This is a genomic window from bacterium (assembly GCA_028821235.1).
In the GTDB taxonomy this organism is placed as follows: Bacteria; Actinomycetota; Acidimicrobiia; order Spongiisociales; family Spongiisociaceae; genus Spongiisocius.
Genome location: JAPPGV010000147.1, coordinates 1 through 55,979 on the forward strand (window position 1 = coordinate 1; position 55,979 = coordinate 55,979).

At 65.3% G+C, this 55,979-nt stretch carries 51 protein-coding genes, 1 other RNA gene and 2 pseudogenes; 37 read left to right on the forward strand and 17 right to left on the reverse strand.

Annotation, left to right across the window (positions count from 1 at the left end; translation table 11 throughout):
- Positions 1–16 precede the first annotated feature (16 nt).
- A pseudogene (locus tag OXK16_14845) lies at positions 17–769 on the reverse strand (IS5 family transposase).
- A gap of 620 nt (positions 770–1,389) precedes the next feature.
- Between OXK16_14845 and OXK16_14850 the strand changes: the two are divergent.
- The gene (locus OXK16_14850; GenBank protein ID MDE0377221.1) at positions 1,390–1,605 is read left to right on the forward strand and encodes a hypothetical protein; all 216 of its coding nucleotides are present in this window, start codon (positions 1,390–1,392) and stop codon (positions 1,603–1,605) included.
- A 146-nt stretch (positions 1,606–1,751) separates the two neighbouring features.
- On the opposite strand, the gene OXK16_14855 is transcribed toward OXK16_14850, so the two are convergent.
- Positions 1,752–2,909, reverse strand: coding sequence for a tyrosine-type recombinase/integrase (locus tag OXK16_14855; GenBank protein ID MDE0377222.1), 1,158 nt, complete (start codon positions 2,907–2,909; stop codon positions 1,752–1,754).
- 609 nt (positions 2,910–3,518) lie between these two features.
- On the opposite strand from OXK16_14855, the gene OXK16_14860 reads away from it, so the two are divergent.
- From OXK16_14860 to OXK16_14890, 7 genes are all read left to right on the forward strand, one after another.
- Positions 3,519–4,874 carry a sugar ABC transporter substrate-binding protein gene (locus OXK16_14860; protein MDE0377223.1) on the forward strand — a complete coding sequence of 452 codons (1,356 nt, stop codon included), beginning with the start codon at positions 3,519–3,521 and terminating at the stop codon, positions 4,872–4,874.
- A 130-nt stretch (positions 4,875–5,004) separates the two neighbouring features.
- A complete protein-coding gene (locus OXK16_14865; GenBank protein MDE0377224.1) occupies positions 5,005–5,880 on the forward strand; it encodes a sugar ABC transporter permease in 876 nt (291 codons plus the stop codon).
- Between the two features lie 269 nt (positions 5,881–6,149).
- Positions 6,150–6,788: a carbohydrate ABC transporter permease gene (locus OXK16_14870; GenBank protein MDE0377225.1), complete on the forward strand. Its 639-nt coding sequence runs from the start codon at positions 6,150–6,152 to the stop codon at positions 6,786–6,788.
- Between the two features lie 187 nt (positions 6,789–6,975).
- On the forward strand, positions 6,976–8,376 hold the full coding sequence (locus OXK16_14875) for an amidohydrolase (protein MDE0377226.1): 1,401 nt from the start codon (positions 6,976–6,978) through the stop codon (positions 8,374–8,376).
- A 10-nt stretch (positions 8,377–8,386) separates the two neighbouring features.
- Positions 8,387–9,175: a nucleoside phosphorylase gene (locus OXK16_14880; protein MDE0377227.1), complete on the forward strand. Its 789-nt coding sequence runs from the start codon at positions 8,387–8,389 to the stop codon at positions 9,173–9,175.
- Positions 9,172–10,512, forward strand: a complete 1,341-nt coding sequence (locus OXK16_14885) for a 5'-deoxyadenosine deaminase (GenBank protein ID MDE0377228.1) — start codon at positions 9,172–9,174, stop codon at positions 10,510–10,512. Before OXK16_14880 ends, OXK16_14885 begins: the two co-directional genes overlap by 4 nt.
- A gap of 54 nt (positions 10,513–10,566) precedes the next feature.
- Positions 10,567–11,529, forward strand: coding sequence for an MBL fold metallo-hydrolase (locus tag OXK16_14890; GenBank protein ID MDE0377229.1), 963 nt, complete (start codon positions 10,567–10,569; stop codon positions 11,527–11,529).
- Positions 11,530–11,797: 268 nt separating this feature from the next.
- Here OXK16_14890 and OXK16_14895 read toward each other — a convergent pair whose 3' ends face one another.
- Genes OXK16_14895 through OXK16_14905 form a run of 3 tightly spaced genes read right to left on the reverse strand, consistent with a single transcriptional unit; the run spans position 11,798 to position 16,065 of the window.
- A complete protein-coding gene (locus OXK16_14895; protein ID MDE0377230.1) occupies positions 11,798–13,441 on the reverse strand; it encodes an amidohydrolase family protein in 1,644 nt (547 codons plus the stop codon).
- Between the two features lie 17 nt (positions 13,442–13,458).
- The gene (locus tag OXK16_14900) at positions 13,459–14,703 is read right to left on the reverse strand and encodes an MFS transporter (GenBank protein MDE0377231.1); all 1,245 of its coding nucleotides are present in this window, start codon (positions 14,701–14,703) and stop codon (positions 13,459–13,461) included.
- A 60-nt stretch (positions 14,704–14,763) separates the two neighbouring features.
- Positions 14,764–16,065, reverse strand: a complete 1,302-nt coding sequence (locus OXK16_14905) for an NAD(P)/FAD-dependent oxidoreductase (GenBank protein ID MDE0377232.1) — start codon at positions 16,063–16,065, stop codon at positions 14,764–14,766.
- 236 nt (positions 16,066–16,301) lie between these two features.
- Between OXK16_14905 and pdxH the strand changes: the two genes are divergently transcribed.
- The 24 genes and pseudogenes from pdxH (at position 16,302) to OXK16_15025 (ending at position 39,747) form a co-directional block, all read left to right on the forward strand.
- The gene (pdxH, locus tag OXK16_14910; protein MDE0377233.1) at positions 16,302–16,931 is read left to right on the forward strand and encodes a pyridoxamine 5'-phosphate oxidase; all 630 of its coding nucleotides are present in this window, start codon (positions 16,302–16,304) and stop codon (positions 16,929–16,931) included.
- Entirely contained in the window at positions 16,928–17,341 is a 414-nt protein-coding gene (locus tag OXK16_14915) for a M67 family metallopeptidase (GenBank protein ID MDE0377234.1), read from the forward strand. The genes pdxH and OXK16_14915 overlap by 4 nt, the downstream gene beginning before the upstream one ends.
- A gap of 49 nt (positions 17,342–17,390) precedes the next feature.
- A complete protein-coding gene (locus OXK16_14920; GenBank protein MDE0377235.1) occupies positions 17,391–18,308 on the forward strand; it encodes a tyrosine-type recombinase/integrase in 918 nt (305 codons plus the stop codon).
- A 241-nt stretch (positions 18,309–18,549) separates the two neighbouring features.
- Positions 18,550–19,281 carry a 30S ribosomal protein S2 gene (gene rpsB, locus OXK16_14925; protein ID MDE0377236.1) on the forward strand — a complete coding sequence of 244 codons (732 nt, stop codon included), beginning with the start codon at positions 18,550–18,552 and terminating at the stop codon, positions 19,279–19,281.
- Positions 19,282–19,352: 71 nt separating this feature from the next.
- Entirely contained in the window at positions 19,353–19,979 is a 627-nt protein-coding gene (locus OXK16_14930) for a translation elongation factor Ts (GenBank protein MDE0377237.1), read from the forward strand.
- A 209-nt stretch (positions 19,980–20,188) separates the two neighbouring features.
- Positions 20,189–20,899 carry a UMP kinase gene (pyrH, locus tag OXK16_14935; GenBank protein MDE0377238.1) on the forward strand — a complete coding sequence of 237 codons (711 nt, stop codon included), beginning with the start codon at positions 20,189–20,191 and terminating at the stop codon, positions 20,897–20,899.
- Positions 20,900–20,925: 26 nt separating this feature from the next.
- A complete protein-coding gene (locus OXK16_14940; GenBank protein MDE0377239.1) occupies positions 20,926–21,468 on the forward strand; it encodes a ribosome-recycling factor in 543 nt (180 codons plus the stop codon).
- Between the two features lie 186 nt (positions 21,469–21,654).
- Positions 21,655–22,764: a phosphatidate cytidylyltransferase gene (locus OXK16_14945; GenBank protein MDE0377240.1), complete on the forward strand. Its 1,110-nt coding sequence runs from the start codon at positions 21,655–21,657 to the stop codon at positions 22,762–22,764.
- Positions 22,761–23,894: a 1-deoxy-D-xylulose-5-phosphate reductoisomerase gene (gene dxr, locus OXK16_14950; GenBank protein ID MDE0377241.1), complete on the forward strand. Its 1,134-nt coding sequence runs from the start codon at positions 22,761–22,763 to the stop codon at positions 23,892–23,894. Before OXK16_14945 ends, dxr begins: the two co-directional genes overlap by 4 nt.
- A 10-nt stretch (positions 23,895–23,904) precedes the next feature.
- Entirely contained in the window at positions 23,905–25,014 is a 1,110-nt protein-coding gene (locus OXK16_14955; GenBank protein ID MDE0377242.1) for a M50 family metallopeptidase, read from the forward strand.
- 73 nt (positions 25,015–25,087) lie between these two features.
- Positions 25,088–26,293, forward strand: coding sequence for a flavodoxin-dependent (E)-4-hydroxy-3-methylbut-2-enyl-diphosphate synthase (gene ispG / locus OXK16_14960; protein MDE0377243.1), 1,206 nt, complete (start codon positions 25,088–25,090; stop codon positions 26,291–26,293).
- Between the two features lie 35 nt (positions 26,294–26,328).
- Positions 26,329–28,026, forward strand: a complete 1,698-nt coding sequence (locus OXK16_14965) for a proline--tRNA ligase (protein MDE0377244.1) — start codon at positions 26,329–26,331, stop codon at positions 28,024–28,026.
- A 224-nt stretch (positions 28,027–28,250) separates the two neighbouring features.
- On the forward strand, positions 28,251–28,748 hold the full coding sequence (locus OXK16_14970; GenBank protein MDE0377245.1) for a ribosome maturation factor RimP: 498 nt from the start codon (positions 28,251–28,253) through the stop codon (positions 28,746–28,748).
- Positions 28,738–29,760 (forward strand): transcription termination factor NusA, encoded by a 1,023-nt coding sequence (gene nusA / locus OXK16_14975; GenBank protein MDE0377246.1) that lies wholly within the window; start codon positions 28,738–28,740, stop codon positions 29,758–29,760. Before OXK16_14970 ends, nusA begins: the two co-directional genes overlap by 11 nt.
- 42 nt (positions 29,761–29,802) lie before the next feature.
- Complete coding sequence (gene infB, locus OXK16_14980) at positions 29,803–31,827, forward strand: translation initiation factor IF-2 (GenBank protein ID MDE0377247.1); 2,025 nt, start codon at positions 29,803–29,805, stop codon at positions 31,825–31,827.
- Positions 31,828–31,848: 21 nt separating this feature from the next.
- Positions 31,849–32,151, forward strand: coding sequence for a DUF503 domain-containing protein (locus OXK16_14985; protein MDE0377248.1), 303 nt, complete (start codon positions 31,849–31,851; stop codon positions 32,149–32,151).
- Positions 32,152–32,164: 13 nt separating this feature from the next.
- On the forward strand, positions 32,165–32,515 hold the full coding sequence (gene rbfA / locus OXK16_14990; GenBank protein MDE0377249.1) for a 30S ribosome-binding factor RbfA: 351 nt from the start codon (positions 32,165–32,167) through the stop codon (positions 32,513–32,515).
- On the forward strand, positions 32,515–33,483 hold the full coding sequence (locus tag OXK16_14995) for a DHH family phosphoesterase (protein MDE0377250.1): 969 nt from the start codon (positions 32,515–32,517) through the stop codon (positions 33,481–33,483). The genes rbfA and OXK16_14995 overlap by 1 nt, the downstream gene beginning before the upstream one ends.
- Positions 33,480–34,361: a tRNA pseudouridine(55) synthase TruB gene (gene truB / locus OXK16_15000; protein ID MDE0377251.1), complete on the forward strand. Its 882-nt coding sequence runs from the start codon at positions 33,480–33,482 to the stop codon at positions 34,359–34,361. Before OXK16_14995 ends, truB begins: the two co-directional genes overlap by 4 nt.
- A 10-nt stretch (positions 34,362–34,371) precedes the next feature.
- Entirely contained in the window at positions 34,372–35,277 is a 906-nt protein-coding gene (locus OXK16_15005) for an adenylyltransferase/cytidyltransferase family protein (GenBank protein ID MDE0377252.1), read from the forward strand.
- 123 nt (positions 35,278–35,400) lie between these two features.
- Positions 35,401–35,601 carry a hypothetical protein gene (locus OXK16_15010; protein ID MDE0377253.1) on the forward strand — a complete coding sequence of 67 codons (201 nt, stop codon included), beginning with the start codon at positions 35,401–35,403 and terminating at the stop codon, positions 35,599–35,601.
- 112 nt (positions 35,602–35,713) lie between these two features.
- The gene (gene rpsO / locus OXK16_15015; GenBank protein MDE0377254.1) at positions 35,714–35,971 is read left to right on the forward strand and encodes a 30S ribosomal protein S15; all 258 of its coding nucleotides are present in this window, start codon (positions 35,714–35,716) and stop codon (positions 35,969–35,971) included.
- Between the two features lie 327 nt (positions 35,972–36,298).
- Positions 36,299–38,749, forward strand: coding sequence for a polyribonucleotide nucleotidyltransferase (locus tag OXK16_15020; protein MDE0377255.1), 2,451 nt, complete (start codon positions 36,299–36,301; stop codon positions 38,747–38,749).
- Positions 38,750–38,834: 85 nt separating this feature from the next.
- Positions 38,835–39,747: pseudogene (locus tag OXK16_15025) on the forward strand (formamidopyrimidine-DNA glycosylase).
- Here the strand turns inward: OXK16_15025 and OXK16_15030 are convergent.
- From OXK16_15030 to OXK16_15050, 5 genes are all read right to left on the reverse strand, one after another.
- Positions 39,741–40,733: a TIGR03557 family F420-dependent LLM class oxidoreductase gene (locus OXK16_15030; GenBank protein ID MDE0377256.1), complete on the reverse strand. Its 993-nt coding sequence runs from the start codon at positions 40,731–40,733 to the stop codon at positions 39,741–39,743. The pseudogene OXK16_15025 and the gene OXK16_15030 overlap by 7 nt on opposite strands.
- A 188-nt stretch (positions 40,734–40,921) precedes the next feature.
- Positions 40,922–41,614, reverse strand: coding sequence for an SCO1664 family protein (locus tag OXK16_15035; protein ID MDE0377257.1), 693 nt, complete (start codon positions 41,612–41,614; stop codon positions 40,922–40,924).
- Positions 41,611–42,123: a DUF3090 family protein gene (locus OXK16_15040; protein ID MDE0377258.1), complete on the reverse strand. Its 513-nt coding sequence runs from the start codon at positions 42,121–42,123 to the stop codon at positions 41,611–41,613. The genes OXK16_15035 and OXK16_15040 overlap by 4 nt, the downstream gene beginning before the upstream one ends.
- Positions 42,120–42,722, reverse strand: coding sequence for a histidine phosphatase family protein (locus tag OXK16_15045; protein MDE0377259.1), 603 nt, complete (start codon positions 42,720–42,722; stop codon positions 42,120–42,122). Before OXK16_15045 ends, OXK16_15040 begins: the two co-directional genes overlap by 4 nt.
- Before the next feature lie 634 nt (positions 42,723–43,356).
- Entirely contained in the window at positions 43,357–44,049 is a 693-nt protein-coding gene (locus OXK16_15050) for an SOS response-associated peptidase (protein ID MDE0377260.1), read from the reverse strand.
- 85 nt (positions 44,050–44,134) lie between these two features.
- Between OXK16_15050 and rnpB the strand changes: the two genes are divergently transcribed.
- Positions 44,135–44,500: RNase P RNA component class A (gene rnpB / locus OXK16_15055), an RNA gene on the forward strand.
- 29 nt (positions 44,501–44,529) lie between these two features.
- Here rnpB and OXK16_15060 read toward each other — a convergent pair.
- Positions 44,530–44,928 carry a hypothetical protein gene (locus OXK16_15060; protein ID MDE0377261.1) on the reverse strand — a complete coding sequence of 133 codons (399 nt, stop codon included), beginning with the start codon at positions 44,926–44,928 and terminating at the stop codon, positions 44,530–44,532.
- A gap of 150 nt (positions 44,929–45,078) precedes the next feature.
- Between OXK16_15060 and OXK16_15065 the strand changes: the two genes are divergently transcribed.
- From OXK16_15065 to OXK16_15080, 4 genes are all read left to right on the forward strand, one after another.
- Positions 45,079–45,723 carry an aquaporin gene (locus tag OXK16_15065; GenBank protein MDE0377262.1) on the forward strand — a complete coding sequence of 215 codons (645 nt, stop codon included), beginning with the start codon at positions 45,079–45,081 and terminating at the stop codon, positions 45,721–45,723.
- Between the two features lie 156 nt (positions 45,724–45,879).
- On the forward strand, positions 45,880–46,914 hold the full coding sequence (gene trpD, locus OXK16_15070; protein MDE0377263.1) for an anthranilate phosphoribosyltransferase: 1,035 nt from the start codon (positions 45,880–45,882) through the stop codon (positions 46,912–46,914).
- Positions 46,915–46,988: 74 nt separating this feature from the next.
- Positions 46,989–47,441 (forward strand): hypothetical protein, encoded by a 453-nt coding sequence (locus tag OXK16_15075; GenBank protein MDE0377264.1) that lies wholly within the window; start codon positions 46,989–46,991, stop codon positions 47,439–47,441.
- An 18-nt stretch (positions 47,442–47,459) separates the two neighbouring features.
- Positions 47,460–47,738: a hypothetical protein gene (locus tag OXK16_15080; protein ID MDE0377265.1), complete on the forward strand. Its 279-nt coding sequence runs from the start codon at positions 47,460–47,462 to the stop codon at positions 47,736–47,738.
- On the opposite strand, the gene OXK16_15085 is transcribed toward OXK16_15080, so the two are convergent.
- The 6 genes from OXK16_15085 to OXK16_15110 all read right to left on the reverse strand — a co-directional run.
- Positions 47,739–50,573, reverse strand: coding sequence for a PPC domain-containing protein (locus OXK16_15085; protein MDE0377266.1), 2,835 nt, complete (start codon positions 50,571–50,573; stop codon positions 47,739–47,741).
- 181 nt (positions 50,574–50,754) lie between these two features.
- Positions 50,755–53,544, reverse strand: coding sequence for a PPC domain-containing protein (locus OXK16_15090; GenBank protein MDE0377267.1), 2,790 nt, complete (start codon positions 53,542–53,544; stop codon positions 50,755–50,757).
- A gap of 500 nt (positions 53,545–54,044) precedes the next feature.
- Positions 54,045–54,644 carry a redoxin domain-containing protein gene (locus tag OXK16_15095; protein MDE0377268.1) on the reverse strand — a complete coding sequence of 200 codons (600 nt, stop codon included), beginning with the start codon at positions 54,642–54,644 and terminating at the stop codon, positions 54,045–54,047.
- Entirely contained in the window at positions 54,641–55,414 is a 774-nt protein-coding gene (locus tag OXK16_15100) for a tetratricopeptide repeat protein (GenBank protein ID MDE0377269.1), read from the reverse strand. Before OXK16_15100 ends, OXK16_15095 begins: the two co-directional genes overlap by 4 nt.
- Positions 55,407–55,805, reverse strand: a complete 399-nt coding sequence (locus OXK16_15105; protein ID MDE0377270.1) for a cytochrome c-type biogenesis protein CcmH — start codon at positions 55,803–55,805, stop codon at positions 55,407–55,409. Before OXK16_15105 ends, OXK16_15100 begins: the two co-directional genes overlap by 8 nt.
- The coding region (locus OXK16_15110) for a hypothetical protein (GenBank protein MDE0377271.1) at positions 55,798–55,979 on the reverse strand (182 nt) is incomplete at its 5' end. The genes OXK16_15110 and OXK16_15105, both read right to left, overlap by 8 nt.

Genomic DNA, 55,979 nt, shown 5'->3' on the forward strand with positions numbered 1-55,979 from the left:
CTACCCTGAGAATCGCCTAACCGAAAACTGTCCACAAAACCGGGGCAACTCCACTATTGAGGCTGTCGTGTATTAGGGCGAGGGTGATGAAGGCCATAGAAATGATGTCGAGTCTGTCGTAGCGGGTCTAGACGTGTCGGTAGCGTTTGAGCCGGCGGATGAGCCGTTCGATCTCGTTGCGCCGCTTGTATGTCTGGCGGTTGTAGGAGTAGGGCTGTTTACGGTTGGTCTTGGGTGGATGTGGGGTTGATAGCCTGGGGCGAGAGCGAGTTGGCGTGTTTCGTTCCCCTCGTGTGCCCGGTCGGCTACCAGGGGCAGACGCAGCTACAAGGATCCTTGACGTCTCAGTAGTTCCCGTCCCCAGGGGACGTCGTGGTCTTGACCTGGGGAAAGGCAGAAATCTACGGCGGTCCGGGCGGTGGCGGCCAGCATGTGGATCTTGGTGGTCCAGCTGCCCCGGGATTGCCGATCGCCTGAGGCCCCTGGGATGTCGGGGCGCCGTGCCCGTCGGGATGTACCTTGACAGACGTGCTGTCCAGGCCCGGCACTTCGGGATCGACGAGTTGTTCTGCCTGTAGGCGGGAGAACACCCCGGTCCAGCACCCCGTTCTTAGACCAGCGGTTCATCCGCCGGTAGGCCGTGTACCACTTGCCGTACCGTGCGGGCAATGCCCTCGATTTGCGGCCGTGCTCGAGTATGTGGCGGATGCAGTTAAGTCAAGGTTGGAACTTTGGTGTTGCCCGGCTGTGTGGGGAACGCGTCTGCTATATGTTAGTATTGTGTGGTGTTGGTTTCATACGTCAATTATAGGTGTTGGTTTCATACGTCAATTATAGGTGTTGGTTTCATACGTCAATTATACCGGTCAGATACCTCCACTCCCTGGTGTATGTAGTCAACAGGCCCCAGTTTGCAGGCCGATGGCTCATGTTCCGCGGTGAACCTACCTGCCTAGGATGCGGCTAGGCCCGGTGTGTGAGTAGATGGCCGTGGTACCATGGCTTGTCAGCCAAACATGGAAGGAAGACCGATGGCCAGCCAGCGTGGCAGGGGCCGACCCATTGAGAAGCCGTTGCCGGATCGTGTCCCGGAGACGCCTGAGAACATGTTGAACGCTGTGCTGGCAATGCCACCCAAACGGTCATCGCGGTACCAGCAGAACGGTCAGCGGCGCTGACCATGGAGTGGCTGGGTGGTATTAGCGCTGTTACGACGGGGGCGGTTGCGGTGTTTGCGTTGTGGTTGAACCGTCGTGACAGGGTGGCTGACAAGATTGGCGAGTTGGATACGCGGTTGACATCTGGGATTGCTGAGTTGTCTGAGCGTGTGGCACGGATTGAGGGTCATCTGAGTCTCTACGACGCGCGGCTGGTTGATCGTAGGCCCTGATGACATCGGCTGGTGATCCTGGGGGCGTGCCGCTTGCGCCTGAACCGGAACCGGATGCGGTTACCTTCGATCCGGCTGTAGGTGCACTGACGGTCAACCTGGGGAAGGTCAATAGGTCAGCGGATGATCGCAGCGAACCGTGGGAGGCGTTGACGTTCGAGATCAACCCGGCTTTTCCTTTACGTTTGTTGACCATCGAGAACAGACCAGAGTGACCTAAACCCTATCGGCACTCACGTTTATGGTTCTTCCTTGTTGTGGGACACCACACTGCAAGATACATTTTGAACTAGGCCCTTATACAGTCCGGTAAGTGAAACGATCCCGTTGTTGCGTTCAGTATGGTGAGACGGTGGTAGTGCTAGGGGTTGAGGTATTGTGCCCAGGTTTCCATGAGTTGGCGGCGGCGTTCGAGTAGGTCGGAGCGTTGGTAGGCGAGTTCGACGTCGGTTCCTGCGCGGTGGCCTAGGCACAGTTCGGCGACGGCCCAGTCTGCGCCTGTCTCTGCGGCCCAGCTGCGGAAGGCTGAGCGCATCCCGTGTGGTGTGCCGTCGATGCCGTTTTCGCGGCAGAGTTTGCTCATGGTGGAGTCTGAGAGGGTTTGGCCGGTTGCTGATGGGAAGACGAGGTCGTTGCCGTCGGAGAGTTCGCGTGCTTTTTGGAGGACGGCTAGGGCGGCGGTGCTTAGTGGAACCCGGTGCGGTTCACCGATCTTGGTCCGGCGGCCGGGGATGGTCCATGTGGCGGAGTCGAGGTTGATCTCGTCCCATGTTGCCAGTCGGGCTTCGCTGCTTCGTACGGCGCACAGCGTGAGGAACTCTAAGCAGTACACGGTGGCTGCCCAGGCGCCGGTGGCGCGGATGGTGGCCAGTGCGTCGGATACTTGGCTGTGTGGGACGGATCGCATGTGTTGACGGCGGGTGCTGTTCTTGCCTAGGGCAGCTGTGATCGTGGCGGTGGGGTCGTTGGTGCGGTGTCCTTCAGCTACGGCCCATTTCATGACGGCGCTGATGCGCTGGCGAACCCGTCTGGCGGTTTCGGCTTTGGTGAACCATATGGGGGTGAGACACGCCATGAGGTCGGCGGAGGTGATGAGGTCGATCCGTTTTCCTCCGACTGTTGGGTACACGTAGGTTCGGAGGCTCGACTGCCAGATTTGTTGGCTTCTGCTGCCAGGCCGCCATTTGGCGGAGTGGAGTTCGATTACCTTGTCGGCTGCCTGCTCGAATGTTGGTGTCTTGTTGGCTTTCGGGTTGCGTCCTTCTTCGATGGCTTGGCGGTTGTCGAGGGCGCGGCGGCGGGCTTCGGCGAGTGTGACTGCGGGGTAGGAACCGAGGCCGAGGTTGGTCTCGCGGCCGTTGATTCGGAGTCGCTGGCTCCACGTCTTGGATAGCCGACCCTCGATTCTGGTCGTCTTCACCAGTAGGCTCAGCCCGTGGCCGCCGCGTCCGTCTCCGTAGCGTCCGGGTCTGCGCACGGTCTTGACGAAGGTAGCCGACAGGGTTGCTGGGCGTCTCATGTTTCCGATTGGTTCCTGTTCTGGGTATCGGTCTAGTTATCAGGTTAGCACCGGGATTGTACAGAACGGTGCGAAAACCGATGAAACAACCAAATCGACTACGGTGCCTGTGACCTGGGAGAACACGGGTAGTATAGAAGGTAGTGCTACGGTGCGAAACAGAGGTTCGATTGTCCGCACCTCCACCGAAGCTACATCCGACCGGTGCACGCCAACAGGCCCGATGCGTGACATCGAGGCCTCCTGCTATCGGCGAACTGGTACTCCACCGGATTTCAGCGAGGCCTAAAGCTCCTTCCGAAAGGATTAGACCCATCCTGCCCTCCACTCCCGGGCGGGCCCTGCTAGCGTTTTCCTGACCCATCAGCACTCCGACCATGCGATCGGACTACCGCCCTTGTCATGCATGTCCTGGGCCCGTGATCGATCTGTTCGCCGGAGATATGTGGACCGGTCGGCACACGGAGCTTGATGGAGCAATTCGGAAGAGGCCTATCAGGAGACTTACGGGAACGTAGGCTTGGTCCAGAGGCGAAGTAAAGGAGACACTAAAGCACGATCAGCCATATAAGGCGACTCCAAGTCAGATCCAGGATTAAGGAGTGGAGCATGAAAATTAGGCTACGATATCTGTTCGTCCTCGTCCTCGCGTTCTCGTTCGCGCTTGCTGCCTGTCAGTCGGATGCTGAAGAACCAGTACCGGAGCCAGCACCGGAGCCAGCACCGGTTGAGGAAGTTCAGGAGGCAGCTCCGGCCGAAGAGGTGGAGCCTGTCACGCTCCGCTTTATGTTCCCTGAAGGAGCTGGTCGCGGGCCCGGCTTTGAATCGGCAATCGCTGCGTATGAGGAGATGAATCCTCACATTACGATCGAGATGGAGTCAGTTCCCTTCCGGGAGTATGGCGGCCTGCTGCCCGTCCAGTTCGCTGGCGATAGCCCGGCGGATGTTGCCTTGGTTGATAGCTCTGCGGTGATCTCTTACGCGTATAACGGAGCCATCGTTCCTCTGGACGGCATCTTCGAGCAGTCCGATGTGGACGACTTCCTTCCCAGCCTTGTCGCTCAATCGACCTACGAAGGTTCCATGTATGGAGCACCTTTCTTCATATCAACACAGGGCGTATTCTACAACGTGGATATGTTTGCGGCAGCGGGAGTCGAGGCTCCTACCTCTGTGGAGGAGGCCTGGACCTGGCCGGAATTCGTGGAGAATGTCTCTAAGGTAGCGGCGAGTGCAGAGAGCGATGAGGGTGATGTCTGGGGGCTGGTGTTCCTGTCGAACCCTCCAGGAAGCATCTCATGGTCGCTACCGGTAATCCGCAGCAATGGGGAGCCGGGCTCGAACACGTTCATGGCCCTCTCACCTGACGGTACGGAGGTATCGGGGTACCTGGATACCCCTGAGGCCATGGAAGCCTATCAATTCTGGCAGGACTTGTATGTGGAACATGGTCTTGCGCCTCAAGGTGATGTACCGGACGCGTTCGGTAACGGACAAGCAGCGACGATGATCTCGTTCTCGGCGTGGGGCAGCGTGCTCAATAACGTGTTCCCGGACCTCAATTGGGACATCATGCCGATTCCCTATCTCGAAACGCATGTCGTCCACGCCAGCCATTTCATGCCCACGGTCGCGTCCAAGAGCGATCATCAGGAAGAGGCCAAGGCCTTTGTGCAGTTCCTCTCAAGCATCGAGGGCTTTAGTGCTTACTATGACGTAACCAGTGATATGCCAGCACGCGTCTCCTTGCTGAACGAACTAGAAGAGTTTCAGGTCCGTCCGCTTAGCATCTTCAAAGATGAGCTCCTCACGGTTGCCTATGCAGCACCTGGTGGTCCCGGCGGCGCGATATACGCCGAAATCGTCGGCGCCTTGATGCTGGATATCGCGCAGGGAGCGGACATTGAGGCAGCTGTTGAAGCAGCTGTAACTGAACTCGATGCCCAACTGGCTCAATTCGGATAGTCCTAGTCCAAGTAAGCGCTATACCGGATTGCCGCTCTCCACTCCTGGGGAGCGGCAATCCGGGCAGTCCTAGCTTCGTGATCCCTGTTCAGGCCCGGCAATGGTATCGGGTGTCTCCAGGACCGACAACATGGCCATAAGGAGACCTAGCGCTCATGCGATCGAACGCTATCGTTCCGCCCTTCTCCTAAGTTTACCGGCGCTCGTTGGACTTGCCATCTTCTGGTACTGGCCAACGATTCAAGCCGTGTTTCTGGGCTTTCAGGACTACAACCTGATGTCCGGCAGCCATGCGTGGACTGGTTTCGAGAACTATCAAACCGCCGCAACCGACCCGCTGCTCCGCCTTACGTTCTTGAACACAGTCATCTACTTCCTGATGGAGGTGCCCCTACAAATGGCTCTGGCCCTCGCTCTGGCACTACTCGTGCAGCGCGGTCCGGCTTGGCTCCGCACCATCATATTGGTTCCAACTGTTACGTCGATGGTTGTCGTGAGTGTCATATGGGGGTTGATGTATCACCCGAACAGCGGGTTGATCAACAGCCTGCTGGCGGGTGTCGGTGTGCCTCCTCAGCCGTTCCTCACCAGCGCGCAACAGGCCATGCCCTCGATTGCGCTGCTCATGATCTGGAAGAATGTCGGCTTCAGCATGCTGTTCTTCCTGGCCGGCCTGGTGAGCATTCCGAGAAACTACTATGAGGCTGCTGCGACCGACGGGGCGAACAGCCGCCAACTCCTTCGTTATGTAACCCTTCCACTGCTGCGCGGTACTGTAGTGTTCTTGCTTATCACGAACACCGTCACTGCGTTCAAGGTGTTTACCCCTATCTTCCTGATCACAGAAGGGGGCCCCATCAATGCTACTCGGGTTGTCGTGCTCTACATCTTTGAGAATGCCTTTCGCTTCAACAAGATGGGATATGCCGCAGCGATCTCGGTCCTACTCGCCCTGTTCCTGCTAATCATAAGCGTCTACTCGCTTCGCGCGTCCAGGGCGAGGTGATCGACAGTGACTCTAACGTGCCGACGGTCATGTACTCGAGAATAGTCGGGCGCCGATCTGATCGCCTGTCCGGCCCACGCCGGGGCACCTGGGCCGTGCTTCGGCTGCCGGTAGTTGTCGGAGTCGCCTTCTTCTTTGTGTTTCCGTACCTTTGGTTGGCCGGCTCAGCCTTTAGGCCCCGAGAGGAGATCTTTCGTTACGTGAATCCAGTGTCATGGCGGACCTTCATTCCGTTGGCCCCGACGCTTGACAACTTTCGGCACTTATTCTTGGAGCGAAACTTTGGTCGCGCACTGGCCAACAGCCTGCTCATCGCGGTCGTCACAGTGGCCATTACTCTGTTCATCGGTAGTATGATTGCCTTCGCCCTTGCCCGGATTAGGTTCCCCGGGCGCGAAATCGTGTTCGTGTTGATCCTCGCCACGATTCTGATTCCGTTTGAGACGATCATGGTCTCGGTGTTCTTGACGGTACAACGCCTGGGACTGTTCGATACCTATCCGGCGCTATTCCTGCCCTGGGTTACAGATGCCTTCATCATTTTCCTGCTCAGGCAGCATTTTCGAGATATCCCCGATGAACTGCAGGATGCCGCCATCGTAGATGGTTGCTCGCTGTTTCGGGTCTACTGGAACGTCATGCTGCCAAATATACGCCCGGCGCTGGTCAGCGCTGCCTTTGTCAAGTTCGTGTTCTCGTGGGACGCGTTCCTCTGGCCACTCATTGTTACACGCGACCCTGACCTAACGGTGGTGCAACTGGCTATCTCTCGGCTCTTTACGGACCAGAATGTCTTATGGGAGCTCATCTTCGCAGGTGCGTTCATCGGTACAGTGCCACTCATCGTGCTCTTCCTTCTCCTACAGCGTTACTACGTCGAAGGCGTGGTTACCAGCGGGTTCAATTGAGGTAGGCAGGTGCCCGCCTTATGACGATGTGGTGTGTGAGTCAGAAGCGACGAGCGGTGAGACGATTGACATGGCAAGGACGGGAGGCGTGCGAGGGCCAAGAGTGGTCGCGCCCGTTCCCGGTGTCCAGGTGCCGGGGTCGGCGCAAACGGTCGCCAATTAGGATGCGCGTTCGAAGGGCACAACCATGCTTCTGATCACCAACGTGACGGCGGTGACGGTCGACTCGCAGCGGCGGATCATCACCGACGCAGCGATCGCGGTCAAGGGCGACCGCATCGCCGATATCGGCAAGGCCGCCGACTTGGCTCCCCGCCACCCCGATGCGGAACTACTCGAGGGCCATGGCATGCTGGCCTTGCCGGGGCTGATCGACGCCCACGCCCACTCGGATCAGGCGCTTCTGCGGGGTGCCGCCGACGACCTGTCCTGGCGGCCCTATCTCCAGGAGGTCATCTGGCCGCTGCTGAGCCGGCGCACCCAGGAGGATGCCCAGATCAGCCTGAGACTGTGCATGCTGGAGATGATCAAGTCCGGCACGACCTGTTTCGTCGACTCGATCGTGCCGAGCCACTATGACTTTGATGCGCTGGCGCAGGCGGTTCAGGAAATGGGGATGCGCGGCGTGCTGGCGAAGTATGTCCTGCCGGACGCCTTGTTCGAGCGCGGCGAGAGCCCTGTGGATACAGGCGGGTTCAGCGGGGAGGACGAGTCTCTGGCCGACGCCGAGCGGGGGATCGGCGTCTGGCACGGTGCGGCTGGTGGCCGGCTGCAGGTCTGGCTCGGACCACTGGTGCCGCGAGAGGAGCCACCGGCTAGCGCCTCGCCGGGTTTCTACCGCAGGGTCTCTCGGCTGGCGGCGAGACACGGGACGGGGATTACCGTTCACTTCGCCGGCACTGTCGATGACCCTCCCTTCTTTCAGCGGGAGTTCGGCATGCTTCCTGCCGAGTTCGCCCGTCGCTACGACCTTCTGGGACCCAACGTGCTGCTCATCAACGGCACTTGGTTCTCTGAGGAGGAGATCCCGATCCTTGCCGAGACCCATACGCGGCTGGTACACAGCCCCTCGGCCAATATGAAGATGGGGGAGGGTTTCGCCAAGGTACCGCAGATGCGGAACGCCGGGGTTACGGTGGCGCTGGGATGTGATGCGGCAGCCAACAACAACTGCCATGACATGATCCGTGAGATGAAAGCGGCCTCGCTGCTGCACAACGTGGCGATGATGGATCCCACAACCCTGACAGCCGGGGATGCCCTGGAGATGGCGACGATCGAGGGGGCGCGCGCCATAGGGCGTGGTGATCAACTGGGATCCCTGGAGGTAGGGAAGCAGGCAGACGTGGTCCTGGTCGACCTGAAGCGACCGCACACGATGCCGATCCATGATCCGATCGCCAACCTCGTGTATGCATCGCATGGTGGCGACGTGGACACGGTGATCGTGGCAGGGCAGGTGTTGATGCAGGGCCGGAAGGTGCTCGTGGCCGACGAGGCGGCAATCCTCGAGGAGGCCCAGGAGCGGGGTCTGGCGCTGTTGAAGAGGGCGGGGATCGAGGTGGCCCCGGCATGGCCAATGGAGTGAGGAGGAAGACATGGGAGATTACTTGACGGAGCGCTTCTTGCGGTTGCCGGACGGTTCGCTGCCGCACATGGGCGTGAAGGGCGGCGGGGACGTTGCCCCGTATGTTCTGCTCTCGGGCGACCCCGGTCGCGTTGAGAAGATGAAGACCTGGCTGGACGAGGCGGAGGCGGTTGGCAGGGAACGCGGCTACGTTGCTTACACCGGTTCATATCGGGGTACGCCGGTGACGCTGGCATCGAGCGGAGTCGGCGCCCCTTCCGTCGCTATCGCGATCGAAGAGTTGGCGCTGGCCGGGGGGAGAGTCTTCATCCGGGTCGGTAGCTGTGCGAGCATCGCAGAGAACATTCCGATCGGTGATGTGGTCATAGGCACGGCCGGCGTTCGGGATGAGGGCGTGAGCCATACTTACGCGCCCGCCATCTATCCTGCGATCGCTGATCCCGACGTGGTCGCCGCCCTCCGGGCCACCGCGGACGCGGAGGGCACGCCTTACCATCTGGGGCTGGTGCGAAGTACCGACTCTTTCTACGAGGGGGAGCGCAAGGTCGAGATCATCGACCAATGGCGGGCACTGCACGTTCTCGTCTTTGAGATGGAAAGCTCGGCGCTCTTCACCGTCGCCATGGCCCGCGGCGTGCGCAGCGGCTCCATCCTCGTGCCCGGGTCCAACCTGGTAACGGGCCAGAAGAGCACCTATCAGGGCCAGCGATTGGAGGATTACACCGCGGGGATCGATGCGGCGATCGCTACCGCACTGGGGGCCGTCGAGCGCCTGCATGCCTCTTCTGAGCAGAGATGAAGGCCACCTCCTCGATCCTGATCCGGAACGGGTTGCTCGTCACGATGAACGCCGGCCGCGAGATCCTGGATGGGAGCGTCTACATCGAGGATGGGCGTATCCTCGAGGTCCCTTCCGCTCGGACTGAGGCCGACACGGTCATCGACGCGACCGATTGCCTGGTAGCGCCCGGGTTCGTTCAGACCCACGTTCATTTGTGCCAGACCCTCTTTCGCGGGATGGCGGATGACATGGACGTGATCGACTGGCTTCGTCTGCGAATCTGGCCGCTCGAGCAGGCCCATGATGAGCAATCCGTGTACGACGCTGCTCGCCTGGCCATTGCCGAGATGATTCGCGGCGGTACCACCTGCGCCCTCACGATGGAGACGGTCCGTCATACGGAAGAGGCGTTCCGGGCTGTGCTCGAGACCGGCTTCCGGGCGATCAGCGGCAAGGCGATGATGGACCGTTGGGAGCCGGGAACCGAGATGGTCGGGGAGGAGACCCAGGCTTCGCTCGAGATGAGCCTCGCGCTCCTCGAGGAGTTCCATGGTGAGGGGGACGGCCGGCTGCAGGTCGCGTTCTGCCCCCGTGGTTCACGCAATTGCACCGAGGGTCTATGGGCGGACATCGTCGCGCTGGCCGCCGAGCACGATACGGTCATCCACACGCACGCGGCCGAGAACGAGGCACAGACCGAGCTTCTTGCTATCGAGAGCACGACCGATATCGAGTATCTACACAGCCTGGGCGCGACGGGCCCGCGATTGGTCGCCGCGCACTGCATTTGGGTGACCGAGCCCGAGATCGAGATCCTGGCCGAGACCGGGACCAAGGTGGCCCACTGTCCTTCGTGCAACCTGAAACTCGCCTCCGGGCTCGCTCCGGTGCCGGAGTTCCTTGAGCGAGGCGTAGTCGTCGGGCTGGGCGCGGACGGCGCCCCTTGCAACAACAACCTGGACATGTTCCAGGAGATGCGTCTGGCATCGCTCGTTCACAAGCCGCGGAGAGGCCCTCGTAGTATGCCGGCGATGTCCGTGCTGGAAATGGCCACCCTCGGGGGAGCGAGGACGCTTGGATTGGAAGACGAGCTCGGTTCGTTGGAACCCGGGAAGCGGGCCGATGTCATCGTGATCCGCCGCGACGGGCTTCACACCCAACCCCAAGTCGGTGATGACCCGATCGCGCAATTGGTATACGAGCACAGAGCGTCTGATGTTGACAGCGTGATCATCGACGGAAGGGTCCTCGTTCGTGGCGGGGAGTTCACCGAGCTCGATCCCACGGAGATCCGCGCCCGTGCGAGCGGTTCTGCCGAGCGTGTATTGGCGCGGGCCGAGCTAGCGAGCGGATGACTCTCGTCACGAATGAGTTCAGAGCTCGCCATGAGAGTGAGCTAGGAGGCTGATATGACTCCGACACGAGGGACTCCATGGCTGCTCAGTGAGATCGGGTTTGCGCCAGGACCACCTCGCTACCTGGCGCCTGAAGGGGCAAAGACACGTGCAGTTGTCCTGGGATCCGGAGGAGTTACGCCGAACCCGCATCGACACGGCCCTGGAGCGGCGGTCATCGTCAACGACACGACTTACCTGATCGACGCCGGCGAAGGGATATGGCGCGGCCTTGCCTGGGCTGCGGCGTCTCATCCTGAGCTGATCGCCGAACACCTGGCCCCGTACAGGCTCACCAGCCTCTTCCTGACCCATCTGCATTCCGACCACACGATCGGACTACCGGCTGTGTGGCTGATGCCCTGGGCCTATGGGCGAGAGGTTCCGCTGGAGGTATATGGACCGGTCGGCACACGGAGCCTGATGGAGCACCTGGAAGAGGCTTATCAGGCAGACTTGCAGGAACGTACGTTCGGGCCAGGGGCTGACAAGAGGAAGATCGATGCGCATAAGACGGTAACGCATGAGATCGAGGACTCGGGCATGATCTATGAAGATGGAAACGTGAAGATCGAAGCATTCCACCATAAGCACGGTAATTTCGAACAGAACTTTGCCTATCGCTTCACATCCGAGGATCGAGTGATTGCTTGGTCAGGAGACGGCCGGGTAGAGGGTCAGCTTGACAAAGCAGCCCAGGATGCAGACCTATTCTTCTGCGAGCTCTCCACCGAAGACATGATTGCGAACGCCAACTGGGGCGGCGAGACCGTCGAAGAAAAGGCGAAGACGATCTGGTCATACCACATTCGGCCCAGGGAGTTGGCGGATTTCGCGACCGAAATGAACGTCAAGCAGCTCGTGACGATGCATGAGCGAAACTATACGGACCCATATGAACCCGACGCCTTAATGAAGGAATTCAAGCGCCATTATTCGGGCCCTGTACATTCGGCACGCGATGGCGATGTGTTCTAGATCAACGAAGAATGCCAGTGTTCATGAAAGGATAGAGAGGGGACTCACAGAGGCGGCCGCTCGGATGAGTCCCATCACAGCGACCAAGGACCGGTACGTGTCCTCCCTTCGGGCGCATCCGACCGTCCGTGGCCTTGGCGCCCCATTTCCTGCTCGGGCCTGACCCGCGACATTCCCCCGGGATGGCAAGCTCACCGCCGTATCCATCGACTGGCCGCAATCGTGTGGCGTGCGGGGCCGGACTGGGGAGGGGGCGGTGCGCGGTACTTCATAGGTTCTGGTGTTTGTTGCCTTCGAACACGGTTCCCCAGATGGGGATGTCGCGGAGGGAGTCGATGCCGACCGTGTAGGGGTCTGCCTCGAGGATCGTGAAGTCCGCTCGTTTGCCCCAGCGCAGCGATCCGATCTCGTCCTCGAGCCCGAGTACGTGGGCGGCGTTGGTGGTGGTGGCCCTGATAGCAGCGTCCAGGGAGGCTCGCTCGTCGGGGCCCATCAGCGCGCCTGACTCTGTCAGCCGGTTGGCGGCGACCCAGGCGTTGTTCAGGGGTTTCGCGGGCGCCATAGGGAAGTCGGAGTGGACGGCGAACCGCACTCCTGCTCGCTCGAGGGAGCCGAGTCTGGAGATCTGGGACGCCCGCTCGTATCCGACCGCGTGGGCGGCGAAGGCTTCGGCGAGTTCGTAGACGTAGTAGGCGTTGACCGAGGCCACGCCCCCGACCGCGGCGATACGGTCGACCTGTTGCGAGCTCGAGATGCCGAAGTGCTCGAAGGTGAAGCGATGATCGAAGCGGGGCCGTTCCTGCTGCAGCTTCTCGAGGGTCGACAGGGCCAGCTCGACGCCGAGGTCTCCGCTGCAGTGCACGTGGATCTTCAGCCCGGCGTTCCAGAGGACCCGGGCGATCTCCTCGAATCTGTCCGGGGGTGTTATCCACTCGCCGTGACGGCCGTCGAGGTGTCCGGGGGGCTTGAGCATCAGCAGCTCTGCGAAGAACCCGCCGTCGGCGAACAGCTTGACGTGGTCGCTGAACCGCAGGCGGTGTGTGTTCCGTGATGGGTACGCCAGCACTTGTTCGAGGAACCGGCGGTCGGTTCCCGCGTCGCCGTCCGGTCCCGCGGTGTAGGGCATCAGCTGGATCCGGAACGGGGTGTCGGGCTGCTCCATCACCGCCAGCAGGTGGGCCCACTCCTCCTCGAATCCGTAGAAGCCGAACGCGGCGTCGCCGATGGTCGTGTGGCCGCCGCGGTGGATGACCTGGCGCATCCGGTCGAGCCCGCCGCGGAACCGCTCCGTCTCCAGGATGAAGCCGCGGAGGTGGTGGAGAGCCACTTCCAGGCCGGTTTCGAAGAACCTGCCCGCCTCGAGGTCGATCTGGGGGTGGCGGCGGGCAACCGCCGGGTCCAGATCCATCCACCGCAAGCAGGCGTCGTTCACCACCAGCGAGTGGTAGCCGCGGTGCCAGACCACGATCGGGCGGGTGGTCGATACGTCGTTGAGCGCCCGCCGGTCGATGTCGCGGTGCCAGATGGGGTGATGGCCGAAGGCGAACAGCGGTTCCGTGGGCGCCAGGGCGGCTTCGATCTCGACCAGACGGGCCCGGAACTGCTCGCGGTCATGGACGGGTTCGATTTCCTCCCCCGGGAGGTCCCACCCCACTGCCGTGGTGAAGTGCATCGGCAACAGCAGCGCGGCCATGGAGGGATGCAGGTGGGGGTCGATGAGGCCCGGCATGATGCACAGGTCCTTGAACGTGTCGTCCACCTCGTGGCTGTACGTTGCGAGCCACGGTCGCATCGTCTCGAGCGTCCCGACCTCGACGATGCGACCATCCCGCACCGCCACCGCTTCCGCCACCGGCAGGGACGGCTCCATCGTCCGCACTGTTCGGGCCAGGAATACGGTTATCTCAGCCATCCATACCCTCCAACCCGTCAGGCAGGTCCCAGACCTTCCGATCGGGCGCCTGCGCTTCCCGCCTCGAGGTCGGCATCCTTCAACGCCCTCCAGAGGAAGGGAGCTATCGCCGCTATCGCTACAGCCGCGGCGACGTAGCTATAGCTGACATCTGTCAAGGTGGCGACCGTTCCTCCGAAGACCGCGCCGATCGGGATCGACCCGTGGCCCACGAACAGGAATCCCGCCATCACCCGACCGCGAATACGGTCCGGAACCCCCATTTGCCGGTAGGTGATCGACACGATCTCGAGCTGGGCGGCCAAGAACCCCACCACGGCCAACCCCAACCCGGCCAACAGAGCGACACCTGACACTGCCACCAGCAGGAAACCGCAGCCGGCCCCGAGTACGGATGCCACGCAGAGCTTCGCCCGGGGAAACCGACTGACCACGGAGGGAGCGACCAGGTAACCGATGAAGTATCCACCGGCCAATCCACCGAGAATGAGCCCGAAGCCGATACCGCTCAGTTGGAAACGATCTTGGGCCACGAGCACCAACACCGACGTACCGGCGGCGGTCGAGAAATGTATGGTCGCGGTGCCCAGCAGGAAAGCGCGGAGCGGCCGGTCGCCCCACACCCACCGCACACCCTCCATGATGTCGGCCGAGAGCCCGGCGACCGTCCACTCCGACTCCGTGTGGGAGGGCGTTCCGGGGAGCATCAGCACCACCAGACCAGACATCAGAAAGGTCAGGGCGTCTATTCCCAGGGGCGCCCAGACGGCCAGCCCGAAGAGCCATCCCCCCAGCGCCGGTCCCGCAAAACGCTGCCCCAGGGTCTGGGTCCCGTATAGCAGGCTGTTGGCCGTGTCCATCCCGGAGGGCTTGACCAGGGTCGGAACCATGGCAAGCCCGATCGGATCGAATAGGGTCTCTCCGATTCCGATCAGGATCATCACCAGGTACAAGACCAGGAGCGACTTGCCGCCCCCGAGGACGAAGAGAGCCCCCAAGCCCACGATCGCGGCTCGACCGAATTCGGCCAGAGCCATCGCCCGGCGCCTGTTGACCCGATCCGCGATCGCTCCCGACAGGGGGCCGAACAGGAGCCAGGGGAGCCCGGCCGCGGCCGTGAGACCGCTGATCGAGAGCGGATGCCGGGTGATGGAAGTGGCCAGCAACGGTAGCGCCACGATCAACACCCCGGTGCTGAGATTGGAGATGGCGTAGGAGGTCAACAACTTGGTGTAGGAGTTGCCCAGGGCGGTAAGTCTCAAGGTCGCCTTCCTCTGCCCAGGCCCCGCCATCCTGCCCCGTCGTCAGGGGGCAAGACCCTCCTAGCCGTCCTCGGCGAGGCGCCGGCCGAGGGCTGCGGCTGTGTCGGCGCCGCTCTCTATGGCGCCGTCCATGAACCCGGCCCAGCCTCGGGCGATGTCCGAACCGGCGAAGTAGAGGCGGCCGTGGGGGACGGGGAAGTGGGAGTAATAGCGCGACAGCTGCCCCGGGCGGTAAGCAGTCCACGTCCCCTTGGCGTACGGGTCGGTCGACCAGTTGTGGCTGTGGCACGTCCGGACGGTCGCTTCCGGGGCGAACCGGCGGATCGCCTGCTGCACCTGGGCGCGGTCCATTCCATCGATCGCCGAGTCATCCTCGCCTATTCCCACCAGGAGCCGCCCGCCGTCGAAGTTGGCCTGCTCCGAGACCCAGCACAGAGGGCCGCCCCAGCCCGAAGCCATCAGGAACTCGGGCACGTTGTCGACCAGGGCATGCAGCTTGACCGCATGGCCTGCCAGCCCTTCGGCGGCGTACCTGCGTTTGGGCGAGTCGGCCGGTAGCGGCAACTCGATGTCCTCCCAGGTGTTGACGGGAGCGGCCAGCACGGCGAAACGGGCCCTGTGGGTGTCGCCGCCGGTGGTCGTCACCACGATGTGGTCGCCGGCGTCGACTATCGAGGCGACCGGTGCCGAGAGCCCGATGTCCGCGCCGCCGTCCTGGGCCAGGGCTGTGACCAGGCTCTCAGTTCCCTGGGCGAACTTCGTCGCCGGGGCGTCGTCGAGCGTCCAGGTGGTGTTGTCGTACCCGGCCACCCAGGTGAGGACCTGCAGGGCCGACACCTCCGAGGGATCGCATCCGAAGGCGAAAGCGGCCCACATCGAGAGGTACTCCGCCACCAGGTGTTGGTCGGTGTAGGGCGCGATGAACTCGGAGAAGGGGATGTCCAGATCGTGGAGGTCCGGGTTGTCGAGATCGGACCCGAAGGTCACCCGGCGGGACTGGTCGACGATGTGATCGAGGGCCTTGTCCAGATCGGGACGGACGTCGCGGGGTACGGGCTGGTCGGGACGCGCCAGGCTGCGACCGCCGAGCGATACCCGGAACTCCTGACCGGCCGGGCTCAGGACGGTGGGCAAGGAGTAGCGCTTGATCTCGCGGGCGATGTTGTGCTGGGTGCCCTCGTCGAACCACGTGCCCCCCATCTCGGTGTAGTGGTCGGTGTCGCCGAAGCGCTTCCACCACGTCCGCCCGCCCAGCCGGTCGCGCGCCTCGAGCACCAGGACCCGGTATCCACCCTGAGCCAGATCACGGGCGGCGGTCAGACCGGCGATGCCGCCACCGACGACGAGCACATCATGATGCATGAAGTCCTACCTTCATCCCTACGGTCGTGTCCGAAGCATACGGCAGCCACGCGAAGATCGGCCGATATACGCGAAGCAATCGGAGGAGGGCCGGAGGTCTCTGCCGGGCGACTGCCGTGTCGCCCCCTCCGACCGGGTACGAGGGGCCTGCACCCTTCCGGATGTAGCCGGATACAGGGGTACGCTGGGGGCGCCGGTACGGCGATGTGGACAGGTGGTTGATGGTTGATCGGCGGATGGCCCGCCTCCGGGAGGAGTACGAGACGGAGGGGCTCTCGATGGGGGAGGCCCATCCGGACCCGGTCCGCCAGTTCGACCGCTGGTTCGACGAAGCGTTGGACGCGGGTGTGCCGCAGGCCAACGCCATGACGGTCGCCACTGCTGACGATCGCGGACATCCCTCGGCCCGGGTGGTGCTGCTCAAGGGGTACGACCGGTCCGGGTTCGTGTTTTACACCAACCTCGGGAGCCGCAAATCGGAGGAGTTGACGGCCAACCCGCGGGCGGCCCTCTGCTTTCTCTGGCTCGAGCTGCACCGTCAGGTCAGGATCGAGGGGCCGGTCGAGGCGGTCGGAGATACGGACTCTGACGAGTACTTCGCCTCGCGTCCGAGGGGAGCTCGGATAGCCGCGGCTGCTTCCCCGCAGAGCCGGGAGATACGCGACCGGACCGCGCTCGAACGCCTGGTGGCGGACAAGGAGGCCGAGTTCGAGGATGGGGAGGTGCCCAGGCCTGCCCATTGGGGTGGGTGGAGGGTCCGGCCCGAACGGTTCGAGTTCTGGCAGGGCCGGCGCCACCGCCTTCATGACCGGGTCGCCTACCTCGCCTACGGCGACGGCTGGCGGCGGGTGCGGCTGGCGCCATGATCGCCGCCGATGCCCATCTCCGGCCGGCGATGGTCAAGGCGATGATCGCCCATGCCGCCGAAGCCAGCCCCCGGGAGGCCTGCGGTCTGATCGTGTATGACGGCGCCGGGTGTCCGGTGCGGCTCTATCCCGCCACCAACGTCCACCCCGATCCCGATCGCTTCGAACTGGACCCGGTCGAGCACTTCGGGGTGGTGAGGGACGCGGACGAGCACGGGTGGCGGATCGGCGCGGTCTACCACTCCCATCCGCGGGGTCCCGCCCGGCCATCCGCTACGGACCTGGCCGCAGGGATCGATCCGGACTGGATCTCGTACGTCATCGGACGCAATCGGACCGCCACGTGGGTCATCCGGGCCTACAAGATGGCGGACGGGCGCGCTATCCCCTTGGGCGAAGTAGCGTCCTGACCGGCCACAATGCGCCGCGCGGCGGCCGGAATCGACCAAGATGAGCACCATGTCAGCGACCCCGAAGGACTTACCGGGCCACGAGCCCGATCCGGCCCCATGGTGGGAGGCCGATGTGTCCTCGTACCTCTCCCGTCTGGAGAGCCAGCGGGGCTTGTCGGAACACACGGTGGCGGCCTACCGGCGTGATCTCACCCAGTTCTTCCGCCATGTCGGGAGCCTGGGCATCGACTCTGCGGCCGGTATCGACCGCACCTCGATCCGCGCGTTCCTGGCACACCTCGACGGCAAGGGTTATGCCCGGCGCTCGGTAGCCCGCAAGATCTCCGCCATCCGGGCCTTCCTTTCGGATGCAGTGCGGCGCGGCGCCCTCAGCGCCAACCCGGCCGACGGTATCGCCCGACCCAAGTCGCGCCGGACCCTCCCCAAAGCCCTCACCCAGCGGGCCGCAACCTCGCTCCTCGAGGCGATCGAAGGGGACGACCCGAAGTCCTTGAGGGACCGGGCCGTCCTCGAGACCCTTTACGCCACGGGCTTGCGGGTGTCCGAACTGGCCTCCCTCACCATGGACGGGACGGTCGGGCTGGATCGGTTGGTGGTGGAGGGCAAGGGCGGCCGCCATCGAGTGATCCCGTTGGGAGCGCAGGCACGGATCGCCATCGAACGCTACGTGCGGGCGGGCCGGCCCCTTCTTCTGGGCGATCGGCCCACGGACGCCCTGTGGGTGGGCGCCAGGGGAGTGCCCATGAGCCCTCGGACGCTCCGCCGGATGGTGCGGAACCGGGCAGGCACCTTTCCCCACGCCCTCCGCCACTCCTTCGCCACCCACCTGCTCGAACGCGGCGCCGACCTGACTTCCGTCCAGCAGCTCCTGGGCCATGTCGAGCTGGGAACCACCCAGGTCTACACCTCCGTTACCCGCCATCACATGAGGGCCACGTACGAGCGCAGCCACCCGCGTGCTTAGTTCCTAGGTTCCAGTTGCTAGTTGGTAGTTTTTGATATTGTCTAACCTTTAGCAGCTAATGTCTATGAGCTAGCAACTGTCAACTAGCAACCAGCAACTAGTATCGAGCCGATTACGCACGTTCACTACGGCCTCCCGCGGTCGGGCCAACCAGCCCGGGGAGGTTCGGAAGGCGTCCGCCAGCCTGCGCGGCGCCTCCGAGAAGGGTGGGCGGAGGAAGAACCGAACAGAGGAGGCATCGTTGTCTGCCGTCACCATGAAGCAGCTGCTCGAAGCCGGGGTCCATTTCGGCCACCAGACCCGGCGCTGGAACCCCAAGATGGCCCCGTACATCTTCGGAGAGCGCAACGGGATCCACATCATCGACCTGCGCCGGACGCTCGAGGAGGTCCAGAGGGCCCACGCCTTCGTCCGGGATCTGGTAGCCGAGGGCGGCGCCGTCTTGTTCGTGGGCACCAAGAAGCAGGCCAGGTCCGCCATCGAGGAAGCCGCCCAGCGGGTCGACATGCCGTACGTGAGCTTTCGGTGGCTGGGCGGCATGCTCACCAACTTCAAGACCATCAACCAGCGCATCTTCTACATGAAGGAGCTGGCAGCCATGGAGACGTCGGGCGACATGGAGCAGTTGCCGAAGAAGGAACGTCTCCGCCTTCGCCGCGAGTACGCCCATCTCGAGCGGACCCTGGGCGGGGTGGCGGATATGGGCGGAACACCGTCGGCCGTCTTCGTGGTCGATCTGAACACCGAACACATCGCGGTGCGGGAAGCGGTGAGGTTGAAAATACCCGTCATCGCGCTGGTCGACTCCAACTGCAACCCCGACGACATCGACTTCGTCATCCCCGGCAACGACGACGCCATCCGGTCGGCCTCTCTCATAGCCTCGGCGATCGCTGACGCCTGCGTGGCGGGCCAGGAACAGGCTCTGGCCGCCGCCGAGGGCGAGTCCGAGGAGGCCGGCGACGACAGCTAGCGCCGTAGTTCCGGACCGCACATACACGACTAAAGATCACCAACAGAACCTCAATCGAAGGACGAGCAAAGATGCCACAGTTCACAGCCAAGGACGTACAGGCTCTGCGCAAGGCCACCGGGGTCGGCATGATGGACGCCAAGAAGGCCCTGGTGGAGTGCGACGGGGACATGGACAGGGCCAAGGACCTACTCCGGGAGAAAGGCCTGGCCGACGCCAAGAAGCGGGCCGGGCGGGACGCCAACGAGGGCACCGTCGGCTTCTACGTGCACCAGCCGGCCGGGTATCCGACCGTCGGAGTGATCGTGGAACTGGCGTCGGAGACCGACTTCGTGGCGAAGAGCGACCGGTTCCAGAAGATGGCCCACGACGTGGCCATGCATATCGCCGCCGCCCAGCCCAAGTGGGTACGGACCGAGGACGTACCCGGAGAGCTGGTCGACAGGGAAAAGGAGCTGATCGCCAGGGAGGCGTTGGCCTCGGGCAAGCCCGAGCGGATCGTGGAGCGGATCGTGGAAGGGCGGATCAAGTCCTTCTACAAGGACAACGTGCTCTACGAGCAGGAGTACATCAGGACCGATCAGTACGAAGGCAAGGTCGGGGACATGGTGACCGAGCTGGCCGCCTCCATGGGCGAGAACATCGGTGTCCGGCGGTTCGCCCGCCTGGCAGTGGGCGAACAGGAGACGGACCGCTAGAGGGTTCCGGGATTCGCAACCATCTGCGGGTCTCCCGTGGACCCGGGTTGCGGCATCACTCGTACGGCCATCGGGCTCGCTCTGAGCACCGTCAGGGGGGTGGGATCATCCACCTGCTCCGGGCGGGGCTCGCCTGTGGCAAACTACGTCGTGTGAGATTCGATGCCGACAGTGCGAACCCCGCTGCGGGTTTCCGGGAACCCTCGTAGATGGCTCGAACCCGCAGGGTCCTGCTGAAGCTGTCCGGGGAGGCCTTCGCCGATCCCGCGATCGGCTACGGGATATCTCCCGAGACGGTGCAGCGGGCGGCCGGCGAGATAGCCGAGTCGCAGAAGGCCGGGCACCAGATCGGGATCGTGGTGGGCGGTGGCAACATCTTCCGGGGCGTGTCCGCCGCAGCTACGGGCATGGACCCTGCCAATGCCGACTACATGGGCATGCTCGCCACCGTCATCAACGCCCTGGCCCTCCGCGACGCCATCGAGGCCCGGGGTGTGGAGTGCCGGGTGCAGTCGGCCATCACGATGCAGCAGCTGGCCGAGCCCTACATTCGCCTGAGGGCCATCCGCCACCTGGAGAAGGGCCGCTCCGTGATCTTCGCCGCCGGCAGCGGGAATCCCTTCTTCACCACCGACACGGCGGCCGCTCTTCGCGCTGTCGAGATCGGCGCCGAGGCGATGCTCAAGGCCAGCAAGGTAGGAGGCATCTACTCCGCTGATCCCGAGCTTCATGAGGATGCCGAGTTGCTGGACCGGATCGGCTACATGGACTTCATCAACGCCGAACTCAAGGTGATGGACACCACCGCCGTCACGATGTGCATGGATCACCGGCTGCCGATCGTGGTGTTCCGCCTGGTCGATCCCGGTAACATCCGGCGGGCCGTGGAGGGCGAGTCGATCGGTACCCGGGTGTGTTGAGACACATCCGGAGAGGAGGTTGACGCATGCTGGATGAACTGCTCGAGGATGCCGTAGAGCGAATGGCGTCGGCCGTGAAGCACACGCAGAGCGAGTTCGCGACGCTCCGCACCGATCGGGCCAGCGGGGCCGTTCTCTCCCGGGTCATGGTCGATTACTACGGGGAGAAGGTGGCCCTCCTGGAGCTCGCCAGGACCGCCAGCCACGAGAACCTGCTGGTGGTGATCCCCCATGACTCGAATGACCTGGTGGCCATCGAACGGGCCATCCGCCTGTCGGGCCTCGATCTCAACCCTGCCAGTGACGGGAAGGTGATCCGCCTGGTGTTCCCGCCGCTCACCGAAGAACGGCGGCGCCAGCTCGTCAAGTTGGCCCGGAGCATGGCCGAGGAGGGCCGGGTAGCGATACGCCACATACGGAGGTCGACCCGTAGCGACCTGAACGAGATCGGCGAGTCGGAGGACGAGGTCTGGAGGGCCGAGAAGCAACTCCAGCAGCAGACCGACCGCCACATCACCATGACCGATGAGCTGCTCGCCAACAAGGAGCAGGAGCTCCTCAAGATCTAGTTGTTGGTTTCTAGTTGTTAGTCGGTAGTTGGTAGTCATTCAACCAATCATCAGCAACTAAAACTACAAACTGAGAACTACAGGCTGCGCAGCTCGTCCTCGCGAGCGCCCTCGATCAGGAATAGCCACGGGATCGGCCCTCATAGGGGTATTCTGGACCGACTTACCCCGAGGAAACGGTTACGCATGGTTGGTGATGGCACCGATCCGCCCCCCGAGTTAGGTGATGAGGAGGCTGGGGACCAGCCTGCCGACGCCGAGGCCCCTCCCACGGAGTCCGACGAGTTCACCGACCGCGACTACATCCGATCCACCACCCGCGAGTACAAGGGCCTGGCCGAAGCGGTAGCCCGGGCGGGTGAGGAAGAGGTCGAGCAGTCGGCGGTGGCGGCTTCGATCCCGGGGGTCGGCACCAGCGTGGTCGGCTTCGAGGATGTGACGGGCGTCGAGGAGGAGGACCCGGAGCAAATCGAGCAGATCGACCGGGCCCGCCGTTCCGAGCTGGCGCTCCGGATCGCCACCGGCCTGGCTGTGGTGGCTGTCTTCTTCGGATCCCTGTATGCGGGAGCGCTATGGGTCACCCTGTTCGTCAGCCTCCTGATCCTGGTCGCGGTGGTGGAGTTCTACCAGGCCGTCCGCCGGGTCGGCTTCACGCCCCTGGCGTTCATCGGCCTACCCGGGGCCGCGGCGGTCATGTACGTGGCCTGGGACTCGGGACCCGCCGCGGTGGGCGGTGTGCTGGCAGCCGTGATCCTGCTGTCGGGCCTGTTCTTCGTCGCGGCCCGCCGGAACTACCCGCTGGCCAACATCGGGGTTACGGTCCTCGGCGTGGCCTGGGTGCCGGTCCTCGCCTCGTTCGCGGTGCCGATCTTCCGATCCCCCGAAGCGTGGAGCTTGACCACCGCACTGGTGGTGCTGACCGCTCTCAACGACATCGCTGCCTTTTCCTACGGACGCACGCTCGGGAAGCGCCGGATGGCCCCCAACCTCTCGCCCAACAAGACCGTGGAGGGGTTCCTCGGCGCCACGGTCATCACCGTGCTGGCAGGGGTTGTGATCGGGAGGTTCGGGCTGCTCGAGCCGCTCACCCTTCAGTCGGGCATAGCGCTGGCCGCTGCTATCAGCGTGTTCGGGCCCATCGGCGACCTGGCCGAGTCGGCGGTGAAGCGTTCGATCGACATCAAGGACATGGGTAGCAGCCTGCCCGGCCACGGCGGCGTGCTGGATCGGCTGGACGCCTTCATGTTCGCGATACCTACCGCCTATCTGGTGTATCTCTGGTTCGGATACCTGTGAGGCCCGTTGTCGTCCTCGGGGCGACGGGGTCGATCGGTCGCCAGACACTCGAAGTAGCGGACCGCCTCGGCGTTCCGGTGGCGGGACTCGCCGCGCGGCGAGCAGGAGACGACCTGGCGCGGTTGGCCGACCGTTACCCGCGGGCCACCGTCGTGGCGGTGGCGCCCGACCCGGACGGCCATGACCGTTTTCGCCGGCAGTACGGCGACCGCTACGCGCCTGGTCCCGCCGCCCTGGTGGAGATGGCGCAGCACCCGGGTTCGACGGTGGTCAACGGTGTGGTGGGGTCGGCGGGCCTCGAATCCTCCATCGCCGCACTGGAGGCGGGAAACCGTCTCGCCCTGGCCAACAAGGAGAGCCTGGTCGCGGGCGGGGAGTTGGTGATGGCGGCCGCACGGCACGGTGAGTTGATCCCCGTCGATTCGGAGCACTCCGCCCTGTTCCAGTGCATGGTGGGGGAGCGGCTTCCCGAAGTCTCCCGCCTGGTGCTGACCGCTTCGGGCGGCCCCTTTCGAGGCCGGGACCGGGAAGGGCTGGTAAGCGTGGGAGTCGATGAGGCACTGGCCCATCCCACCTGGAACATGGGACCCCGGATAACCATCGACTCGGCCACGCTGGTGAACAAGGGCTTGGAGGTGATCGAGGCCCACTTCCTGTTCGATCTGGCCTTCGAGAAGGTGGACGTGGTGGTACATCCGCAGAGCATCGTCCACTCGCTGGTGGAGTTCGTGGACGGGTCGCTGAAGGCCCATCTGGGCGTCACCGACATGCGGATCCCGATCCAGTACGCCCTCACCTATCCGCAACGCTCACCGGGTGGTTTTTCCCGGTTCGACCTGACGCGGTCCCACCTGACATTCGAGGCGGTCGACCGCGACGCCTTTCCGGCGCTCGACCTCGCCTACGCGGCGGGAAGGGCGGGAGGAACCGTCCCGGCGGCCTTCAACGCCGCTGACGAGGTGGCGGTGGCCGCCTTCCTGGAGCGGCGGATCGGGTTTCTCGACATTCCCGCCGTGATCGCCGAGGTGCTCGACGGTCACGAGGCATTCGAGGCGACCTCGATCGACGTGGTGATGGAAGCCGATCGGGCCGCCCGGAGAGCGGCTCGCGCCGCAGTGGAGCGCCGGTAGAGGAGAGGTCTTGGTCGGCGGAATAATGATGGTGGTGGCCATCTCGGCGTTCATCGTCGTGCACGAGGCCGGCCACTACTGGGCAGCCCGGGCCACCGGGATGAAGGCCACCGAGTTCTTCCTCGGCTTCGGGCCCCGACTGTGGTCGTTCCGCCGCGGCGAGACCGAGTTCGGAGTGAAGGCGCTCCTGTTCGGCGGGTACGTGCGGATCGCCGGCATGAGTATCGGTGAGAGGATCGACCCGGCCGACGCGGGCCGCGCCTACCGGGAGCAGCCCTTCTGGAAGAAGTCGGTGGTGGTCCTCTCCGGGGTGACGCTGAACCTCCTGACCGCGTACCTGCTGCTGTTCGGTCTGTTCTGGTACTCCGGCGCCGCCGAGCTGACCACCGCGGTGGAGAGGGTCAGCCCCGAGATCTCGCCAGGAGTGCCCAGTCCGGCCTCCGTGGCCGGCGTGCTGGACGGAGACGTCATGACCGCCATCGACGGCGTAGCCCTGGACGGTTGGGAACAGGCCGTGCAGCTGATCATGAGCCGCCCCGGCGAGACCGTCACCCTGGAGGTCGTTCGCGACGGCCTTCCCCGTTCCCTGACCGCCACCCTGGGCTCGTACCATCCGCAGACCGGTGAGGCGGTCGGCTTCCTAGGCGTTTCACCCGTGGCGCGGCGGGTCTCGATCGGGCCCATCACGGCCGCCGGACGGGCGGCCGTGGCGGAGTGGGCGATCCTCTCCGGCGCGCTGGACGCCATCGCCCGCATCGTTCGACCCGGGTCGCTGCTCGAGTTGGGCGGGGTGCTGGCCGGGCAGAGCGACGTTCCCGAAGAGATCCGGCCGGTCAGCCCCATCGGTCTGGTCAGGATCGGAAGCCAGGCGTCGGAGGTCGGCATCGGCAACATCATCTTCATCCTGGCGGTGGTGAACGTCACCCTGGCCCTGTTCAACAGCGTTCCCCTGTACCCGTTGGACGGCGGGCATTTCGTGGTGGCGCTCTACGAGAAGGTCACCGGCCGGCGGGTGGATCACCGCAACCTCGTCCCCATCGCCGCCCTGGTGGTCCTGTTCATGCTGTTCCTGGGCCTGGTGGCGATCGTCCTCGACATCGTCAACCCGCTGACCCTCTAGACGACTGGTTGCCAGTTCCAGATCCCCGCGGTGACGAACCATCTGAGGAGGGTGGTAGTAACATCGCAGTCTGATGGCTCACCGCGAAGGAACCAGGCAGATTCACGTGGGTCGCGTCCCGGTGGGGGGTGGCGCTCCGGTCTCGGTGCAGTCGATGACCACCACCAAGACCGCCGACGTGGACGGCACCCTGGCCCAGGTCTACGCGCTGGCGGGCGCCGGCGCCGACATCGTCCGCATCACTTGCAACGATGTCGCGGCCGCCGAGGGGCTGGCCGAGATCGTGCCTCGCTCGCCGGTGCCGATCATCGCCGACATCCATTACCAGTACCGCTTGGCGCTGGCTGCGCTCGAAGCCGGTGTGCAGGGCTTGCGGCTCAACCCGGGCAACATCCGGAAGCCGCACCAGATCCGGGCGGTGGCCCGCGACGCCAAGGACCGGGGAATCCCCATCCGGGTGGGCGTCAACGCCGGCAGCCTGGACCGCGATCTGATGAAGCGATACGGTTCCGCCACGCCCGAGGCGCTGGTGGCGTCGGCGCAGAAGGAGATCGAGTACCTGGCCGAGGAAGACTTCCATGACATCAAGATCTCGGTCAAGCACTCCCACGTGCCATCCATGGTCGAGTCCTACCGCCTGCTGGCCGACACGGTCGGATTCCCGCTCCATCTCGGTGTCACCGAGGCGGGACCCCCACCGGGGGGACTGATCAAGTCGGTAGCAGGCATTGCCACCCTGCTGCTCGAAGGCATCGGCGACACCATCCGCTTCTCGCTGACCGCCGATCCCGTTGAGGAGGCCAGGGCCGGACGCCAACTCCTCGAGTATCTGGACCTGCGGGAGCGCACCGGGCTTGACCTGATCGCCTGTCCCAGTTGCGGGAGGGCGGAGGTCGACGTGCTCGAGGTTGCACAGGCGGCGCAGGCCAAGCTGGAGGAGGCGAAGCTCCCCATCCAGGTGGCCGTGATGGGCTGCGTAGTGAACGGTCCCGGAGAGGCGCGGGAGGCCGACCTGGGAATCGCTGCCGGTCGGGGCCGCGGGCACCTGTTCATCAAGGGGAAGGTGGTGAGGGTGGTGCCGGAGGACGAGATGGTGGAGGCGTTGCTCGACGAGGCGCGCAAGCTGGTGGACGAGGGCGTGGAGGCCCGGATCGCGGCCGCAGACGACCTGGCCGCGGACCTGGCTGCCCAGGACCGGCAGGTGTTGATCGACATCCAGGGCGACGCCAATCGTGCCGCAGCTCGCCGCGCCGCGGTCGCCGATGTGGCGGCTCGGTGACGGCCCGACTCCTCACAGACCACTAGGAGTTCCCGGTGCGTTGGTCACGGACGTTCATTCCCACCCTCCGCGACGACCCGGCGGATGCGGTCGCGGCCAGCCACCGCTTGCTGATCCGGGGCGGTTTCATCCGCCAGCTCATGGCAGGGTCCTATTCGATGCTCCCGCTCGGGATGCGGGTCGCCACCAAGGTCTCCGACATCATCCGGGAGGAGATGAACGCCATCGGCGGCCAGGAGTTCCTGGCGCCCGTGGTCCATCCGGCCGAGCTGTGGAAGAAGACCGGCCGGTGGGACGACGTCGAGGGCATCATGGTCAAGCTCGAGGATCGCCGGGGCGCCGACCTCGTGCTGGCCCTCACCCACGAGGAGGTGTTCGCCCACCTCGCCTCGGAGTTGAACTCCTACCGGGAGCTGCCCCAGCTCTGGTATCACCTCCAGACCAAGTTCCGGGACGAAGCCCGGCCCAAGTCCGGCCTCCTCAGGGTGAGAGAGTTCATCATGAAGGACTCCTACTCGTTGGATGTCGGCCCGGAAGGCCTCGACGTCCAGTTCGAGGCTCACCGCGGCGCGTACGACCGGATATTCGCCCGGATGGGTCTCGAGTCCATCCAGGTGGAGGCGTCCTCGGGCAACATGGGCGGCAGCGACTCCGTGGAGTTCGTGGTGCGCTCGGACACGGGTGAGGACCTCGTCGCTCTGTGCGACAACTGCGGGTACGCAGCCAACCTGGAACGGGCTGTCAGCGCACCTGACGCCGTGCCGGACGACCCGTGGGAGGGCCCGCCCGAGCCCTTCCCGACTCCCGGGGTACGCACCATCGCGGCGCTCACCGCGATGGGCCGGTTCGCAGCCGCCCGGCGGCAGATCAAGACGCTCGCCTACTACGTGGGGGACGAGTTCACCCTCCTGGTGTTGAGGGGCGACCACGACCTCGAAGTCCAGAAGCTGTCGGACGCGGTGGACGGCGTGGTTCGCCCGGCGACGGAAGGAGAGATCGTCGCGAGCCTCGGCGCTCATCCGGGGAGCCTCGGAGCGGTCGGCGTCAAGTATCCCGTGATCGCAGATCCCGCCCTTCGGGGGCGCTCCAACATGGTGACCGGCGCCAACGAGGACGACGTTCACCTTAGAGGGGTGGACGTGGCGCGCGATCTCCCGGTGGCCAGGTGGCTCGACATGCGCTCGGTACGCGAGGGGGAGGCTTGCCTGAGTTGCCCGTCCGGTTCCCTCTCGTTGTCGCGAGTGATCGAGGTGGGTCACATCTTCAAGCTCGGCCGCAGATACAGCGAGGCCCTCGGGGCCACCGTTCTCGACGAGTCGGGCCGGCCCGCGCCCATCGTGATGGGTTCCTACGGGATCGGTGTGGGGCGGTCGATGGCTGCCGTCGTCGAGGTGAGCCACGACGGCAGGGGAATCATCTGGCCCCTCGCCGTGGCGCCGTTCACGGTCGTGATCACGCTCCTGCGACCCGACAACCCGGTAGTCGCCGAGGCGGGAGAGACCCTCTACCGCGACCTGGACAGCGCAGGGATCGAGGTCCTGCTGGACGACCGCAACGAGCGTCCCGGGGTCAAGTTCGCCGATGCCGAGCTGGTCGGGATCCCCTACCGGCTGACGATAGGTCCCCGGGGCATCGAGGCCGGAGAGGCCGAACTGGCCGCCCGCGACGGCTCGTTGACCGAATCCCTACCCCTCGATCAGGTGGTGGAGCGGCTCGCCGCGCTGGTGTCCTAGCACTCCCGCTGAGGTCTCTTTGGGTGGGACGAATGCTATGATTCTCGGCGAGACACTCGAAGGACGTGACTTTGTGCTACAAGGTGGGCGCCCAGCCCGCTTTTTTTATTGTAGAAACCGGCTGGCCGGCGCATCCCGCCGCGCCGGGAGCCCGACATGCCTCCACGCAGAAGCGGCTGGTGGCGCTCTCTTCCGTAACGGATGGTGGCTCGGAGCCGGGGCCCATGAGTGTTGAGAAACGGCTTGGAGACCTGTTCGAGCAGCACCTGGCCGGCCAGGGCCTGGAGCTCGACTATCTCCAGGTGGCCGGCAGGGGTCCGCGGATAGTCAGGGTGATCGTCGATCGCGACGGCGGGGTGGGGGTCGACCAGTTGGCGGCCGTGTCCCGCTCCCTGTCACGCCAGCTCGACCGCCTTGATCCTTTCGAGGGTTCCTATTCGCTGGAGGTGTCCTCGCCGGGGCTCGAGCGCGCCCTTCACCTTCCCCGCCACTTCCACAAGTCGATCGGCCGGGACGTGGTCATCAAGACCGACGTAGACGTGGCTGGTCACCGGCACCATCGGGGCGTGCTGGAAGCTGCCGACTCGGATGGTTGTTCCGTGCGGGTCGACGGTGAGTCGAGGCTGATCGGGTACGGACAGATCCGGTCGGCGCGCACGCGGTTCGAGTGGAACAGGCAAGGCAGGGCGACCAGGAAGTCGGGGTATCGGGATGAAGATTGACTACCGGGTCATGGAGGCCCTCGAGATGCTGGAGCGGGAGCGAGGTATTCCTGTCGACACGATCCTCGCTGCCCTGGCCAACGCTCTGGTGTCGGCCTACAAGCGGACTCCGGGAGCTGCTGAGGAGGCCCGCGTGACCATCGAGCCGGACTCCGGCGAGATCATCGTCTACGCCCAGGAGCTCGATGACGACGGAAACGTCATCGAGGAGTGGGAGGACACCTCCACGGACTTCGGTCGGATAGCCGCCAGCACCGCCAAGCAGGTGATCGCCCAGCAGCTCCGGGAAGCCAAGCGAGAGCAGGTGTTCGACGCCTACGAGGGCCGGGAGGGCGACCTGGTCACCGGCATGGTGCAGCAGCATGACAACCGGTACACGATCCTCGACCTGGGAAACGCCGAGGCGATGATGCCCGGTTCCGAGAGGATTCCCTACGAACGGCTGGAGCGAGGCGCCCGGGCGAAGGCCTTGATCATCGAGGTTCGGCGGGAGACCAAGGGCCCGCAGATCGTGGTGTCGCGCTCCCATCCCGACCTGGTTCGCCGGCTGCTCGAGCTGGCGGTGCCGGAGTTGCTGGACGGCACGGTGACGATCCGATCGATAGCCCGGGAAGCCGGCCATCGAACCAAGATCGCGGTGGTGTCCAACGATCCCAACGTAGATCCGAAAGGCGCTTGTGTAGGCGCCCGTGGCTCCCGGGTACGCAACGTTGTGAACGAGCTGCGGGGCGAGAAGGTGGACGTGGTGCAGTGGCGCGAGGACACGGCCCAATTCATCGGCGAAGCCCTCGGCCCGGCCAAGGTGCGTGACGTACAGGTCGATGAGGAGGAGAAGTCGGCCGTGGTGATCGTGAGCGAGCACCAGCTCTCGCTGGCCATAGGCCGGGAAGGTCAGAACGCCCGGTTGGCCACCCGGCTAACCGGCTACCGCATCGACATACAGAGCGACTCCAGATCCCCGCGTCATACTCGCGAGCGGGGACGCGGTCCGGTCACCGCCGGTGGCCGGTAAGAGCCGCACCCTCGTGAGGGAACATCGGGAGCGTAGGCAGCCATGGTGACCAAGCGCATCTACGAGTTGGCCAAGGAGCTGGGCCTCACCTCCCGTGACGTTCTGGCCACGGCGCAGGACCTGGGACTGCCGGTTACCACCGCCTCCTCCGGGTTGGATCCGGGCGATGCCGAGGCCCTTCGCTCCATGCTCCTTCCGGAGGAGCCCGAGGAAGATGTCGCCGACGCTTCCGAACAGGCGCCCGACCCGGCCGATGACACCCCCGCTCCCGAACCCGAATACACCGAGCCCGAAATCGAGGTCATCGTGGTGCCCGCCGGGGTGTCGGTGCTCGAGATGGCGAGAGCCATGCGCCAGCCCGTGGGCGAGCTCGTCAAGCAACTGCTGTCGATGGGGCTGATGGCGGCCGCCGCGGCGCCCGTTCCGCCCGAGGCCATCGAGCCCCTGGCGGAGCACTTCGGGATCATGGTGGAAGTCGAGAAGGACGCGGAGCCGGAGGAGGCCGACGAGCCGCTGGTGAAGCCGAAGAGGGTGTTCGATGACGATCCCTCCTCCCTGGTCGATCGCCCGCCCGTGGTCACGGTGATGGGGCATGTCGATCACGGCAAGACCACGTTGCTGGACTTCATCCGTAACACCAATGTCGTGTCCGGAGAAGCCGGTGGGATCACCCAGCACATCGGCGCCTATCAGGCCACGGTCGATGGCCGTCCGATCACCTTCATCGACACGCCCGGCCATGCCGCCTTCACGGCCATGCGGGCCCGGGGCGCCGAGGTGACCGACATCGTGGTGCTGGTGGTGGCGGCTGACGACGGCGTCATGCCACAGACCATCGAGGCGGTCAGCCACACCATGGCGGCGGACGTGCCGATGATCGTGGCCATCAACAAGATGGATCTCGAGAATGCCGACCCGGTGAGGGTACGGGCCATGCTGACCGAGCACGGAATAGTCACGGAAGAACTGGGTGGCGACGTCGTCTCGGTCGAGGTGTCCGCAACGTCCGGGTACGGAATGGACAACCTTCTGGAGATGGTCGACCTGGTCGCCCAGGTGTCGGAGTTCCAGGCCAACCCGAAGGCCCCGGCGTCGGGAGTGGTGATCGAGAGCCACCTCGATCGAGGGTTGGGTCCGGTCGGTACGGTGATCGTGCAACGGGGAACTCTGAAAAGGGGGAACTCCCTGGTAGCGGGGACGGTGAGCGGTCGGGCACGGTCCATCATCGATCACAAGGGCCGCCGCGTCTCCACGGCGACTCCGTCCACTCCGGTGCTGGTGTCCGGATGGGCATCGGTTCCGGCGGCAGGCGACATGTTCGAGGTGGTCAAGAACGACCGTATAGCCCGGTCCATGGCCGCCGAGCAGGTGGATACGGTCCGGGCCAAGACGCTCGTCGTGCCCACCGCCCGCGAGCGCCTCGGGCAGTTGCTGGAGCGTTTGCGGTCCCAGGAGCAGACCGAACTCCTCCTGATCATCAAGGCCGACGCCGATGGTTCGGTAGAGGCGATCCGGGAGGCGGTCGGCCGGATCGCCCGCGAGGGCGGCCGGGTCAACGTGGTGCATGCCGCGGTGGGCGGCATCAACGAGAACGACATCACCCTCGCCGACGCGACCGGCTCGGTGGTGGTCGGCTTCAACGTCCGACCCGACCCCAACGCGAGGCGCGCGGCCGCGGCGGCGGGCATCGAGGTGCTCACCTACTCGATCATCTACGAGCTCCTCGACGAGATGGAGCAGATGCTGGTCGGCCGGTTGGCGCCGACGCGGGAGGAGACCCTGGTCGGCGTGGCCGAGGTCCGGGCCATCTTCCGCGTGCCGCGCCTGGGTGCGGTGGCCGGTTGCTACGTGACCGAGGGCAACATCGTGAGAGACGCGAGGGCCCGGGTGGTCCGGGGCGGGAGCGTGGTCTACGACGGTCGTGTGGCGTCACTGCGCCGGTTCAAGGAGGATGTGCGCGAGGTGGTGGCCGGATACGAGTGTGGTGTTGGGCTCGAACGCTTCCGGGACGTCAAGGAGGGCGACGTCATCGAGACCTACCGCATCGATGAGATAGCGGCCACATGATCGTGCTGACGTGAGTTCCCCATGGCGAGCATGCACGCAGCGGCGCTCCGGGTTGATCTGCGTTTGCGGGATGTTCATTCGCTGAAGGCCAAGCGGCAACGGATCGCTCGGCTGTCCGCCAAACTGCGCCGGGCCTTCCCTGTGGCGTTTGCCGAGGTCGATCACCATGACCAGTGGCAGCGGACCGCCGTGGGGGTGGGCATCGTCTCTTCGCACGCGACACAACTGGAGATGGCGGTCCATTCGGTGTGCCGCTTCTTCGATCGGTGGGAGGAGGCCGAAGTCCTCTCGGTCGGGGTTTCCTACCTGGAGGACCCGCCATGATGGAGGGGACAGGATGGGTCTGAGGCTGCGCCGGGTCAACGAGATCCTCAGGGAGGTCATCGCGGAGGAGTGCCAGAACCTCAAGGATCCCCGCATCGGGTTCCTGACGGTGACCGGGGTGTCCGCGTCCCCGGACCTCCGCAAGGCCGAGGTCTACTACACCGTTCTGGGCGACGAAGAGACCGAGGCCCGGACCGCCGAGGCGCTGGCGGCGGCGGCCTCCCGGATCCGCGCCGCGGTCGGTCCGCAGGTGCGGATGAAGTACCTCCCCGAGTTGAGGTTCGTTCCCGATCCGGCCGTGGCGCATGCCCGGCGGATAGAGGAGATACTGAGGAACATGGACGGGCAAGGCGGGAGCCGGTGATGCCGGGAGTGAGCCGTGGCCTCAGGGACGCGGCCCGCGCCGTCCGGGAGGCCCGTACGCTGGTCACCACGGGCCATGTCAAGCCGGATGGCGATGCCCTGGGGTCAGCCCTGGGCCTGGCTCTGGCGGCCCGCGCCGCGGGTTGCTCGGCACGAGTCTGCTTCGGGGAGCGCTTCGTCCTGGGACGGCAATTCGGTTTCCTGGATGCCCGTCCGGTGGTTGATCCCGCCGAGGCGGGTGCGCCCGACGTGCTGGTGGCCTTTGACTGCAATGACCTGGACCGGCTCGGCCCGGAACTGGTCCCGGTGGTCGAGGCGGCCGGGACGGTGGTGATGATCGACCATCACGTGGCGGGTCCCGGATTCGGAGACATCAGGGTTTGTGACCCGGATGCTCCGGCGGCCGCGCTGCTCTGCTACCGCCTGATCAGGCTGATCGGATGGGATGTCTCGCCGGCAGCAGCCACGGCCCTGCTGCTGGGCCTGGTTACCGACACCGGTCGCTTCCAGTACGGCAACACGAATCCCGAGGTCCTCCGGGCGGCGGCGGAGCTGGTGGAAGCGGGGGCGCGCCCGGAGGTGATCGGGCAGTCCGTCTACGAGTCGATGGCGTTCGGGTACCTCGGCGTGGCCGGAGCGGTCCTGTCCCGGGCCACGCTGGAGCCGGCTCATGCCCTCGTGTGGTCCTACGTCATCCAGGAAGATCTCGGGCGCCACGGAATCGACATGGAGGACGCCGACGCCCTGATCGACGACATCCGGGTGGCTCGCGAGGCCGAGGTGGCGCTGTTGCTCAAAGAGCAGCCCGGCGGGGAGTGGAAGCTGAGCCTGAGATCCCGCCGCCACGTAGATGTAGCGGCCATAGCGGAGACGATGGGTGGTGGCGGTCACCACCGCGCCGCCGGATGCTCGTTCTCCGGCACCCGGGACGAAGCGGTCGAAATGGTCAGGAAACGGCTGGCCGGGTGAGTTCCGGGTCAGGATTCGTGCTGGTCGACAAGGCCGGCGGGTGGACATCCCATGACGTGGTGGCCAAGTGTCGCCGGATCCTCGGCATGCGCCGCATCGGGCACGCAGGCACCCTCGATCCCATGGCCACCGGCCTGCTCGTCCTCGGCATCGGGAGGGCCACCCGGTTGCTGCGCTTCGTCACCGACCTGCCCAAGGAGTACGAGGCCACGGCCCGATTCGGCGTGGCCACCGACAGTCTGGATGCCGACGGCGAGGAGACGGAGCGGGCGCCGATGAGCATCGATCGTGAGGATGTCGTCGGTGCCATGGATCGCTTCAGGGGGGAGATCCTCCAGACACCGCCGATGGTGTCGGCGGTGAAGGTGGGCGGCAAGCGCCTGCATGAGCTGGCCAGGCGCGGCGAGGAGGTGGAACGGCCGGCCCGGAGGGTGAGGGTGCACCGGCTGGACCTCGAGGGGTTCTCGGCCGGCCCGTTCCCGGAGGTCCGCCTCCGGGTGGTGGGAGGGAGCGGCCTCTACGTCCGGGTGCTGGCCGACGACCTGGCCAGGGCCCTTGGAGGGCGCGCCCATCTGAGTTCCCTCCGCAGGGTGGCCAGCGGCAGCCTCCGGGTGGAAGAGGCGTGGACGGTCGACCGGTTGGTGCGCCTCGGCGCCGAGGGTCGGCTGGCCGAAGCGCTGCTGGACCCCGCCGTCGCTCTGTCGCATCTGCCATCCGTGAGCGTGGATCACGATGAGGCCGTTCGGGTGTCCAGCGGGCAGCGACTGCCTTCCCCTCGAGACCTGGACGGGCACGTTCGGGTGATCGCGGACGGTCGGCTGCTAGCCGTCTACCGTGCCGGCGATGATCGGCTGGTTCCGGAGGTGGTGCTGGCGTGAGTCGCGTCCGATGAAGATCTGGAGGGGTGATCCGCTTGCCTGGGGACCGGGCCCGCATGCGGGGACGGCTGTGACCATCGGCGTGTTCGACGGTGTCCATCGGGGTCACCGGACCCTGTTGGAGGCCCTGTCCGAGAGGGCTGCCGTAATGGGGGGACTCGAGACGGTCGTGGTCACCTTCGATGTCCATCCCCGCCGGTTCTTCGACCCGATCGACGGGCCGGTCATGCTGGTGACGCTGTCCCGCCGGCTCGAGCTGCTGGAGTCGGTGGGTGTGGGCCACGTGGGGGTGCTCCCCTTCGCGGAAGTGCGCCATCTCGAACCCGAGGAGTTCATCCGCCGGGTGGTCTCGGGCGGGTTCAACGCCCGGGCTGTTGTGGTGGGGGAGGGCTTCCGCTACGGAGCGGGGAGAGCAGGGGACGTGGACGACCTGGTGGCATCGGGTCGGACCCACGGCTTCCGGGTCGACGCCATCCGGCTACGGGACGGCGAGCGAGGGCCGATCTCGTCTTCCGCGATCCGTCGCCACATCGCGGCGGGCGAGGTGGCCGCCGCCGCCGGGTTGCTCGGACGGCACCATGAAGTGCCCGGTCGGCGCGTGGTACCGGAGGGAGGGGATGCCTCGACCATGGCCGTGGAGGTGGACTGGTCGATGGCGGTGCCAGGATCGGGTGTCTACGCCGTGACGGTCGGCGCGGCCGGTCCCGGCGCCTGCTCGATCGGCGGTACCGGCCGGCCGCTCCGGGTCCGCCTGCCGGATCGGAGGACCGGCCGGGTCCCGGGTGACCGCCTGGCCCTGACCTTCATCGACCGCCTCCGCCCTGCGCCGCCGGGAGGCCATGCCCCGCCAGGGATCACCGCGGCGGATCTTGCCGGGGCGCGTCGCCTCATGGGTGGTTCCTCGCCTAGAGCCTGAGCCCGCCCCGGAGAGTGAGAAACATAGGGGTTGAACTCCGGCGGATACGGGTCCACGATGGACGTCACAGGGCGATCTTGGGGACGGAGCACACCGGTAAGCGACATGATTGGATGATTTCAAGTGGACGATCGAGACCGCAACGGGCAGCTCATTCGGGCCTATCTGGCCGTATTCGAGCTCACCTACTTGCGCATCCTGCTGGCGGTCCTGCAATTCCAGCGTTGGGCCATGATCACCTTCTACCGCCTGGTGTTCGGGATCGACAAGCGCCCGCCGCCCCGACCGACGCAGGCCGAGCTCCGCGAGAGGTACGGGCGGTGACACGCGGCTGTCAGCGGGCTGTCGCGCACCGGATCGCCGGGAGGGTGCTACACTCCACCCGGTTCCCACTTCTATACATGCCGGTTTGGGATGTGCTGATCGAGTGAGAGAGATGAGAGCGACCCAGGAAGTAATTGCCGATTTCGGCGCTCACGACAGCGACACCGGATCTCCTGAGGTCCAGGTTGCGTTGCTCTCCCAGCGAATCCGGCACCTGACCGAGCACCTGCGCGAGCACAAGCATGACCATCACAGCCGCCGAGGCCTATTGATGATGGTGGGTAAGCGGAAGCGGTTGCTGGACTACCTTCGGAAGAACGATGCCGAGCGGTATCGTCGGGTGATCGCCAAGCTCGGATTGCGTCGATAGCACTCCGTGGAGACGGTCGTTCCGTATCAAGAACGGACCGGCCACCGGCAGCGCTCGCTCGGTCCGGTGGCCAAGGAAGAAGTGGGATGATTCGAAGCGCCCGTATGGCGCTCATCGATAGTGATGGCTGATCGGGAAAGTCCCGTAGGCCAACCGAACCACACAAGCAGGCTGGTAGCGCCCGGAGAAACGGCGTAGATCAGTTGTCAGTCGCCATTCCTTCATGACGCGGCGCAGCTACGAAGCGTCCGGAGGTATGACCACTGGTAATTGGCTTCGCTGCTCTCCGAGCGTTCGGTGCCTGGGCGTACAACTCAAGGAGAGTATGTGTCTGAACAAGTCGTTCGCGGCCATATTGGTGACAAAGAGGTCGTGATTTCCACCGGCAAGCTCGCCGGTCAAGCAAACGGGGCGGTTCGCGTCTCCATGGGGGAGACGGACGTGCTGGTCGCCGCCACTGCCAGCGACAAGCCGAGGGAGGGCGTGAGTTTCTTCCCCCTCACCATCGATGTCGAGGAGCGGATGTACGCGGTGGGCAAGATCCCCGGGTCCTTTTTCCGCCGGGAGGGTCGGGCCACCGAGAAGGCCACGTTGAGCGCCCGGCTCATCGACCGGCCGCTGCGCCCGTCCTTCCGTGACGGGTACCGCAATGACACCCATGTGGTGGCCACCGTCCTCCAGGTTGACGGTGAGACCGCCTACGACGTGCTGGCTCTCAACGGCGCATCGGCGGCCCTGACCATCAGCGACCTCCCCTTCGAGGGCCCGCTGGGCGGGGTCAGGATAGGTCTGGGGGAGGACGGCTGGGTGCCGTTCCCCACGTTCAGCGAGCTGGAGGAGTGCGTGTTCGACCTGGTAGTGGTCGGCAGGCGCAACGATTCGGGATCGGTGGACATCGTGATGGTCGAGGCCGGCGCCACCGATGGCGCCCTGGCCCTGATCGACGAGGGCCGTACCCCGCCGGACGAGGAGGCGGTTGGCGCCGGCCTCGAGGAGGCCAAGTCCTACATCGGGCAGCTGCTCGATCTCCAGGACGAGCTGCAAGGACTTGCCGGCAAGGAAGTCGGGGAGTGGCCGTCGGTCATCGCGTACGCCGACGAGGTGTACGAGCGTGTGTCGGAACTTGCCGCCGGAGGGATCGCCGAGGTGGTCACGATCGCGGACAAGGCCGAGCGTGAGTCCGCAGGGGCGGAACTGGCCGAGCGGGTGGTCTCCGAGTACGGCGTGGACGAGGATGACACCGACACCGCCCGGCAGGTCCGTGCCGCGTTGCGTGCCGCCACCAAGAAGGCAATGCGCCGGCGGATCATCGAAGAGGGCGTCCGCATGGACGGCCGGGGCGCAACCGATATCCGGTCGCTGTCCGCCGAGGTCAGCGTGTTGAGCCGGGCCCACGGGTCCGCCCTGTTCACCCGCGGGGAGACGCAGGTGCTGAACGTCCTCACCCTGGGCATGCCGCGCATGGAGCAGATGCTCGACACCATCAGCAACGAGGAAGCCAAGCGGTACATGCATCACTACAACTTCCCGCCCTACTGCACCGGCGAAGCCGGGTTCATGAGGGGACCCAAGCGCCGGGAGATCGGGCACGGCGCCCTGGGGGAGAAGGCCCTCCGGCCCGTGCTCCCCGCTGATGACGGGTTCCAGTACACGCTCCGCCTGGTGTCGGAGGTTCTCTCATCCAACGGCTCCTCCTCCATGGCGTCGGTCTGCGCCTCGTCGCTCTCGCTCATGGATGCGGGCGTCAAGATCGCCGGTCCGGTGGCCGGGATCGCCATGGGCTTGATCGCCGACGGCGAGAACTACGTGACCCTCACCGACATCCTCGGGGCGGAGGACGCCCTCGGCGACATGGACTTCAAGGTGGCGGGAACCGCGGACGTGATCACCGCCCTCCAGTTGGACATGAAGATCGACGGTCTGCCGGCGGAGGTGCTGGCCGGAGCGCTCATCCAGGCCAGGCAGGCCAGGCTCGAAATACTGGACGTGATGGAACAGGCGATAGACGGGCCCCGCGAGGAGATGAAGGAGCACGCACCCCGGCTGGAGACCGTACAGATCCCGGTCGACAAGATCGGCGACATCATCGGCCCCAAGGGGAAGATCATCCGTGAACTGGAGGCCGATACCGGTGCTTCCATCGAGGTTCAGGATGACGGCACGGTGCTGGTGTCCTCGAGCGACGGGACCTCACTCGCCGACGCCTTGAACCGGGTCAACGAGATCGCCTTCCCACCCACGCCCGAGGTCGACAAGCATTACGACGGCAAGGTGGTGAGCATCACCGACTTCGGGGCATTCGTGAACATCCTTCCGGGTAAGGACGGTCTGCTGCACATCTCCAAGTTCGACAGCACCCGCCACGTGCGCCGGGTGGGGGACTACCTGTCCGAGGGTGATCCCCTCACGGTGGTGGTCGACTCCATCGACCGCAACGGCAAGGTCTCCCTCAAGGTGACGTCCGATCTGGAGCCGAAGCCCGGCGCCAAGGTCGGGGCACCGGGCCAGCCGCGCGATCGCGGTGACCGAGGACCCGGACGGGGCGGCGGCGGAAGGGGCCCCAATCGGGGTCGTGGACCTCGCCAGGGCCGCGGTGGCGGCCGCCCGTCAGGCCGCGGCGGCAATCGGGGTCGTGGCCAGGGTGGCCGCGGTCAGGGTGGCCGCGGTCAGGGTGGTCGCAGCCAGGGCGGCGGCGGCAACCGCCGGGGATCAGGCTCGGCAGGCAACGGGGGGCGGAGATTCGCCTCCTTCGAGGACGCCTTCACCGACGGTATCTAGCCTTCGAGGACAGCGCCCTGGCCCACGTCACTGAGATGGGCCGGGGCACTGTCCGTCAACCACCGGCCACTGTAGGCTCGGCAGCATGCCGGAACTACCCGACGTGGTCGTCTATCTGGAGGCCCTCCAACGGTTCATAGGGGGGCGAGTCCTGGAACGGGCCAGGGTGGTGTCGATCTCACTCCTCCGCACCTTCGATCCGCCGCTCTCCGAAGTGGAGGGCAGGCGGGTGGTCGGGTTCCGCCGCATGGGGAAGCGCCTGGTCCTGGAGCTGGAGGAGGACCTCTTCATGGTGTTCCACCTGATGATTACGGGCCGGTTCAGATGGAGGAATCGCGGCGCAGCCGTACCCAGGAAGGTCGGTCACGCCGCGTTCGACTTCTCGAACGGAACGCTGGTACTCACCGAGCAGGGTTCCAAGAAGCGGGCCTCCTTGCACGTGCATCGGGGCGCGGAGGGCCTGGCCGAGCACGACCGCGGCGGCCTCGAGCCGCTCGAAGCAGGACCGGCCGCCTTCTCCGAAGCGCTCAGACGGGAGAACCGGACGCTCAAACGGGCCCTGACCGATCCCCGCATCCTCTCGGGCATCGGCAACGCGTACTCGGACGAGATACTCCACCGGGCCGGACTCTCGCCGGTGGTCCTGACCAGCCGGCTCGACGATCCCACTCTGGAGCGGCTCCGCGAGGCGACCGTCACCACGCTGACCGAATGGGTGGACCGTATGCGGGGCGAGGTCGGTGACGGGTTCCCCGACCGGGTCACGGCCTTCCGGCCCGAAATGGCCGTCCATGGCAAGTACCGGCAACCCTGTCCCGTGTGCGGGAGTCCGGTGCGGCGGATCGTGTACGCATCAAACGAGACCAACTACTGCGCCGGATGCCAGACGGGGGGCAGGATCCTGGCCGACCGGGCACTCTCACGGCTGCTGAAGGACCAGTGGCCCGCCGCGATCCCGGACTGACCTGGACCGGGAGCCTTCCAGGGGGGCTCAGCCCGCGGCGGCCTCGCGGAGTGCGGGGAGTACCTCCCGGCCCAGGAGGTCGATGAGACCCTCCTGGTCGACCGAGGCCATCTGGATGGTGACGATGTCGGCGTCGATCGAGCCCACCAGCGGCAGGTACAGGTTGACGATGTCCGCTGCGCCGGTCGCTCTCGCGTAACGCCCGAGTATCTCCTCTCGCGGAAGATCGTCGGCTCGTTTCCGGAGCGTCATCGGGTCGACGGCCTGAAGGCGCCCCGGGGCGCGCAGCCCGCGCCACGAGTAGAGCGCTTCCCAAGCCTCGTCGTCGCTATCTGCCATGATCGACCAGCGTGAGGTGAGCAGCGTCGGGCGGGGCCGTCCCGCTTCGGCCGCCGCTTCCCGGGCCGGGCCGATGACCCGTTCCAGCGCGGCTGCGGGATCCTTCACCGAGACGATGATCCCGTCCGCCTTACGACCCGCCAGACCGGCCGTCTTGGGGCCGCCCGCCGCCACGAGGATCGGTACCCGGGATACCGGCGGGGAGTACAGCCTGGCCCGGTCGGTCGTGTAGTAGTCGCCGTTGTAGGAGAGTTTCTCCCCCTGCAGCAGGCGGCTCATGATCTCGAGCGCCTCCGACATCCGGGCGGCGCGCTCCGCGTACTTGGGAAAGTGGTAGCCGAGCGGGCCCTCGTTGATGTTCTCGCCGGTTCCCACGCCGAGGTTGAACCTCCCTCCGCTCAACCGATCGAGGGTGGCGGCAGCCTGGGCGACGATGGCGGGATGGTACCTCCACAGGGGGGTGGTAACGCCGGTGGCTAGCTCGATGCGCTCGGTGGCTTGCGCCATGGCGCCCAGGGTCGAGAAGGCGAATCCGGAGGCCGACACATCATCGACCCAAGGATGGAAGTGTTCCGAGACCACCACCATGTCGAATCCGGCTCGCTCGGCGAGGACCGCGTGGCGGACCAACTCCTCGGGGTGCCATTGCTCATGGCCGCAGAAATAGGCGAAGCGCTTCATCGGATCATCTCCGTATGGTGTCTAAGAGTCGTTCAGGCCGGATTGGGCCACAGATAGAACGCCACCATGATCCCTAGGAAAATGACGGTGGCCAGAAAGGAGCCCCACCGGCTCCGGCCGTTGTCTGCAGGCGACGCCATTGCCGGGACAGGATAGACAGAATCGGAATTCGCGATCAATCCTCCGGCTCACCAGAGAGGCCATGGGAGGGGATGCCGGTCGGTAGGCGGGTAGGGGTGGGTCGGATCGTCGAGCAGCGCCTCCACCCGGGCGGCCAGCGCGTCGGCTTCCTCGCCGCCGAGGAGCTCCTCCATGCGGGCGTGGAGCCGATTGCCGATAGCCTGATCGAGCCTCCTGACGCAATCCACCATCGTGCCGGGCAGGGCCTGGCCGGAGAATCCCCACATCACCGTGCGGAGTTTGGGCTCGGCGTGGAGCGTCAGGCCGTGGTCGATGCACCAGATCCGCCCCGAGCGGTCTGCGATCACGTGCCCGGCCTTGCGGTCGGCATTGTTGATCACCAGATCCAGGGTGATGATCGGCCAGAGGGTCGGGTCGGCCTCGTTGATCAGGGGCGCCGGATCGAAGTCCTCGTCCACCTCCACGAACGCCTGGGCCGAGCCCGGTCCGAACGGCCCGCTGATCGGCACCGTTTCGGGAACGCAGTCCAGCCCGGCCGCGCTGGCGAGCTCGAAGGTCAGCACCTCGCGGGCCGGGAGGGTCAGGCAGTCGAAGTCGTAGAGCGGGCGCTGTCCCTGTTCGGGCTTGTAGACCACCATCCTGCCCGTACCGGTCACCGCCAGCAAGGTTGCGTTGGAGGCGTTCTGGAACCGGCCGATGATCTCGGCGATGTCCCAGGCGTCGCCGGTCGGGCCGGTCACCCGGGCAGTCGGTGGCCGTTACCCGATGGGCAGTTGTGCCCCTCGGGGTCCTCGGGTAACAGGCATTCCGGGCATTGAGCCCGTCCGGAGTGGACCGCTCGCAGCGCCATCACCGCGCCCGCCCTGAGTTGCTGCGGCGTGATCGCAAAGGTGGCCTTCTCATCGTCGGCCTGACCCTCCAGCAGCAGGGTCATCTCCTCGTCCCCCTCGATTCGCATGGCGATGGACATCACCCGGAACAGCACGTCGGTTTCGAGGGTCGGCTCGGGCAGGTCGGCGCCCTGTGCCACCAGATCATCCACCGGCACGTCGTCATCCCATCCCATGTTCGAGATCAGATCCAGGCCTTGCTCGCCGAGCACCGCCGCCTGGGTCTTCTCGAACAGGAACCAGGCTCTCTCGTGCTGCGTCTGGACGAACAGGTAGAAGGCCCTCTGTCCCGGCGGGCCGATTGCCCCGACAAGGAAAAGGTCCACCGGTCCGAACTGCCGGGAGGATGGGCTGGTCACACGACCACCCCGGTTGCGTTGATGGAGACCACGGCCGGAGGCCGGCCTGCTTCGATGCTGAGTTCGGATATCGAGGCGGTCGAGATCCTCAGCCGCTGGAACAGGTCGAGGGCTTGGCCGAGGTAGTGGGCGATCACCAGCTTGATGATGTCGGCGTGGCTTACCGCCACCACCGTCTTCCCTTCGTGCATCCCGGCGATCCGCTCCACGCTTCCGACCGACCGGTGCTGGGCCTCCGCGAAGGACTCACCATCAGGGAACCGGAACCGGGAAGGCGTCATCTGGACCGATTGCCAGGCCTCCAGACGCCGCAGCGAGTCGAGGGTCTGCCCGGTCCAGCCGCCGAAGTCCATCTCTGTCAGGCCGGGTTCGACGACGGGGTCCATCTCGTGCGGCCGGGCGACCAGGACCGCTGTTTCCATGGTTCGTTCGATGGGTGAACTGTAAACCGCCTCGATGTCCAGCCCGGCCAGCGCCTCGGCGGCGGCTCGGGCGGCCTCGCGACCCTTGCGATCCAGGGTGACGCCCGGGGCCCGCCCGGTCAGGCGGTCGCCGGTTTCCGGCGTGGGGGCGTGGCGCACCAGGAGTATGCGGGTCATGTGCACGACTGAATCTAGATCGCTCCGGCGCTCATCGGTAAACGACTCTCGGGTTGTGGTCACGAGTGGGGCTCCGGTTACCGGAAGCCGGGCGGCTGCGCAGTGGAGGCACAAGGCGCGGGAGCGTCGGGCGCGGCACGGCGCCCCAGACATTCGGGAGTCCTCGGAGCAGGGAGCCATAGCGGGATTCTTCGCATTCTCACCAAGACGGCCGGAATCTGTCACACCTCCCATATACCTTGCCTGTCGCCAAGCACCCACACCGGCCGATGATGTGGGACCGATCGGAACGGCCGGCCCGAGGGAAAACGACAGCTCATGGAGCGAACCGCCGATCGCCCGGCAGCCAGCCGGGCATGGCCGACCACGCTCCCAAAAAGGACAGGTGGTGGCGGGGGAGGGCCCGGTGCGGAGCACCGGATTTTCGCGAGTTTTGACTGGAATTCTCGTTTCTTGATGCACAAGACGCCGTATATGACGCCCTGATCCTCAGGTTCACCGTGGCTCTCGAACCTGAGGTTCACCGCACCGTATATGACGCCCTGATCCTCAGGTTCCGGGCACGGCTGGTGGTGCCGGGAGCCCAAGTTCTCGGCCAATTGGCGATCGTCGGGCCTGGGAATGCTCCGGTCGCCTAAGAGTCGAGCAATTCGAGACGGGGCAGGGGGGTGATGTTGGTGGGGAGGTTGTTCCGCACGCTGTTGACCTGGCGGGACACCGGATACCAGGTCAGCTTGGAGTCGGCGAGGGGGCCTAGAAGCGGCTCGACGGCGCCGGCGGACCGGATGTCACGGTCCAGCCAGAGATCCCAGTCGTCAGGTTCCAGGATCACCGGCATGCGGGTGTGGATCGGGGAAAGGCCCTCGTTGGCCATGGTCGTGATGATGGCGGCGCTCCGGATCCACTCCCCGCTTTCCGGATCCCTCCAGGCTGCCCAGATACCGGCAAACGCCATCGGAGAGTCGTCGGCCATCCTCACGAAGTAGGGATGCTTCCCGACCTCCGTATGGCCCCATTCGAAGAACCCGGTGGCCGGCAGGAGGCACCGCCGGCGGTGCAGCGAGTCCCGGAAGGCCGGTTTTGTGGCCACGGTCTCGGCCCGGGCGTTGATGTTGAGCGGGCCCCTCCGGTCGGCGGCCCAGTGGGGTATCAGGCCCCAGCGGAATGACCCCAGCTGCCTGGATCCCCTGTGCTCGGCCACGGCGTACACGGGATCGGTAGGAGCCACGTTGTAGCTGGGTTCGAGACGCTCGGTCAACACGTGATCCACTCCGAAGTAGCCGGCCAGATCGTCGGGCTCGGCGTTGATGACGTATCGCCCACACATGCGGCTGCCCAGGTTACCGGCGGCTCGCGTGCTCGCCCCGGTAGGGCCATTGGAGGTGGACCGTCACTATCCTGTCCGTCTGCGGCGAGTTCGCCAGACGGCCGCGGTTGCCCAGGGCAATCGAGGAAAGTCCGGACTCCACAGGACAGGGAGCTGGGTAACGCCCAGGCGGGGCGACCCGACGGAAAGTGCCACAGAGATCAGACCGCCGATGGCCCTCTCGGGGGCACAGGCAAGGGTGAAACGGTGGTGTAAGAGACCACCAGCATCCCGGGAGACCGGGGTGGCTGGTAAACCCCTCCCGGAGCAAGGTCAAGCAGAGGCGTCGGTGGTCCGCCGGTCAAGCTTCGGGTGGACCGCACCGAGGTCTGGCGGCAACGCAGACCCCAGATGGATGGCCGTCGCCCGTCACAGGCGGGTACAGAATCCGGCTTACCGGCGGGCTCGCCGTACCCCGCTAGCAAATCAAACTACTACCGGCTAGGAGGGATCGGTGGGGCGGGGCCGGCCCCCGAACGCGCCGGCGACGTGGCCGATGATGGCGGCGACCAGTGCGAATCCTGCCAGGGTCAGCGGGCTGGCGGGACTGCCGGCCACCAGGCTGAAAGCGGCCACCACCGCGTATACCGCCAGGGCGGCGACCGCGCCGTGCATTCGGGCGAAGAAGGGTGGAACCAGGCGCCCGGCCACGTATCCCGCCACATGCTCGCCCCCGAACAGGGCCAGGGCCAGCACGGCCCAGGTGACGGTCTGGCCGGTGTCTATCCCGAAACGGGCGCCGAGCCACAGGACAGCCAGTCCGATCAGCCCGGCGAAGACCATCGAGAGCAGGCCTGCTACCGCCCCGAGCCCCACCGCCACCAGGTTGATCGACTTCATGACCCCAGTCGCTCTTCGACCACCGTGCCTGCCAGGAGACAGCTCTGCCGCCCGGGCCGGGCCGGGTCCGCCGCCCCGGTGAAACGCTGGGGCATAGTGGCAGGTCTAACCTGCGACAAGTAGCCCACTTTCAAACAGGGGAGGTCCGTCTTGACTGGTTCACTCAACAGGTACCTAGCGGAGTTGCTGGGGGCGTTCGTGCTGATCGGGGTCGGTTCCATGGCGATCCTCAGCTCGGGCGGAAGCATCGCTGCCATCGCCTTCGGGTTCGGTCTGGCCCTTCTGATAGCGCTGTACATGTTCGGCTCGGTGTCGGGCGGTCACTACAACCCTGCCGTCACGCTGGCCCAGCTTATCCGGGGTCAGATCACCGCCGCCGATGCAGTCGGATACATCGTGGCCCAACTCGCCGGTGCGGTTCTGGCTTCGGGCCTGGTGGCCGCCGTGCTGGGCGCTTCGGCGGTCGGCAGGACCGTGGTAGGGGACGGTGCGGACATCGGTTCGATCTGGGTTCTGGCTCTCGAAGCACTGTTCACCGCCTTCCTGGTGATAGTGATCCTGCGCGTCACCTCTGGCGAGAGTGCCGCCGCGCCCGTCGTCATCGGTTTGACGCTGGTGGTGATCCACCTGGCGCTGGTTCCCATTACGGGGGCCTCCGTCAACCCGGTGCGGAGCCTGGGCCCCGCCATCGTCGCGGCGGACTTCACCGACGCCTGGGCCTACATCGTGGGCCCGCTGGTAGGCGGCGCGGTGGCGGTCTACGTGGACCGTTTCATCAACGCCGAGGCTTCCTGAGAAAGGCCTTCCTCCTCAGGCCTTTGAGGTACGGGGTCGGTTACCTTCTCCCGGCCCCGTACCTTCCGCGTTCGGGTCAACCGTTCCGCCGGAACTGAGGGTGTCATGCAGATCTCGCCCGTTTAGGGAGGACGGACCACTGATAAGCTTCGCGCCATGACGGAATTCTCCTGGTCGGAGGTGCTCGGAACCATCTCCCAGGGTGGCGACCTGAGTCGCGCCCAGGCCCGGCAGGCCATGCGCCAAGTAATGGGTGGCCACGCATCCCCGGCCCAGATCGCCGGCCTGATCGTGGCGCTCCGCATGAAGGGTGAGACCGTGGAGGAGATGGGCGGCTTGGTCGACGGCATGGTGGAGGCGGCGGTCCGGGTCGACCTCGGCGACGCCGATCCCGTAGACATCGTGGGTACGGGAGGGGATCGCTCCGGTTCCTTCAATATCTCCACCACCGCCTCCTTCGTAGCGGCCGGCGCTGGCATACCGATCGCCAAGCACGGCAACCGGTCGATGTCTTCCAAGTGCGGCTCGGCAGACGTTTTGGAGGCACTCGGGGTGGTCATCGACCTTCCGGCCGAGAGGAACCGCCGGTTGTTCATGGACACGGGCTACGCATTCTTCCTGGCGCCGGTCTACCACCCGGCCATGCGCTTCGCCGGGCCGGTCCGTAAGGAGCTCGGCATTCCCACGGTCTTCAACTTCCTGGGCCCGCTGAGCAATCCGGCCGGGGTGCGTAAGTACGCGCTAGGTGTGGCGGATGGGCGCATGGCCGAGCGCATGGTCCGGGTGCTGAGCCTCCGGGGGTCGGAGCGGGCCCTCGTGTTCCACGGCTCGGACGGCTTGGACGAGCTCACCCTGAGCGGTCCTTCGGTGGTCTGGCAGCTTGACGGAGGCCGGGTGTCCAGAACCGAGGTATCGCCCCGAGACGTGGGTCTGGGACCGGCGCCCGTGTCCGATCTCCTTGGGGGAGCGGCCGAGGTGAATGCGGGCATCACCCGCCGCGTCCTGGATGGCGAACCCGGGCCCTGCCGGGATGTCTCGCTGCTGAACGCGGCGGCAGCCATAGCCGCATCCGGCCGTACGGACGACCTGGCCGAAGCGGTTGCCGTGGCCGCCGAGTCGATCGACAGCGGTGCGGCCCGCGACGTCCTGGACAGGGTGGTGGCCCGGAGCCGGGGGCTGGCCGGGGGCTGACCCCGCACGTTCTCCGGAGATCTCCCTCCGGATGGCGCACGTTTACATCCGCTCGATGCTTATCATCCAGGGTCATGAGAAACCGCAGTCGAGTGGGGGTCGCCGTCCTGGCCGCCGTGATCGCCCTAGCGGCATGTGGAGGCGGCTCGGACGAGCAGGTCTCATCCGAACCTGCGGCGCCGGCCACCACCTCGGCGGTTACCACTCCGGCAGCCACAACAGCCGTAGCCGAAGCTCCCAGCCCCACCGCAGCGGATTCGCCCGCCGAGTCCCCCACGACCGCGGCCGCCCCCGAGACGACCGTGGCGACGGAGCCTGCCGCCACTCCGGAGACGACTGCAGTTACGGAAACTACCGTCGCTCCGGAACCCACCGCCGCTCCGGAGACGACTGCGGTCACCGCACCAGCCGCCGTTCCCGAGGGCCCTCCCATCCCGGCCCTAACCCTGGAACTGGACGACGGGACTACGTTCGTCACGACCGAAGCCACCAAGCCCGTCCTCTACCTGTTCTGGGCGGAGTGGTGACCGACATGCCGACGGGAGTTGCCCGTCGTAGACTCTGTGGCCGCCGAGTTCGCCGGCCAGGTGGATGTGATCGCGATCGCCTGGGCTTCGACGTACGAGAAGACCGCCTCCGCCGCCCGCGGTTTCCTCACCTCGGGGGCCACCCGCTGGCTGCTGGACGATTCGGTGTTCGCCGACTTCGAGGTGACCTACCAGCCGGTGGGGGTGTTCGCGGTGGGCGGCGTAGAGGTCAACCGCTGGTTCGGTTCCATCCCCGAGCAGGAGCTCCGCCAAGCCATCACGGACGCCCTGTCGTAGTTACAGGGCGGTGGCAATGGTGAGGGTGTAGGTGCCGGTGCCCGAGCCGAAGTCGGTTACTTCGACGTAGTAGGTGCCTGTGCTGGGTGCGGTCCATGTGAGCCGGGAGGCTGTCGAGTCGCCGTAGTCGTCGTTGCCGTCCAGCCAGGTGCCGTCGGCGTCGTATAGGTCCAGTACTGAGTCTTGAAGGGTTCCGAGGGTTACGTCTAGTTCGTACGACTCGCCGGCCGTCGCTTCGAAGGCGAAGAAGTCACCGTCCCCTTCGTACTCCAATTCGCCTTGGACGGCGACACCGATCTCGACTGGTGTTGCGTTGTCTGCCGAATTCGGGTGGTCGTCCACGATGTCTGAGATGGCGATGGTGAGGGTGTAGGTGCCGGTGTCGAAGCTGGTCACCTGGACGTTGTAGGTGCCTGTGCCGGGTGCATACCAGGTGTTGTTGTTGACTGTGTTGTCGTTGCGGATCAGCCCGGCCAGCCAGGTGCCGTCGGCGTCGAAAATGTCCAATACTGATTCTTGGAGGGATCCACGGGTTACGTCGAGTTCGTAGAGGCCGCCCTCTGTGGCTTCGAAGGTGAAGTAGTCCACGTCGCCTTCATATTCCAACTCGCCCGGTGCGGACACACCGATCTCGACTGGTGTTGCGTTGTCTGCCGAATTCGGGTGGTCGTCCACGATGTCTGAGATGGCGATGGTGAGGGTGTAGGTGCCGGTGCCGGTGCGGAAGCTGGCTACCTGGACGTTGTAGGTGCCTTTGCCGGGTGCGAGCCAGATGAGCCGGGAGGCTGTGGACTCGGCGGAGTCGTCGTTGGCGTCCAGCCAGATCCCGTCGGCGTCGAACAGTTCGAGTATGGAGTCATCGAGAGTTCCGAGCGTCACGTCCAGCTGGTAGTACTCGCCTTCTTGGGCTTCGAAGGCGAAGTAGTCCCTGTCGCCTTCGTAGTCAATGGCGCCATGGGTGTCCACTCCGATCTCGACTGGTGTTGCGTCGGCGGTCGAATCGGGGTGATCGTCCACGATGTCCGAAAGGGCGATGGTGAGGGTGTAGGTGCCGGTGCCGACGTCGAAGCCGGTCACCCGTACGTAGTAGGTGCCTGTGCCGGGTGCGATCCAATAGAGCCGGGAGGCTGCGGACTCGGCGGAGTCGTCGTTGCCGTCCAGCCAGATGCCGTAGGTGTCGAAGATGTCAAGCACAGAGTCTTCGAGTGTTCCGAGGGTCACGTCCAGTTGGTAGAGCTCGCCTTCTTCAGCCGCGAAGGCGAAATAGTCGCCGTCGCCTTCGTAGTCGATCGCGCCTCGGGCGGCCAGTCCGACATCGACCCGTACTGCGTTGGCTGCCGAATTCGCATGGTCGTCCGTGATGCCTGAGATCGTGAGCGTGTAGGTGCCGGTGCCGGTGCCAAAGCTGGTCACTTGGACGTAGTAGGTGCCTGTGCCGGGTGCGTCCCACACGAGCCGCGACGCGGTTGTTTCGCCATAGTCGTCGTTGCTGTCCAGCCAGGTGCCGTCGGCGTCATATAGGTCCAGTACGGAGTCTTCGAGAGTGCCGAGGGTCACGTCCAGTTGGTAGAAGTCGCCTTGTTCGGCTTCGAAGGTGAAGTAGTCGCCGGCGCCTTCGAGGTCCAACTCGCCCTGGAATGCCACGCCGATCCCGATGGGTGTTGCCTCCTCGATCACCTGGTCCCAAGGCAGGTCACCGGGATCCGACCACGATAGGTCGGGCACGCACTCCAGCAACTCGAACAGATACAAGGAGTCGTCGGCGAAGCCGGTGAAGAGGGTTGCCCAGTCGAAGTCGGTCACCCATTCCCGGAGGCAGGTTGCCTCTTCCTCGCTGAGGTCGTCGAGGGTCAGTCCGGTGTCCTCGAGTACGGAGGCAATGAACATGTCGGGAGCGCATGAGAACAGGTCGGGGAGGAAGTCCACGAGGACCGCGAAGTCGTCTCCGGCGAGGAGCGTTGCCCAGTCGGTGTCGGCTGCCCATTCCCGGAGGCAGGTTGCCTCTTCCTCGCTGAGGTCGTCGAGGGTCAGTCCGGTGTCCTCGATCATGGATGAGATGAACATGTCGGGGGCGCATGCGATCAGGTCGGGGAGGAAGTCGCCGAGAAGCGCGAGGTCGTCTCCGGTGAGGAGCGTTGCCCAGTTGGTGTCGGCTGCCCATTCCCGGAGGCAGGTTGCTTCTTCCTCGCTGAGGTCGTCGAGGGTCAGTCCGGTCTCCTCGAGCATCAGTGATGTGAACAGATCCGGATTGCACCTCATGAACGCGGTGGTGACTTCCCCTGCCGCCTCGGCGTCATCAGCCGACAGGGCCACCATGGTGGCAACCACATCGATCCCGGACACCCACTCGTTCAGGCAGACCCTCGCATCCGCGTCAATCAGGAACAACCCATCCTCTTCCATCCCTGCGACCAGCAAGGCGAGGAACACGGCGCGGGCAGTTTGGGGGGCGAGGCAGGAGAACATCGAGACCTCCCACGCCTCCGGGGTGTCCGACTCCGACATCACCGGTCGGGCCAGCACCGATTCCAGTAGCTCGCCCTCGAACGAGTCTCGGACGCATTCCTGCTCGGTGGTGGTGAGAGCCTCGAACACCTCCCCCCATTCGGTGGACGCATCAACGCTGACATCGAAATCGGCGGCAGTCTCCGTGGTCTCGGTTGGCGCTGTCGTCGTGCTGCTAGCGGTTGTTGTGGTGCTAGCCGTTGTTGCCGTGTTGATTGCGGCGGTGGTCGTCGACTCCTGAGTCGAGTCGCCCCCACAGCTCGCCAGGACGATGACGGCAAGCGAAGCCCCGAGCAACCCGAGGTAACGGACATGGGATCGCGACTTCATCGGCTCCACAGCCTACCCCGGCATGGTCGTTACCCAGGGGCCTGGCGGAACTCGCCCTGCCTCGATTCGATCGCCTGGCCGGACAGGAGTTGCTCCAAGGCTCCGGTGAGGGTGAGGGCCCCGATGTGCGACCGAACTTGTGGGTAGCGCCGGAGACGACCTCCACCGCCCGACTCGCGGCCTAGGAAAGAGCGACGGTGAGGGTGTAGGTGCCGGTGCTGCGCCTGTAGCTGTGGACTAGGAGGTAGTAGGTGCCTGTAGCGGGTGCTTCCCATCTGAGCGGGGATGTTGTTGCGTCGCTGTGGTAGTCCTCGAAGACCGAGCCGTCGGCGTCGTATAGGTAGAGGACGGAGTCTTGGAGGGTTCCGAGGGTTACGTCTAGCTCGTAGAGTTCGCCCTCGATGGCTTCGAAGGTGAACACGTCGCCGTCGTTGCCGTATTCGAGTTCGCCTTGGGTGGCTATGCCAGTTTCGATGGGTGTTGCGTTCTCCGTCGCGTTTGGGTGGTCGTCTTCTATGTCTGCGATGGTGATGGTGAGGGTGTAGGTGCCGGCGCCGGTGTCGTAGCTGTGTACTCGGACGTAGTAGGTGCCTGTGCCGGCTGCGCGCCATATGCGCGGGGCTGCTGTCGATTCACCGTAGCCGGCGATGGACCCGGTTCCGTCGGTGTCGTAGATACTCAGTCCGGAGTCCGGGAGGGTTCCGAGGGTTACGCCTAATTCGTAGTACTCGCCCTCTGTGGCTCCAAAGCTGAAGAAATCACTGTCGTGGTCGTGTTCCAGTTCGCCTTGGGTGGCTGTTCCGATCTGGACGGGTGTTGCGTTTGCTGTCGAGTTCGGGTGGTCGTCTGTGATGTCTGAGGTGGTGATGGTGAGGGTGTAGGTGCCCCTAACGCTGCCCCAACTGCTTATTTCGGCGTGGTAGGTGCCTGTGTCCGGTGCGTGCCATACGAGCCGGGACGTCGAGTCCCCGTAGTCGTCGTAGCTGGTCAGCCAGTTGCCGTCGGCGCCGTATAGGTCCAGTATTGAGAAAGGGAGGGTTCCGAGGGTTACGTCCAGTTCGTATGCCTGGCCTCTTGTGGCTTCGAAGGCGAAGAAGTCAAAGTCGTTGTCGTATTCCAGTTCGCCTGGGGTGGTCATGTCGAGTTCGACGGGTGTTGCGTTTTCTTTCGAGTTTGGGTGGTCGTCTTCTATGTCTGGGATGGTGATGGTGAGGGTGTAGGTGCCGGAGAGGGTGGCGAAGCCGGCTACTTGGACGTAGTAGGTGCCCGTGGCGGGTGCGCGCCATATCAGCGGGGCTGCTGTCGAGTCGCCGTAGTCGTTGTTGCTGGCCTGCCAAGAGTTGTCGGTGTCGTAGATGGTGAGCCTGGAGTCTGGGAGGGTTTCGAGGGTTACGTCTAGTTCGTAGTACTCGCCCTGCGTCGCTTCGAAGGCGATGTAGTCAACGTCGCCGTCGTGTTCCAGTTCTCCTTGGGTGGCCGCGCCGAGTTCGACGGATGTTGCGTTAGCTGCCGTATCCGGGTGGTCGTCCACGATGATGCGTGAGATGCCGATGGTGTACGTGCCGGTGCTGCGGCCATAGCTGTGCACTTGGACGTGGTAGATGCCAGTGGCGGGTGCGTGCCACATGAGACGGGATGCCGTCGAGTCGGCGTAGTCGTCGTTGGCGCCCAGCCGAAAGCCGTCGGCGTGGAATAGTTCGAGTACGGAGTCTTGGAGGGTTCCGAGGGTAACGTCCAGTGCGTATTCCTGGCCCCCCGTGGCTTCGAAGGTGAAGTAGTCGATGTCGGCTGGGTATTCCAGTTCTCCATGGGTGGCTATGCCGATCTCGACGGGTGTTGTGCTGTCTGCCGGGTGGTCGTCCACGATGTCTGAGATGGTGATGGTGAGGGTGTACGTGCCTCTGTCGAAGCTGAATACTCCGACGTAGTAGGCGCGTGTGGTGGGTGCCTGCCATGTGAGCGGCGGCGCTGGCGAGTCGCGAAAATCGATACCGTTGGCCAGAAAGCCCGCCTCGTCTTCGTATACGTAGATAATGGCGAGCTGGAGGGTTTCGTGGGTGACGTCTAGGTCGTAGTACTCACCCTCTGTGGCCTCGAAGGCGAAGTAGTCGATGTCACCGTCGTACTCCAGTTCGCCTTGGGTGGCTGCGCCGATCGCGACCGATGTTGCGTTTGCTGTCGAATTCGGGTGGTCGTCCACGATGTCTGAAGTGGTGATGGTGAGGGTGTAGGCGCCGGTCTCGATGCTTGTTACTCGGACGTAGTAGGTGCCGGTGGCGGGGGCGGGCCATATGACCGGGGCCGTATACGAGCCGTGCCCCCGACCGGCCAGCTCGGTGCCGTCGGCGTCGTATATGTCGATTGCGTAGTCATCGAGGGATACGTCTAGCTCGTAGAGTCCGCTCTCCGTAGCTTCGAAGGCGAAGAGGTCTCTGTCTTCGTCGAGTGTGACCACACCTATCTCAACCGGTGTTGCGTGTTCGATCGCGTGGTTCCAACGCCAGCCACTGGGGTGCCAAGGCAGTAGGTCAGGAGCGCATTCCAACAAGCCGATGAGGAGGTTCACGGCCAAGGGATCAGCGTTGGCGCCGGTGGCGAGGGTTGTCCAGTCGGTGTTGGTTGCCCATTCGTGGAGGCAGGATGCTTCCTCTTCGCTGAGGTCTTCGAGGGTGAGGCCGGTCTCCTGGAGTATGAGTGATATGACCAGATCCGGATTGCACCTCATTAAGGCGGTGGTGACTTCCCCTGCCGCCTCGGCGCCTTCAACCGACAGGGCCACCATCGTGGCAACCACGTCGATCCCGGCCACCCACTCATCCAGACACGACTGCGCTTCTGCGTATGTTCGGAACACACCATCCTGTTCCATCCCGGCGACCAGCGAGGCGAGGAACACGGCTCGGGCGGTTTGAGGGGCGAGGCAGGAGAACATCGAGACCTCCCACGCCTCCGGGGTGTCCGACTCCGACATGACTGGTCGGGCCAGCACCGACTCCAACAGGTCGGCATCGAAGGTGTCGCGGATGCACTCCTGCTCGGTGGTGGTGAGAGCGTTGGACACCTCTCCCCATTCGGTGTCCGCATCCACGCCGACATCGAAGTCGGCGGCAGCTTCGGTCGTATCGGACGGGATTGTCGTCGTGCTGGTTGGCGCAGCTGTTGCGCCCGGAATCGTTGTCGTGCTGCTGGCGGCGGTGGTCGCTGACCCCCGTGTCGAGTCGCCCCCACAACCCGCCAGGACGATCATGACAGCCAAGGCAGGGAATACCGAGGTCCAACTGAGATGGCACGGCGAGGCCATTGGCTCCACGAGCCCGGCCGGCATCCTTGTTCCTGGGTCTCTAATCCGGCAGCGAGACAGTCGACTCTTCACAGCGTGCACACGTCTCAAGCTAGCCCACGAACATGCCCTAGTGCGTCGAGCGACTCTGATCGCGTCCCCCGGGTTGGAGAGAAGCCGCGCCGGGAGCGCTACGCGCGGTCTGGCGGGGACTGGCGGAATTCGCCTACCTGTCTCGACTCGATTGCCTGGCCCGATAGGAGTTGCTCCAGGGCTCCGGTGAGCGTGAGGGCGTCGGACTCGCCGAGGAACTTCCCGACGATCACGCCGCCGGAGATGAAGACGGTTTCGGGGACGCCGAAGATTCCGAACTCGATGGCGGCGCGGGACCCCGGATCGGACAGGTACCGGGTGGCGCCACCCCGGCCCAGCTCGTCCAGGAAGGCGGTGGCGCGGGCCGGGGCGTCCTGGAAGGCGACTCCCAGGAACCGCACCGATCGGTCGTGGTAGGCGTCCGCCGTAGAGATGAGATCGGCGTGCTCGTTGCGGCATTGCAGGCACCAGGAGGCGAAGAAGTTGACCACCACCACGTCGTGCGAGGCGCTCAACTCCTGCAGATTCACGGAACCGTCGCCATCGAGGTGGGGGAGGGTCAGGTCGGGAACAGCTGCGCCGATGACCGGTGAGGCGCTCCCGCCGGATTCGTCCCCGAACCGGGCCGCGAAGACGGCCACGGCCAGGCCGACGGCCACCAATCCGGCCACGAGTAGGTAGCGCCCGCGAGAGCTCATCCGCCAACCTCCGCCTGCCGCCGGGCTTCGGCGATCCTGTCCTCGATCGCCCCCCGGATCCCCTCGGGAAGGTTCTCCTCCTCCAGCAGGGGTTCCAGGTGTTCCAGCGCGCCGGCGGCGTCCCCCTCGGCGAGAAGCAGCAACCCGAGAAACAGGTGCGCCTCCGCGTAGCCGTCATCCACCGCCAGGGCTTCGTCCAGGTAGGACCGGGCGATGCCGGCATTGCCGGACTCGAAGGTCATCCAACCGACCCTCGCCAGGGCACGGGAACGGCGGGTGCGGTCGAGGTCACCGTCCAGAGCGCCCAGGTAGTGGGGGAGGGCGTTCGAGAACTCCCCGGCCTCGAAATACCGGTCGGCCAGGCTGAGCCGCATGGCGGCGATCTCCGGCACGTCGGGGTTGGCGGCGATGACCGCCTCCATCTGGTCGTTGGTCACCTCGGAAAGGTCTACCGGCGTCTCCGAGTAGCCGGTCACGAACCCGCCCTCCCTGGGCCGGATTGCTAAGTAGGCGGTCACCGACACGACTATCACGGCGCCGATCAGGAGCAACGTCCCCGCCAGGCGCCGCCCGGATCGGCCCGGCCCCGCCGGCTCAGGGTCTCCGTCCTCCGTCCCGGCCTCGACGGAGTCAAGCTCCTGCCGGTACCGCTCGATCAGCCGCCGGGCGGTGACGGCGTCGAGCTCCTCGTCGGCCAGTTGCCGGCGCACGTCGCGGATGTCCGCCTCGATCAGGGCCCGCCGCCGGCTCACCGGCGGCCCGTCACCCATCGGCAGGCTCCGGTCGTCGGATCAGGCGCCGGAAGGCCAGCCAGGCGCCGACCGCGGCCACGCCGGCCGGCAGCACCCAGAGCAGCACCGTGGTGCCCGAGAAGCGGGGATCCAGCCGGATGCCCTCGAACCTGGCCTCCAGGTAGTCCAGGATCTGCTCGTCGCTCCAGCCCGCGTCCACCTTTTCCTCCACGAAGCCCAGGATGTCGTTGGCATATGGGGTGGGGGAGTCGGCTATCGACTCCCCCTGGCAGACCGGGCACCGGATCCGGGCGCCGAGCGCCTCCACCCGGTCACGTTCGCTCGGCTCACCGACCACCAGGCCCCACCCGACGATCCCCGCCAGGATGAGGGTGGCGGCGCCCGCCAGGATGGCGCGGCGGTCAGTCATGGCCGGCCCTCGCTGCCTGCCGTCTCCGGCTCGCCACGGCCGAGAGCGAGAATCCGGCTCCGGCGGCCGTCACCAGCCCGCCCAGCCACACCATCCACTGGAGTGGGTAGCTCCAGACATCGGCCACCATCCCCGAGCTGTCGAGCCGGGTGAGCGAGACGTACAGGTCTCCCC

Coding starts and splice junctions, on each gene's coding strand:
- OXK16_14970 (MDE0377245.1), top strand. CDS start 28,251: ATGAGTGTTGAGAAACGGCTTGGAGACCTGTTCGAGCAGCACCTGGCC.
- rpsO (MDE0377254.1), top strand. CDS start 35,714: ATGAGAGCGACCCAGGAAGTAATTGCCGATTTCGGCGCTCACGACAGC.
- OXK16_14875 (MDE0377226.1), top strand. CDS start 6,976: ATGCTTCTGATCACCAACGTGACGGCGGTGACGGTCGACTCGCAGCGG.
- OXK16_14855 (MDE0377222.1), bottom strand. CDS start 2,909: ATGAGACGCCCAGCAACCCTGTCGGCTACCTTCGTCAAGACCGTGCGC.
- OXK16_14930 (MDE0377237.1), top strand. CDS start 19,353: ATGCCACAGTTCACAGCCAAGGACGTACAGGCTCTGCGCAAGGCCACC.
- OXK16_15105 (MDE0377270.1), bottom strand. CDS start 55,805: ATGACTGACCGCCGCGCCATCCTGGCGGGCGCCGCCACCCTCATCCTG.
- OXK16_14915 (MDE0377234.1), top strand. CDS start 16,928: ATGATCGCCGCCGATGCCCATCTCCGGCCGGCGATGGTCAAGGCGATG.
- ispG (MDE0377243.1), top strand. CDS start 25,088: ATGGCTCACCGCGAAGGAACCAGGCAGATTCACGTGGGTCGCGTCCCG.
- OXK16_14880 (MDE0377227.1), top strand. CDS start 8,387: ATGGGAGATTACTTGACGGAGCGCTTCTTGCGGTTGCCGGACGGTTCG.
- OXK16_14940 (MDE0377239.1), top strand. CDS start 20,926: ATGCTGGATGAACTGCTCGAGGATGCCGTAGAGCGAATGGCGTCGGCC.
- OXK16_14945 (MDE0377240.1), top strand. CDS start 21,655: ATGGTTGGTGATGGCACCGATCCGCCCCCCGAGTTAGGTGATGAGGAG.
- OXK16_15075 (MDE0377264.1), top strand. CDS start 46,989: ATGAGAAACCGCAGTCGAGTGGGGGTCGCCGTCCTGGCCGCCGTGATC.
- OXK16_15045 (MDE0377259.1), bottom strand. CDS start 42,722: ATGACCCGCATACTCCTGGTGCGCCACGCCCCCACGCCGGAAACCGGC.
- infB (MDE0377247.1), top strand. CDS start 29,803: ATGGTGACCAAGCGCATCTACGAGTTGGCCAAGGAGCTGGGCCTCACC.
- OXK16_14890 (MDE0377229.1), top strand. CDS start 10,567: ATGACTCCGACACGAGGGACTCCATGGCTGCTCAGTGAGATCGGGTTT.
- pdxH (MDE0377233.1), top strand. CDS start 16,302: ATGGCCCGCCTCCGGGAGGAGTACGAGACGGAGGGGCTCTCGATGGGG.
- trpD (MDE0377263.1), top strand. CDS start 45,880: ATGACGGAATTCTCCTGGTCGGAGGTGCTCGGAACCATCTCCCAGGGT.
- nusA (MDE0377246.1), top strand. CDS start 28,738: ATGAAGATTGACTACCGGGTCATGGAGGCCCTCGAGATGCTGGAGCGG.
- OXK16_15050 (MDE0377260.1), bottom strand. CDS start 44,049: ATGTGTGGGCGATACGTCATCAACGCCGAGCCCGACGATCTGGCCGGC.
- OXK16_15085 (MDE0377266.1), bottom strand. CDS start 50,573: ATGAAGTCGCGATCCCATGTCCGTTACCTCGGGTTGCTCGGGGCTTCG.
- OXK16_15090 (MDE0377267.1), bottom strand. CDS start 53,544: ATGTCGGAGTCGGACACCCCGGAGGCGTGGGAGGTCTCGATGTTCTCC.
- OXK16_14905 (MDE0377232.1), bottom strand. CDS start 16,065: ATGCATCATGATGTGCTCGTCGTCGGTGGCGGCATCGCCGGTCTGACC.
- OXK16_14920 (MDE0377235.1), top strand. CDS start 17,391: ATGTCAGCGACCCCGAAGGACTTACCGGGCCACGAGCCCGATCCGGCC.
- pyrH (MDE0377238.1), top strand. CDS start 20,189: ATGGCTCGAACCCGCAGGGTCCTGCTGAAGCTGTCCGGGGAGGCCTTC.
- OXK16_14860 (MDE0377223.1), top strand. CDS start 3,519: ATGAAAATTAGGCTACGATATCTGTTCGTCCTCGTCCTCGCGTTCTCG.
- OXK16_15100 (MDE0377269.1), bottom strand. CDS start 55,414: ATGGGTGACGGGCCGCCGGTGAGCCGGCGGCGGGCCCTGATCGAGGCG.
- OXK16_14865 (MDE0377224.1), top strand. CDS start 5,005: ATGGCCATAAGGAGACCTAGCGCTCATGCGATCGAACGCTATCGTTCC.
- OXK16_14985 (MDE0377248.1), top strand. CDS start 31,849: ATGGCGAGCATGCACGCAGCGGCGCTCCGGGTTGATCTGCGTTTGCGG.
- OXK16_14995 (MDE0377250.1), top strand. CDS start 32,515: ATGCCGGGAGTGAGCCGTGGCCTCAGGGACGCGGCCCGCGCCGTCCGG.
- OXK16_15030 (MDE0377256.1), bottom strand. CDS start 40,733: ATGAAGCGCTTCGCCTATTTCTGCGGCCATGAGCAATGGCACCCCGAG.
- OXK16_14895 (MDE0377230.1), bottom strand. CDS start 13,441: ATGGCTGAGATAACCGTATTCCTGGCCCGAACAGTGCGGACGATGGAG.
- OXK16_15060 (MDE0377261.1), bottom strand. CDS start 44,928: ATGAAGTCGATCAACCTGGTGGCGGTGGGGCTCGGGGCGGTAGCAGGC.
- OXK16_15005 (MDE0377252.1), top strand. CDS start 34,372: ATGAAGATCTGGAGGGGTGATCCGCTTGCCTGGGGACCGGGCCCGCAT.
- OXK16_14850 (MDE0377221.1), top strand. CDS start 1,390: ATGACATCGGCTGGTGATCCTGGGGGCGTGCCGCTTGCGCCTGAACCG.
- OXK16_15095 (MDE0377268.1), bottom strand. CDS start 54,644: ATGAGCTCTCGCGGGCGCTACCTACTCGTGGCCGGATTGGTGGCCGTC.
- rbfA (MDE0377249.1), top strand. CDS start 32,165: ATGGGTCTGAGGCTGCGCCGGGTCAACGAGATCCTCAGGGAGGTCATC.
- OXK16_14885 (MDE0377228.1), top strand. CDS start 9,172: ATGAAGGCCACCTCCTCGATCCTGATCCGGAACGGGTTGCTCGTCACG.